The sequence below is a fragment of the Acidisoma cellulosilyticum genome, assembly GCF_020621385.1.
In the GTDB taxonomy this organism is placed as follows: domain Bacteria; phylum Pseudomonadota; class Alphaproteobacteria; order Acetobacterales; family Acetobacteraceae; genus Acidisoma; species Acidisoma cellulosilyticum.
The window spans coordinates 114930-172334 of the sequence record NZ_JAESVA010000009.1 but is presented as its reverse complement, the minus strand read 5'-3'; the positions used below and the strand labels follow the sequence as shown (position 1 = coordinate 172334).

Genomic DNA, 57405 nt, shown 5'->3' with positions numbered 1-57405 from the left:
GCCCTGGGCCGGGGACGCCGATTTCCCCAATGGCGCAGGCCGCGTGGAATGGGCGGCCCTTTGGCTGGAAGGCAGCGGCGGCGGTTTTCTGCACAGCTATTGTAATACGGTCCCGACGCCGCTCGGCGGCACGCATGAGGCCGGGCTGCGCTCGGCGCTGCTCAAGGGCCTGCGTGCCTGGGGCGACCATCGCGGCAATAAGCGCGCGGCCCAGCTGACGGCGGAAGACGTGCTGACGCCCATGGCGGCGAAGCTCTCGGTGTTCATCCGGGAGCCGCAATTCCAGGGCCAGACCAAGGAGAAGCTGACCAACGGCGACGCGACGCGCCTGGTGGAAGCCGCTTTGCGGGACCGCTTCGACCATTTCCTGGCCGGTGACCCGACCTCCGCCGACAATCTGCTCTCCTTCGCCATCGAACGCGCCGAGGAACGCATCCGCCGGCGTGAGGAGAAGGATACGCCGCGCAAATCCGCGACCCGCCGGCTGCGCCTGCCCGGCAAGCTGACGGATTGCACACGGGAGAATGCCGCCGAGACGGAGATTTTCCTGGTCGAAGGCGACAGCGCCGGCGGCTCCGCCAAACAGGCGCGCAACCGGGAGACGCAGGCCGTGCTGCCGTTGCGCGGCAAAATCCTTAACGTCGCCAGCGCCTCGGCCGACAAGCTGCGCCAGAATCAGGAGCTGAAGGACCTCATCGAGGCCATCGGCACCGGGGTCGGCGACAAGTTCGACATCAAGCGCCTGCGCTACGGCCGCATCATCATCATGACGGATGCGGATGTCGACGGCGCGCATATCGCCAGCCTGCTGATGACCTTCTTCTATCGGGAACTGCCGGAGCTGGTGCGCCAGGGGCATATCTATCTGGCCCAGCCGCCGCTGTACCGCATGACCCAGGGTGCGAAATCCGTCTATGCGATGAACGACGCCGAGATGGCGAAGCTCAGCAAATCGGCCTTCAAGGGGACGGCCAAGGTTGAGGTCAGCCGCTTCAAGGGTCTGGGCGAAATGCCGCCCGCGACGCTGAAGGACACGACGATGGACCCCAAGAAGCGCACGCTGCTGAAGGTCATCGCGGCGCCCGAGACAAGGGCCGAGACCAATACCATGGTCGAAAACCTGATGGGCCGGCGGCCGGAACTGCGCTTCCAGTTCATTCAGGACCGTGCCCGCAGCGTGACGGATGCCGATCTGGACGTTTGATTTTTCTGTCTCTGTCAGCCGCTCTGTCTTTGTCACCCGCGCACGTGTTGCGCGGGCCTACCCGTTACGGCGCCATGAGGGCGTCCGGGCGCCTCGACGGGTAGACCCGCGGGACCAGCCCGCGGGCGACTGCTAAAAGAATGGCGCCACATCAATCGTGAGAATTCACCTCGATCGTGAGATGCGACAGGCTCGGCATCTGCGCCAGTCGCACATGGTAAAAGTCCGCATCGCGCCCTTGCGCCGTGCTGACGGCGAGAATAGCGCCGAGATGCCCCGGCCCCAGCCGCTTCTTTTTTCCTGAAAGGTAAGGGGCCTGCGGCCGCAGGCCCCTTACCCCCCCCTATCCTATAAAAGACGCGCCTGAAGCGACGGGCCGATGATGCTCAATCAACCGATGAGCAGGGTTGCATTCGACACCCGCTAACCGCTATTGATTCTGATAATCATTCTCATTCAAACAACCTATCGACGCGATCGACCTTGGCTTGTCGCTCGCCCGCTATGCCGATGGAGATCGCTGTGACCCGACGTCTCGCCTGCCGCGCTGCTGCCGCTTTATCCCTGGCGCTGGGCCTGACGCTGGCGCAGCCGGCGCTGTCCTGGGCGCAATCGGCAGCGACCCCGGCCGCTGCCGCAGCGCCGGCAAATGTGGTTCCGGCGACCGCCACGGCACCCGCGACGAACGCCGCTCCGGCAGCGACGGCAGCGCCCGCTACCACCGGCACGACCGATCCGACCGCCGCCGCGACACCCGAAGCCGCCACGGTGCCCGCCGATCTTTCGGTCAAGGCATTGGTCCGCCATGCCGACCGCATCGTGAAGGGCGTGCTGCTGCTGCTGTTCCTGGCCTCCATCGTCACTTGGACCATGCTGCTCGCCAAGGGGATCGAACTCTGGCAGGCCTGCCGGGGTGTGGGCCGTGGCCTGCGCCTGGCCGAAAGCGACGCGCCGGACGGGACCGCTGACCTGCCGCGCGCGCTCCGGTTGATGCGCCATGCCGTCAGCGCCGAACTCGCGGCGTCCGAAGGCACGGCGGTCGAGGGTACGAAGGAACGTCTGGACAGCCGCCTCCGCCGGCTGGAAATGCGACTGGCCCGCCACATTCAGCGCGGCACCGGCATTCTGGCCACCATCGGCGCCGTCAGCCCCTTTGTCGGGCTCTTCGGCACCGTCTGGGGCATCATGAACAGCTTCGTCGGCATCGCGAAGCTGCACACGACCAATCTGGCCGTCGTGGCACCCGGTATCGCCGAGGCGCTGCTGGCGACCGCCGCCGGTCTGGTCGCGGCCATTCCGGCCGTTGTCATCTATAATATTTTCGCGCGCTGGGTCGGCGCCTATCGTCACGGCCTCGGCGATCTCGGCGAGATCGTGCTGCGTCACACCAGCCGCACGCTTGACCGCGGCTCGGCGGTCGTCGGCCGCACACGCCCCATGGCGGCGGAATAACTCGCCATGGCCTTTCATATGAATGATGACGGCGACGACCTTGCCGAACAGCATGATATCAACGTCACGCCCTTTATCGACGTCATGCTTGTGCTGCTCATCATCTTCATGGTGGCAGCACCGCTTGCGACGGTCGACGTGCCGGTTGAATTGCCAACCGCCAGCCTGAAGGCAGCGCCGCGCCCCGAGAAGCCGCTATTCCTGACGATCGAAGCGAACGGCGATGTCGCGGTCAATGATACGACGGTGCCGGCCGAGAAGATGATCGCCGCACTGGATCATGAAACCCAGGGCGATCATACACAGCGCCTGTTCCTGCGCGCCGATAAGACAGTGCCTTACGGCATGCTGATGCAGACCATGGATAGGTTACAGCACGGCGGATATCTGAAGATCGGTCTGGTCGCCCAGCAATCCGATCAAGCGGATCAGCCGCAGTAATGGCGCCGAACGCTCCCCCGTTTGCCTGGCCGGCCGATGCCGAGTTCCTGTGCGACCGGCCGCGCACAGGCCTGCGGCGCGCGGCACTCTGGGGAACCTGCCTCGGCCTCGTCGTCGCCGGTCATCTCGCCTTCTTCCTTGAATTGAACCATCACCCGAAAACCCAGGGTGAAGTGCCGCTGCCGCCGGCCGTGATGATTGATCTGACCCCCCTGCCGGCGCCGCCCGCCCCTTCGGCACCGCCGACACCGGCACCCGCCGCCAAACCGCAGCCGGCGCCGCAGGTCGCCAAAACCGTACCCACGCCACCACCGAAAGTGCCGACGCCGGTGCGGCCCGTAACACCACTGGCCCCGACGCCTCCCGCGCCGACACCACCACAGCCTTTGCCGAAGGTGCAGACACCACCGCCGCCGATCACGCCGCCCGTGGTGCAGCCGCCACCCCCGCTCGACCTGCCGGTCGCGGAATCGGATGCGTCCTTGCCCATGCCGCCACCACCGCCACCCGTGGCACCGCAACTGCCGCGGAAAAAATTGCGCGTCCTGCATAAAGCGATGTCGGCCCCGCCGCCGCCCGCCACACAGGTCACGCAGACGCCCAAGACCGTCGCGGCCCCGGCGCCTTCCACACCTTCCGCCAGCGATGCCGATACACCGGCGCCGGCGCGGCAATCGGCGTCACCCGGATTGACCAAGCAGGACTGGCAAAGCCGCCTGCTGGCGCATATCGCACAGTATAAAAGCTATCCGAGCGACGCGCAGGACAATGGTTGGCAGGGCATGAGCATCGTGCGTTTCACCTTCACCCGCACGGGCCTCGTCACCTCAGCCGTGCTGGTGCGGAGTTCGGGCCATGCCGATCTCGATACCGCCGCCATCGCGACATTACATCGCGCGTCGCCTTTGCCGCCACCACCCGACAGCGTGCCGGGCGATCCCATCACGCTCACGCTGCCGCTGCAATTCTCTCTCGATCAGAACTGAATAATTTTCGATTTTCTTTCAGGATCCGCTCACCGTAGCGCCATCGTCATTTATATTTGTTACTTTATCGATATGTATATGTGGCATTTGAGCATCAGCATTACGACAAAATTATCCTAAAGCCATGACGCCCCGTTGCTCATGGTTCATGGGCAGCGTAAACGCTTCGGTATTAATGCGAATAGTTCGCATTCTCATTTTAATCTCGTTTGCCGAGACCGGGACAATCCATGCCCTTCGCCCATCCTGCTGCACGATCTCAGCCGCAGCGCCGACGCGCGCTTGTTACGGCGCTCATGGTCAGCGCCTGCCTGACTCCGCTCGCCGTTGCCGTCGCGGCCCATGCGCAATCAACGACCACGGATACGGTGCTGAAACCGCTGACCGTCCAGGGCAAGGCAGGTGACGGCAAGCAAAGCCCGACCGGTCCCGGCATCGGCTATGTCGCGACGCGCAGCGATACCGCGACCAAAACGGATACGCCGATCGTGCAGACGCCGCAGGCGATCAACGTTGTCACCGCCGATCAGTTGAGGCAGCAGCAGCCCAAGAGCATTTCCCAGGCCCTGCGCTACACGCCGGGCGTTTCGTCCGAAATCTATGGTGACGGCGCCCGCGGCGACTTCCTGCAGATTCGTGGCTTCAACGGCTATGACAGCATCTATATCGACGGTCTGAAAAGCGATAACGGGCTTTGGACCTATAATATCGAGCCATACGGGCTGGAGCGTCTGGAAGTGCTGAAAGGCCCCTCCTCCATGCTCTACGGTCAGAACGAGCCGGGCGGACTGGTCAACGCCATTTCCAAGCGCCCGACCGATACGCCGCAGCATGAAGTGGAGTTCCAATACGGCAGCCACAATTCGAAGCAGTTCGGCTTCGATATGTCCGGCCCGGTCGAAGGCACGGACGGCAAGGTCGAATACCGCATCGTCGGCATGGATCGGCAGTCGGACACGCAGGTCAATTACACCGAAAACAACCGCCAGTACATTGCGCCCAGCATCACCATCAAACCGGATGCCGATACGCAGGTGACGATCCTGGCCAATTATCTGCGCGTGCGCGAACCGGGCTGGACGGATCAAGGCTTTCCGCAAGCCGGCACACAGACCTACAACCCGAACGGCACCATCTCATCCAGCACCTTCACGGGTGAGAAAGACTTCGACCAGTTCAACATGGATCAGGTCGCGATCGGCTATGAGCTGGAGCATCGCTTCAACGACTGGCTGAAATTCAGCCAGAATCTCCGATACAATCATATTACCGGCGACAGCCAGGAAACCTACGGCACCGCGCTGGAATCGGATGACAAGACGCTGGACCGCGCAACCTTCGCGGAACATGTCAATATCAATACCATCAAGCTCGACAACCACCTGGAAGCCGATTTCACCACCGGCCCGCTGCGCCACAAGGTGCTGTTCGGCATCGACTACAGCCATACGTCGAACGACTTCTCCTACGGTGCGGGTACCGCGCCTTCGATCGATATCTTCGCGCCTGTCTACACGTCCGGTGCGACGACACTCTCGACCTATGAATCCGATATCCAGACGGTCAATCAGATCGGCGAATACCTGCAGGATGAAATCTCCTGGCTGGGCTTCCGCCTTCTCGCCGGCGTGCGGCACGACAATGCCTCGACCGATACCTATGCCAAGATCGGCGGTACCAGCACGACGCAGAATGACAGCGCCTGGACCTACCGCGCTGGCCTGCTTTATCTCTTCAATAACGGCATCGCGCCCTATGTCAGCTATTCGACCAGCTTCCTGCCGACCAGCGGCACGGATGCGGAAGGCACGCCCTACCAGCCCATCACCAGCCGCCAGTATGAACTGGGCCTGAAATACAAGCCGCCGGGCTGGAACGCGCTCTTTACCGCCGCCCTGTTTGACCTGACCGAGAACAACGTCCTGACACCTGATCCGGCCAGCACGCTGTTCGACGTTCAGACCGGCCAGGCGCGGTCGCAGGGTCTTGAGCTGGAAGCCAAGGTCAGTCCCGCCCCTGGCTTTGACCTAGACGCCGCCTATACTTATACGGATGCTGTCGTCACCAAGAGCAATGCCGGCAATGTCGGCGACCTTCTGCCGCTGGTGCCGATGCATGCCGTCAACCTCTGGGCGCATTACAAGCTGCAAAACTCCTTCGCCCGCGGCTTGGGCTTGGGTGCAGGCTTCCGCTATCGTGGTTCGGTCTATGGTGATACCGCCCAGCAGTATCAGGTCGATCCCGTCGCCCTGGTCGATCTCGCCATGGATTACGATCTCGGCAATATCAGCCCGAGCATGAGCGGGCTGGATATCCAGCTCAACGCCAGCAATATCGCCAATACGCAGTATCTCGCGAACTGCACCAGTTCCATCGCCTGCTATTATGGTGCCGGCCGTGCCGTCTATGCGACGCTCGCCTATCACTGGTAAGCGGTCGCATCTATTTTCCGGCGGGACCGGGCGGGGAAGGTTTCCTTCCCCGCCTTTCGCCGTTTCTGACTGAGAGTATTGTCATGCTGCGTCATCTGCCGCTTCGTCCTGTTTTGCCACTTCTTGCGGCATCAACGCTCTGCGGCATCGCCGGCAGTTTGGGCACGGTCTTCCTGCTCGCCGTCATCGGCCAGGTGCTGAACGGCCGCCTGCATTTCGGACCCGACGCGGCAACAGGTTTCATGGCGCTCGCCTTGCTCTCTGCCTCCGGTTCCGGTCTGTCCGATATCCTGACGAATATGACCGGGCAAAAGATCACGGCGGCGGTGCGCATCGATCTCGCGCGCCGCATGCTGACGGCGCCGCTGGCAGCCCTCGAAAAGCTCGGCCGGCAGGGCCTGCTGCCGATCCTGGGCGGTGACGTCGATATGATCAGCGATCTCGCCTTCGCGCTCGGCGCCATATCGGTCGCGGCCGGCATCACCATCGGCTGCCTGATCTATCTCGCCTTTCTCTCGCTGCCGCTATTCCTTTGGCTGCTACCCATTCTGCTGATCGGCGGCTTCATCCAGTTCCGCGCGCGCAGCCGCGGCATCAAGGGTTTCTGGGCCGGACGGGCGGCGGAAGACCGCTTGCACGGGCATTACCGCACCATTATCGACGGCGCCCGCGAACTCCGCCTTGATCGCCGTCGCCGCTCCCGCATCTTTCAGCGTGAGGTCGTGCCGGCCGCGCAGGAGGTCCGAAAAGTCACTGGTCGCGCCATCGCCTTTTTCGTCGGCGCCAATGCGCTCGGCACGCTGCTGCTGTTTGCCTTCGTGACTTTGGTGCTGACGCATCCTGCCATGCTGCCGCGCGACCGCATGACCAGCTTCATCCTGGTGCTTCTGTTCATGAAAGGCCCGATCGACCAGATGATGCATAACCTGCCGGTGCTGGGCCGCGCACAGGTCGCTATCCGCCGCATCGCCGATCTGTCCGCCCGTTTCACGAGTTTCGAACCCAATGTGTCACTGACGCAGGAGCAGGATGAGACGGTCGCCGTCCCCGCCCGCATCACGCTGGACGGCATGGGCTTCGACTATCCCAAGGTCGCGGGCGCGGCGCCCTTTTCGGTCGGTCCCGTCAACCTCTCCCTGCAACGCGGGGAGATCGTCTTCATCGTCGGCGAAAACGGCTCCGGTAAAACCTCGCTCATCAAACTGCTACTGGGTCTGATGGAACCGGATCAGGGACAGATTCTGGTTGACGGCGTGCCGGTGACGCATGAAACCCGCGACGAATACCGCCAGCTTTTCCACACCATCTTCTCCGACTTCCACCTGTTCGAGGACGGGCCGCCGCCGATGCAGGGGGCAGCGCTGAACCGCTGGCTGGAACGGCTGGACCTCGCGCACAAAGTCTCGGTCAAGGACGGTGTCTTCACAACCACCGACCTGTCCACCGGCCAGCGCAAGCGTCTGGCTTTGGTGCAGGCGATCTTCACCAAACGCCCGATCATGGTCTTCGACGAATGGGCCGCCGATCAAGACCCCAGCTTCCGCCGCACCTTCTATACCGAAATTCTGCCGGAACTCGCGGCACAGGGGGCGACCGTCATCGTCATCTCCCATGACGACCGCTATTTCCATGTCGCGAACCGGCTGATCACGATGGAGAATGGGCGCATAATCGAGAGTGTCGGCGCATGACAAGCCGCCGCGCCTTTCTCGGCGGTCTTGCAGCCATACTCGCGACACCTGCGCTGGCCGCCAGCCCCTATCCGCTGACAGTGACCGACATTGCCGGCAATCGGGTGACCTTGGCGAAGGCGCCGCGCCGTATCCTGCTTGGCGACAGCTTGCTGTTCACCGCGCTGAGCCTGGTCGACCCTGATATCGACCAGCGCATCGTGCTGATGGACAGTTTCGTGAAGCGCTATGATCAAGAGTATTTCTCACAACTCAAAACCCTTTATCCGCATTACGACGCGATCCCGCTGATCACCCAATTCGGCTCGGGCTATATGGAAACCGCGCTGGAAACCCAGCCCGATCTCGTCATTCTCAGCCTCTGGCAGAAAGGCACGACCCAGGGCGCGGTCGCGCAATTCACGGCCATGGGTGTGCCGGTCGCTTTCGTCGATCTTTTCGTCGATCCCATCGCCCATACCAGTGCCAGCATGGAGCTTCTGGGCGCCTTGCTGGGACAACCGGCGGCGGGCCAAGCCTATGCGCGGTTTCACGCTGAGCACCTGAGGACAATCCGCAATGCGGACCTGACCGCGCATCCCGAAAGCGTCATGCTGCAAGTCTATCCCGGCATCACGGCCTGCTGCTGGGTGGCGGGCGGTGCGGGCTTCGGCCAATATATTCCGCTTGCCGGGGGCAAGAATATCGAAGCCGGCCATATGCCCGGCGCTTTCGGCGGCGCGCTGTCGCTGGAATTCGTGCTCAGCGCCGATCCGCATTTCTATATCGCGACGGGGCTCGCCAACCCTGACCAGAAGACCGGCGTCACCATCGGCTTCGGCATCGATGAGAAGACAGCGCAAGCGACCCTCGCACGCACCCTTGCCGCCCCCGATATCGCCAGCATTCCGGCAGTCCAGGCGCATCGCAATTTCGCCCTATGGAACTTCCTCAACGGATCGCCCCTCAATGTCCTGGCGATCGAGGCCATGGCGGGCTGGTTCCACCCCGATCTCGCGAAACGCGCCGGCATCGACGCGAATGCCAGCCTCGATCAGGTCCGCGACGAATTCCTGCACAGGAATCTCACCGGCACGCTGTGGATCGCCGAGGAGGCGGCATGAGCGCGACCACTGCCAGCATTCTGGCCGAACACCGCCAGCTGAAACGCCGGCGGCGCGTAACGGTGACGCTGCTTTGCCTCGTCACCTTTCTGGCGCTGATCGCCGATGTGCTGGCGGGGCCGGCCGGGCTGCATCCCGTCAGCGTGCTGCGCGCCGCGCTCGGCATGGCCGGCAGCCGCCGTGTGGAACTGATTATCGTGCAGCAGATCCGCCTGCCGCAGGCGCTCGCCGCCCTCGTCGTTGGTGCCTTTTTGGCGCTGTCGGGCGCGCAATTGCAGACGGTCTTCAATAATCCGCTGGCGGAGGGCGTCACCCTCGGCATCGCCCCGGCGGCCGCCTTCGGCGCGGCCATCGCCATCGTGCTCGGCATCAGCCTGCCCTTTGTGCCCGGTGGTTGGCTCATCGCCGGCAATGCCTTCCTGCTCGCGTTCCTGGCGACGCTGGTGCTGATGGGCCTGTCCTCGCTCGGCGGTGGCACCCGCACGCTGATGCTGTTCGGCATCGGCCTTGTCTTCACCTTCAACGCTTTGATCGCGCTACTGCAGATCGTGGCATCGCAGGCCGCCTTGCAGCAGCTCACCTTCTGGATGCTGGGCAGCCTGTCCGGCGTGCGCTGGCCCGTGCTTTGGCCGCTATTCGGTCTGGGCGTCATCCTCATCCCCTGGTCGCTCGCCGCCGCCCCGGCACTGACGGCCCTGCGCCTGGGCGAGGAACGCGCGATCAGCCTCGGGCTTGATATCCGCCGTCTGCGCCTGGCCACATTCCTGCGCGTCAGTCTGATGACGGGGGCGGCGGTCGCGAGCGTCGGCAGCATCGGCTTCGTGGGCCTGGTCGGGCCGCATATCGCGCGGCTGCTGGTGGGCGAGGATCACCGTATTTTCCTGCCCATCAGCGCCATCAGCGGGGCGCTGATCCTGTTGCTGGCGCAACTCGGCGCTAAGCTGGTGCTGCCCGATATCGACGTGCCGACCGGCATCACTACCGCGCTGATCGGCCTGCCGGTTTTCTTCGCGCTCATCGTCACGCGCCGCGCGGGCTGAAGGGCATGGCGATGGATCTGCGTATCGAGCATCTCACCTGCGGCTATCGCCGCCGGGCCGTCATTCGCGATCTGACGGTGGCGCCTTTGCGCCAGGGCCGCGTCGTCGGCCTGCTGGGTCCCAATGCCGCCGGCAAATCGACTTTGCTGAAAGGTCTTGCGGGTCTGCTGCCCGCACAGGGCCGCGCGATGCTGGGCGAGACCGACCTGATCGGCCTGCCCCCGCGTCAGCGTGCGAAGCTGCTCGGCTTCATGCCGCAGGCGATCCCGGACGGCGTGGAATTGACCGTTTTCGAAAGTCTGATCGCCAGCCTGCAGGCAACCGGCGCGGTGCCGGGCGCGCAGGCGGCCGAGCGTGCTGCGGCGGCGCTATCGCGCATCGATATCCTGCCGCTCGCCATGCGCAAATTGTCGGACCTCTCAGGCGGGCAAAAGCAGTTGGTGAGCTTCGCCCAGGCCGTCGCCGGCAATCCGGCACTGCTTTGTCTTGATGAGCCAACCAGCGCGCTCGACCCGCGCCATCAGTTGACGGTCATGGCCCGCGCCCGACAATTGGCCGCCGATGGTGCGCTGGTCATCGTCGTGCTGCATGACCTGGCGCTGGCGGCCCGCTGGGCGGATGAAATTCTTATTCTCAAAGATGGTACTTTATACGCGCAAGGGGCGCCGGATGTCGTCATCACCCGGCAGATGCTGGCTGAGGTCTATGGTGTCGACGGCCATGCCGAGCGCAATACGGCCGGCCATCTGACCGTGCATCTCAACGCGGCGGTTTTGTAGCGGGTTGATAAGAAAGCATAGATCCTCGGGTCAAGCCCGAGGATGACGAAGATATATAGCATATCACAAAATCACGTCATGCCCGGGCCTGACCCGGGCACCCACTTTCATCGCCGGCGGAGCCTCTAGAGCGTTTCCTGCTCGCTTACGCTCGCAGATACCGCTCTAGATTATTGTTTTTGCGAGCATCTTCACACAGTCAGATGATTCCATCTGACTGTGATCTGCTCTAAACCCGCCAGAAGCCGGCGGCGATATAGTCCGACGGTGCCAGATCATCCCGCGCGCGTAGCCAGGCCTTGGCCTCACGCGCAATATCAGCCTCGGCCGCGAACCAGACGAAGCGGTCGATGTCACGCTCGGGAAATTCCGTCTCCACCAGCGCGTCCAGCAGCAGGCGGGATTGCGCGGCAGGAACCGACCCACGATAGAGCCAGCGCAGATCGACATCGGCGGCCGAGCGCAGCGGCAGCCGATCATCCTCGCCGGTCACTTCGATACGGACCACAGCGGTGGTTTCAGCCGGCAGGGTTTCCAGCATGCGGGCGATGGCGGGCAGCGCCGTCTCATCCCCCGCCAGCAAGACCCAGCGGCTGGGCGGCAATTGCCCGCCGCCGGGGCCGGACATGCCGATGACGGCACCCGGCTTGCCGTCACGCGCGAAATCGGCGCCCGGTGCCGCATCATGGGACGGGTGCAGCAGCATATCGATCTCCACCAGCCCGGCAGCGGCATCGATATAGCGAATGGTATAGGCCCGCGCCGGCGGCGCTTCGCCCGCCCAGGTGACACGACCGGTATCGTCCACCTTGGGCTGGCCCAGCGGCGCGTCACCGGGGAAATACAGATGCACATGCAACCCGCCTGCGACGAAGGGCTGCAGATTGTCGCCGTTCAGCGTGAAGCGGCGCATATGCGGCGTGATATCCGTGACCGCCACGACCGTCATTTCCCGATAGGCGCGCGTCAGGCGCGGCGGTGTCTCACGCCACAGAAAACCGAGGCCGCTATCCTGCTGAGTCTCACGCAGATGCTCGGTCATCATCGCCTGCAGGGCCGCGATGGTGCCGTTATCGGTCGCACGAATGGACAGCGAGACCTCTTCCAGGCGCTGACGCAATTCGACGGCGGCATAGCCCAGATCGATCCGCGCCCAGCCCTCCCCGATATCGACTTCGGCATAGGACTGCGCCGTGGCGCAAAAAGCCGCCAGATAGGCGGCCGGGTCCTGAAGACGCACAGACCCGCTGGATCGGCAGGTCAATCTCTGGCTCATCGCTCGCTCCTCGGGTCGCCACGACTCTCGATTTAGCGCAATTCATAATCATTCGCAATTACCGATGACAGCAGTCACCGCGCCATCTTGTCGCTTGCTGACACTGTCCTTCTGCCCTCATCTGCGCCGATGACGCGAAGGACCCTTGCATGCGCCTGACAATTCTGGCTTCCGCCCTGCTCGGCCTGTGCTGGTCAGCGCATCTGGCCCAAGCGCAGCCGGTCGCGGTCGGGCCGCAATACGACACCAGCCATGTCTATGTGGCGCCGGCCGATGTCGACCGCTTCATGCAGAGCTTCCTCGCGACCTTCGGCGGCAAATCGACCCCGCAGGCGATCGTCACCGTCACGCCGACACCAAGCCGAACCTCGTCCCAGCTGCTCATCACGCCTTCCGGTCTGGTCTCACTCTTCGGCTTCCGCACGCCCATTCCTTATCCCTTTGGCAGTGAGCGGACCGGCTATCTGGTGCAAAATCTGGACAAGGCCGTCATCGCCGCGCGCAAAGCCGGGGCGGATGTCCTCGTCAGCCCCTTCCCGGACCCGATCGGGCGTGACGCCGTCATCCTCTGGCCCGGCGGCATCGCCATGCAGCTCTATTGGCATAACAAAGCGCCGTCCTACCCGCCGCTCGGCTCGGTGCCGGACAACCGCATCTATCTTTCAGCTGATGCCGTCGATGCTTTTGTGAAGGATTGGACGGCATTCGCGGATGCAACCCTGGTGTCGGATGAGGCAGCCGCGCCTGGTGACGCCATCGGCCGCCCCGGCACCACCTTCCGCCGCATTCGCATGGTGTCAGGTTTCGGCAATCTTGTGCTGATGATGACGGACGGCCATCTGCCCTATCCGTATGGGCGGGAGACGACGGGCTATGGCGTGACGGACCTGACGGCCACACTGGCTCGCGCCGAGAAAGCCGGTGTCACGCTATTGGTCGCGCCGCATGGCGACGGCATCGGCCAATCCGCCATGGTTGCTTTCCCTGGCGGCTATATCGCCGAAATCCACAGCCAGCACTGACGGCTCAACCGCCGACCGTCCTCGCCAAAGCGCCGAGCCAAAGCGCGACCGCCTCGGCACCGGGGTCGACATGGCCGGCGGTACGCGCGCCGAGATAGCTTGATCGACCGCGTTTTGGCATCATGCTCGCCGTGGCGGCAGCGCCGGCCTCGGCCGCCTCGACCGCCGCTTTCAGCGCATCGCCTAAGGCGAGACCGGCAGACAGCTTTTCACGAAACGCGGTGGATGCCGGTAACAAGGCATCCAGCATTGTTCTGTCACCGGCGCGGCCGCCGCCGAGGTCAGCCAGCGCCGCAACGCCGTCCGCGAAAGCGGCTGCCCAGTCCTGCGGCTTTGCCGTGCCCGCGTCAGCCAGACTGCGCGACGCTCGCAGCAGCATGACGGCGTAAAGCGGGCCGGACGTTCCACCCAGCACACGCCGCAACAGACCTGACAAAGCCGCCAAAGCCGCAGGCGCATGCGCGAGGTCGAGTGTCGGGATCGCGTCCAGCATCGCCTGCGATCCGCGCGCCAGACTGATGCCAAGATCGCCGTCACCCACCGCCTGATCCATCGCCGTCAGACGCGGTTCCGCCGCCATCAGCACGTCCGCGACGGCACGGATCGCCGCCTCGAACGGCGGAGAGGCTGTGCCCGGCGCCACCTCCGCCCTGGCTGGCGGCGCTGCCTGCGGCAAGGCCTGCGGCTTCTGTCCGGCGATCCAAGCGGGAGCGGAAGCCGGCGCGTCCAACCGCGCGAGCCGAGACTGATCCAAGGTCATGAGCGACAGCGAGCAGCCGGCCATATCGATGGCCGTCAGAAAAGTTCCGGCCCAGACGCGCAGGACCGTGATGCCCCTCGCTTCCAGCACGGCGAGCGCCTGGCGCGCCACGATCATCAGTTCCATCACCGGCGTCGCGCCGAGATTGTTGATGAGCAGCGCCACGCGATCGCCGGACTTCACGCCCTTTTGCGCCAGGATGCGGTCCAGCAGCAGCGTCACCAGATTGTCTGCGGGTTCGATCGGCGCACGGCGCACCCCGGCCTCACCATGGATGCCGAGGCCGAGTTCGATCTCGTCATCGGCCAGCGTAAAACCCGGCTTGCCGGCGGCCGGCACCGTGCAGGCCGACAGCGCCACGCCCATGCTGCCGAGCGCTGCAATGGCAGCCTCGGCCTCCGCCTTCACGCTGGCCAGATCCAGCCCGGCGGCGGCAGCGGCGCCAGCCACCTTATGCACCAGCACGGTGCCGGCAATGCCGCGCGGCCCAACGCCGTCCGGCCCCATATCCAGCGCGGTATCGTCAGCGACGATGACCATCTCGGCGGCGATGCCCTCGGCCCGCGCCATCTCTGCGGCCAAGCCGAAATTCAGCCGGTCGCCGGTATAATTCTTGACGATGAGGAGAACGCCTTCCAGCCCGGCCACCGCGCGAATGGCGTCCAGCACGGCGTCCGTCGATGGCGAGGTGAAGACATCCCCGGCGACGGCGGCATGCAGCAATCCCGGCCCCACGAAGCCGACATGGGCGGGTTCATGCCCTGCCCCGCCGCCGGAGATCAATGCGACGCCGGCTGTCTTTTCAGACCTGAGAACGACATTGCTGCCGGGCAGAAGCGCCAGACCGGGCGAGAGCCTGACCAAACCCTCCAGCATTTCCGGCAAGACGTGATCGGGATCGTTGATCAGCTTCCTCATCGCGTCCCTCAGATGTCAGCCCAAGCCGAAGGCCTGCCTTTACTGGCAGGGTGGCGGTGTGCCGCCGGAGCAAGTGGATTCCATGCCGCCCGGCAGCATGAACCGGCCGTCCGTGGTGCGGCCCGGCATGCGCGGCGGCGGTGCGGGCTTATGATAGGTCTTGTGCCAGGTCTTATGGCTCGGCTCGTAATGCTTCCAGCTTTTATGGGCCGGCGCATGATAGCTTTTGGGATGCGTCACCGGTTTGCCGTGATAGGGCTTGGCGGGACGCCAGGCCTTCTTCGGCGCCACATAATGATGCGTCGTGCTGTGATGCGGGGCCGCATAGTGCTTCGTCGTCGTATGGCTGAAGGCGCTGCCTATCAGACCGATGCTGATAACACCGGCCGCAGCCCAGATGCGGTAGAAAACCATCAGACGCTTAGCCTCTCGATACGCGCCCAGACGGCCCGCCCTGCGATGATATCCGCCGTCGCCCCGGCATTGCCGATGACGGCCTCACCGGGTGCCAGTCGTAATTCATGTGTCTCGATCGCCAAACCTACCTCCTCGACAGCATAGAGGAGGATCAGCCCCGCCTCAGCCTGCAGCCTGCTTCCGTCCCGCCCGGGCAAAATCCGCGCCAAGCGCCGGTCCACCATCAGGTTGAGGTCGCGCGTCGGCCCGTCCAGCAAATCGCAGCTGATCGCGGCCTCGCCACGAAATGCGATATCCTCTCCGGCATGAAGCCGTCGAGGGGCCGCGTCATCAATCTTGAGGTCTATGCCCTCGCCGGAAATGACGGTGAGCAGCCGGTCGATGCCCGGAAAGACCGAGAAGGGACCGTCGCTCGCGATCTCCGCCAGGCTGAAGCGCCAATGCCAATCGGCCCCCTTTGATCCATTCGGCGCTTCGGGGAAGGTTCCGCGCGCAATCTCCCAGGTGGTGCCGCCGCCGTTCCGCCAAGGCATGGCCTGAAACGCGGCGGCGCGGATGACCTGCCAGGCGGTCAAGCCGCGATCCGCCGCAACGCTGCCGCGAAGGCTGCGCGCGCGGTCTGTTCCTGTGGGTGATAGCCTTCGCGCACCCGCCAGATGCCGCCGACCATGACGTCGCGCACCGGCAGGCTGGACCCGGTGAAGATGGCGCTATCCAGAATATCGTCACCCTCCGCGTCCGGCTGGGACAGCCGGTTGCGGTCGAGCACGGTGAGGTCAGCGCGGAAACCTTCGGCGATGACGCCGACCGGCTGGCCGAGCGCCGCAGCACCGCCCGTCAGCGCCGCGCGATACATCGCCCCGCCGACGGAGCCCGAGGCGTCTTCCGGCAGCGACATGCAGCGCCGCCCATGCGTCAGCCGCTGGCCGTATTCCAGCAGACGCAGCTCCTCCCAGGGGTTGAGCGTGACATTGCTGTCGGACCCAATGCCGAAGCGGCCGCCCGTCGTCAGGAACTCAGGCAGCGGAAACACGCCGTCGCCCAGATTGCCCTCCGTAATCGGGCAAAGCCCGGCGACCGCGCCGCTGGCCGCGATATCGGCCAACTCGTCATGCAGGACATGGGTTGCATGGATCAGGCACCAGGACGGGCCGACCGGCGCTTCCGCCATCAGCAGCTCGACCGGGCGGGAGCCGGTGGCGGCGATGCAATCCTCCACCTCCCGCATCTGCTCGGCGACATGGATATGGATCGTCGTATCCTCCGGCAAGGCAGAGGCGATATGGCGCAGCACATCGACCGAAACGGCGCGCAGCGAATGCGGCGCGATGCCGACGCGCAAGTTGGTCGAATCCCGCCCATGCCAGCGCAGCGATTCCAGAATATTCAGCAGCTGCTCTTCATTGGTGGCAAAACGCCGCTGTGCTGCCTCAAGCGGCGCACCATCGAAGCCGGCGCGCATATAAAGCACGGGCAGCACGGTGAGGCCGATGCCGGTATCGGCTGCGGCGCGCACCAGCCGCCCCGACATCTCGGCCGGATCGGCATAGGCCGCCCCGCCCGAATCATTATGCAGATAATGAAACTCTCCGACCGTGGTATAGCCGGCCTTCAGCATCTCAATGAACAGATAGTCCGCGATGGCCGAAAGATCGTCCGGCCGCACGGCATGGGCCGCGCGATACATCATCTCCCGCCAGGTCCAGAAACTATCAGCCGGGTCGCGCCGCTTTTCGGCCAGGCCCGCCATGGCACGCTGAAAGGCATGGGAATGGACGTTCGGCATGCCTGGCACCACCGGCCCGGCCAAAAGCTCGACGCGATCCCCGATCGGCTCCGCATCCGGCGTCACGCGGCCGATCGTGCCATCGTCCAGAATGTCGATACGGACATTCCGAGCCCAACCGGAGGGCAGCAAAGCAGAGGGGGCTAATAGGCAAGGCATGGTCGGAACTCTCCTCGGGGCGGACGCCGCGATCCTACCTAGAAGATTCGCGGGCGCCGCGCACGGGGGATCGCCATCAAAACTCCCCCTCCGAGCCTTGGTTAAAGCGGTTTAATCTGCGGCGTTGGGATCAGGGCTCGCGGATGACCCAGTGCTTATGCATGGTTTCCAGCACCTCCCAGGTGCCGTCGAAACCGGGCTCGATCACGAAAGCATCGCCGGGGCCGGCCTCGATGACGGTACCGTCCTTGTCGGTGACGATGCAGCGTCCGGAGATGACGTGGATATATTCCCACTCGGTATAAGCAAGCCGCCACTTGCCCGGTGTCGCTTCCCATTCGCCGGTATAAAGATGCTCGGCCGCATTCTCATACAGGACCTGGGTGCGGGTCTGCGGTTGGCCGGAGACGATCTTCTCGGGGGCGACAGGCTCCCACGCGGCTTCGACCTTCGCGGGCAGCTTGGTAATCAGGCTCATGGAATACGCGACCTAGACTGTTGCAGGGCGCGGAGTGTGTTGGCGGCGGCGGCACTTGGCAAGCGGCTGCTAGGACTCTGTTGCCTGGGGCTTGGTCGCATGGCGACCGTAGATCCAATGCGGGTGACGCGCCTCGATCCAGTCCAGCGCCTTTTCGCGCAGGCGGCGTAGAAAGGAAATATCTTCCGCGAGGAGGATCAGGCCGAGCGGCAGCATCCAGATGCCGAGTAGCGGCAGGAAGCTGAAAATGCCGCCCAGGATCAGCAGCAGGCCGACCGGAATGCGGGCCCAGCGCGCTTTCGGCGCCAGCAGCCAATGGGTCGCATCGCGTATGCGCGCCGGCAAGCGGTTGAGCAGATGCGATAGCCGATCGCGGCCCGGCCGATCGTGGCTCGGCCTGTCGCGGCTCGGCCGATCATGGCCCATTCTGCTCCCGTCCTGTCCCTCAACCTGTGCCATCGATCCTCTCTGCCCCTCTCACCGGAATCTGGGGATGAATAAGGCGATGCAAAGCCGTCCTTGGCTTTCCAGAACATTACAAAGACGTGCGGGGCTTGTCTGCTGCCGGACTTAGCGAACCCGCCCCGATCGGCCGTCCAAGCTGATCGTCTGTCTTCCGCAACGCGCTTGGGGGCTAAAGCTGCGCTTCGATCGCGGGCTTGTCGATCACCGACCAGACGTCTGCGATCTTCCCGTCGCGACATTCGTAGAAGACGTTTTCGGTGAAGGAAATTCGCCGCCCATTGACGGGCAGGCCAAGGAAGCTCGCCCGCGGCGTGCAATCGAACTGTAAGCGGCTTGCGATCATGGGCGGATCGACGATCAGACGCTGAATAGTGAAATGAAGATCGGGGATGTCGCGAAAATCCTGTTCCAGCATGGCGCGATAGCCGGTCAGGCCGAACGGCCTGCCATTATGGACCGCTTGCTGATGCACGAATTGACCAAGCCTCGGCCAGTCCTGCGCATTGAGGCAGGCAATATAGTCCCGGTAGAGATCGGACAGCTCTGTCTTCGTCATGGTCCAAGCGCCTTTCATGAACCGATTAGGATTGACGCGGTCCAGGTGTTTAGTCGCAGTATATGATTGCTTATCCTTGTCCCAGCCGGAAAGGGATAGGCTATGGGCCAGGGTCTTCATGGGAGCACCCGGACCAAGCAAGTCGGCGCGCTGTGGTTCAAAACGCCATTCAGCGCTTTGAAGGCAATCCTTGCCAAAAAGCTGGGCCTCTTCCGCCGCAAACCAAGCCATGACATGCTGAGACTTAGCCCCTAAGTGGAAGATCGTCATGACCTATCCGAGATCAGACAGTCACATGGAGCAATACTTACTGTATAATGCGAACCACGCATCCTTCCTTGTCTTTGACGTGACTCTCGGGAAACTCAAGCACAGGAAACTATATGAATTTATGTATAAGGACTTTGAAAACCTGATCTATTTGGAGAAGCCCCAAAAAACAGAAGCTTTGCGGCTAAGCCATAAGAGAAATGGCTATCTTGTCTCTTTACTGGAGAATTCCGTAGAATTCCGAACCGATATTGATGGTTCAAAGACATCCTTCAATGTCATCTCCCTAAACGAAAAAGAAATCGCGATTCGGAGCAATGAGTTTCATGTCTGTGCCGACAGAAATGGCACGATAACCATTGCAAGTCCTTGGATTCGCGGATGGGAGAAATTTACCTTAGTCAAGCGACAAGGCGCATTCGATTTAGCCGAGAAGAGACTGCTTTATCCATTTCCCCCGAGAAAAACGCGTCGTGCGTTAAAGATAACGAGTCGCGAAAAATATGGAGAGCGCAGCCTGATATTGAACAATGTCAGAGTAACCGCCACGGATTGGAGTGTACTCTGCAACAACGGAACAGTTTTAACACCGAATGCTGTCCATCTTCAACGGGGCCATCACCGGGACGTCATCATTCACCAACAGCCTGACAGCTTGAAATTAAACAAGGCCTGCCTGATCGGCGGATATTATAATTATTACCATCACCTCGCTGATTACATGATTAATGTTTTTAGCGTTCGCAGCTGGATCGATCAAGACCTGCCCTTATTGACGATAAAAACGGAAAACGCCTTCCAAAAAGAAATTGCCCTCGCCTTTGATCTGGATAGGCAAATCATAGAGATGGATCACCTCTCCTGCCGTAGAATTGACAATCTTCTTGTTCCAGAAAAGGCCATCATAACAAATGGAATAGTCCGAAATCCTGCGACCGTGCGAAAATGCGTCGAATATCTAAAAAATAAATTCGGCAATTCCGTTAAAAGAAATCGGAGAATATTTATATCAAGAGAGGTTTCCCGCACAAGGCGAGCCATCAACGAAGATCAGGCTATCGCCATTGCTGAGAGATTCGGGTTCGAAAAGGCCATATTGGAAGGCATGTCGTTCGCTGAGCAAGTTCGTCTGTTTTCAGAGGCGGAAGCGGTCATAGGCCTGCATGGGGCAGGTTTCACGAATTTGATTTTTGCCCAACAGAATTGCCTCGTCGTCGAATTCATGCCTACAAGCGATTGGATGCCCGACTTTTTTTTCAACCTGGCCGCGGGTCTTGGTCATCGTTTTCAACGCATTTTGGCCAAGGGTTCGTTCCAATCCACGACTATAGAAATCGACCTCAAGGCGCTCCTAACCGTCTTGCAGCAGAATCTGGGACCTGTTGGCAAAGGACCCTAGCCGTAGTTTGAAGGCTGCGATGCTGAATTTGCCGGGTCATAGTCCCAGACGAATGTTACGGAATCGGGTTTCTTCTTGACGACAGTAAGACCGATGCATGTCGCTCGTTGCAGCAGATCCACGCTCAGATCGGAAAAAAGCTTCCTGTATCTCGCTTCGCTTGGACGTCTGGCTAGTTGCAGTCCTGTCTTTCGTCTGAATCTCCCAATGTGCTTGTTCGATCCATAGGTGCCATTAGCCAAGGATGCTTACCCGTCGCCTCGCCAAGTTCTTTTTACCTTATCGGACATGTCTGCCGATGCGACGATAGGTTCTCTGATTTTGAGATGAGGTTCCCCGAATTCCATTGTGATCATCGTGCCCCAGCCATTTCGCACCTGCCAGGCGGAGAGACCGACGAGCGGGTGGAATGCGTTGCTGAGAATGAGTTCCGGCTGCGTGATCAAGTGACCCTACTTATCAAACATACCGCGGGCTTCTTCCAGGATCTCTTTGAAACCCACTGCAGACGCCGACGCCCGATACGCTGTCATCCCGACGCGAGTGAGGTAATGATGCCCAGCGTCGCGGGGGCGCCACGACCGGCACGCAGATGAACGGCACCCGCAGATGATCGAAGGGCGAAATGAAATCTTCGGGCCAAGCGGGCATGCGCTAGGTTCCATACCGTTATTGAGACCAACAAATATGGAGCGCAAATGCAATTAAAGTGGAGAAGGGCTAGCCCCCACCTGTCAATTCCGGCATCGCCTTCACCGCCTGCAAGGCAGCGTCGATGATCGACAGCGTTTCCTCCGTCAGCGCCGCGTCCATCAACAATCCCGGCTTGAATTGCAGAATGCGCGGATCGAGGGTCGAGAAAATCGCCCAGATACCGCGTTCGTACAAAGCCCGCGACACGAAGCGCGCGCCGGTTGGGTGGTCAAAGCCAAGGCCGATGACAAGGCCATTCTGACGGATTTCGTTGAAGAAGCTGTGGCGGGATTGCAGCGCCTCCAAACCTTCCCGCAGCCTTGCCGCCACCCTTGCGCCATTCGCGATACTCTCGGGCCGCAGCGTAATCTCCAGCGCCTTCAGCGCGACAATGCAGCCAAGCTCGGCCCCGCCGCCGGTCGACATATGGGCGAAACCGTCCTCCTCCAGCCAGCGACCGGCACGCGGGGAGACCAGCACCACGCCCAGCGGGTAAAGCCCGCCGCCGATGCCCTTGCCGGCGACGATGATATCGGGCGTCACGCCATAGCCGGTAATGGCCCAGAGTGTGCCCGTGCGCATCAGCCCGGTCTGCACCTCATCGGCGATGTAAAGCGCGCCGGTGCGCTCGCACAGCGCCTTCACGCCCGGCAGATAGGTCTCCGCCGGCATGGGAAAGCCATAGGTCGCCGGGATGGTTTCCATGATGACGCAGGCGATGTCCTCGCCCGCCAGCGCCTGCTCCATGGCATCCAGATCGTTGAACGGTACTTGGATGAATTCGTCCGGCCGATCCGACAGGAAGCGCTCGGAAAAACGCGCATCGCCGGTGCAGACGGCAAGCCCGGTATGGCCGTGATAGGCCTTGATGACAGAGACGATCTTGCGCCGTCCGGTCGCATGGCGGGCGGATTTCAGCGCGATGTCGATGGCCTCGCCGCCGCCCGAGCCGAAGATGGTGCGGCAACCGTCCCAGGGCGCGGTCGCGGCCAGCGCCTCGGCCAAGGCCGTGCGCGCCAGGCTCGGGAAATGATGATTGCCCATGTCGAAAATATCGAGCGCCGACCGCATCGCCTCGACCAGTTCAGGATTGCGATGGCCCAGATTATAGGTGCCGCCGTTCAGATGCAGATCGATCAGCCGCTTGCCTGACACATCGAAAAGCTCGTACCCCGCGCGCCGGCCGATGACGAGATCGGTGCCGCTCTCCTGCCAGAACTTGGTTTTATGCGGGTTCCAGTATTGGGCCGCCTTCTCCAACACCTCGGCCTTGGAGGCGAAGCCGAGCCCGCCCGAAAAGAAGCCTGCCTTCGCGTTGAAATCGTCCATAGCTTGCCGGTCCCGCATTGACGTCTTGATCCCGCTGCCCGGATGATGGGCAGCCATGACCTATAATGACGAATTCCTGGCGAGCTTGCACCTCGCGCTCGGCCAAAAGCTGCATGAATGGGCAATCTCGCCAGGCGCGAAACTGTCGCTGCTCAATATTTCCGAGAATGCGACCTATCTGGCGGAGGATGGGGCGCGGCGGCTTATTCTGCGCGTGCATCGGCCGGGCTATCACGACCAGCATGAAATTGCCGGCGAACTGGCCTGGATCGCGGCGCTGCGCGAGCAGGGCATTGTGGATACCCCTGCCCCGGTGCCGGGCGCCAATGGCGCATTGCTCCATCGGCTGATGCATGATGGGACCGAGCGGTCGGTCACCGCCTTCGCATTCGTCCCCGGCCGCTCGCCCGAACCGCATGAGGATCTGGTCGCGTGGTTCGGGGAATTGGGCGAGGTGACGGCTCGGCTGCACGCCCATGCGCGCGGCTGGACGCGCCCACCCGGTTTCGCCCGCAAAAGCTGGACGGTGGAGACCATCCTCGGCCGCCAGGGCTATTGGGGGGATTGGCGCGCCGGGCTGGGCCTGGACGCGTCCGGGCTTGCGCTGCTGGAACGCGCGCAAAGCGCCATCGCGGCGCAGCTCGACGTCTATGGCATGGGCGAGGACCGTTTCGGCCTCATCCATGGCGACCTCCGTCTCGCCAATCTTCTGGTCGAGGGCGAGCGGCTAAGGGTGATCGATTTCGATGACTGCGGCTTCAGCTGGTTCATGTATGATTTCGCCTCCGCCGTCAGCTTCTTCGAGCATGAGCCGGTGGTGCCAAGCCTCGCAGCAAGCTGGGTCGCGGGCTATCGGCGTATCGCACCGCTCTCGGCTGAGGATGAGGCGATCCTGCCCGCCCTTGTGCTGATGCGGCGGATGCTGCTGGTGGCCTGGGTCGCCAGCCACGCCGAAACGCCGACCGCGCAGGAGATGGGCGCGGGCTATACCGCGGGCGCCCTGGTGCTCGCGGATCGGTTTCTGTCAGCAGGATAAGAGGGAAAAGCATGTTCACGTCTTTGTCCGGTCGCGTCGTTATCGTCACCGGCGCCAGCAAAGGGATCGGCCGGGGCATCGCCAAACGCTTCGCCGCGGCCGGCTGTCGCGTCGTCGTCGTGGCCCGAGACCGCCACGCCGCGAACCTTGTCGCCGAGGACATTGCCGTGACGGGCGGACGGGCCGTCGCCATTGCGGCCGATATCGCGACCGAGGCCGGGGCCCATGCCATCGCGGCGGCAGCGCAGGATCATTTCGGCGGCATCGATATCCTCTGTGCCAATGCCGGCGTTTTCCCCTCGGCCAGGCTGGAAGACATGACGGCGGCGGATTTCGATGAGGTGATGGGCATCAACCTGCGCGGCACTTTCCTGTCGGTCAAAGCCTGCATGGCAGCGCTGGAAAAGACCGGGCGCGGACGGATTGTGGTGACATCCTCCATCACCGGGCCGATCACCGGTTTTCCCGGCTGGTCCCATTACGGGGCGAGCAAGGCCGGCCAGCTTGGTTTCGTGCGCACCGCCGCGATTGAGCTCGCCGCCAAAGGCATCACCATCAATGCCGTGCTACCCGGCAATATCGCGACCGAAGGGCTTCTCGCCATGGGCGAGGATTATACGAACGCGATGGCCTCCTCCATTCCGCTCAAGCGGCTGGGCTCGGTCGAGGATATCGCCAATGCGGCCTTGTTCTTCGCGACCGAGGAAGCCGGCTATATCACCGGCCAGACTTTGGTCATCGACGGCGGACAGGTGCTGCCCGAAAGCCTGGCGGCGCTCGATTGAACCTCAGCGACCGCATCCGCGCCGATATCGAGACGCGCATCCTCTCGGGCGAATGGAAGCCCGGCCATCCCATTCCGGCCGAACACGCGTTGATGGCCGAATATGGCTGCGCGCGCATGACGGTGAACAAGGCGATCGCCGCTATGGCCGCCGACGGTCTCGTCACGCGCCGCCGCCGCGCGGGCACGGTGGTCGCTGCCCCGGCCGCCGAGCGCGCGGTGATGGAAATCGCCGATCTTGCCGAGGAATCGGCAAGCCTGGGTCTCTCCTACCGCTTCACGATCCTGGCACGCGCGGTGGAGGAGACGCCCCGCGGCCCCATGCTTTCCATCACCACCTTGCATGAACGTGACGGAGCGCCGCTGGCGCTGGAGGAGCGGCGCATTTCCCTCTCCGCCGTGCCGGAAGCGGCGGGGGAGAGCTTTGACGATGCGCCGCCCGGCACCTGGCTGCTGCAGCATGTCGCCTGGAGCGAGGCCGAGCATGTCATCGGCGCCCATGCGGCCGAGCCTGTTCTGGCCCGGCGCCTGGGCATTGCGCCGGGGGCAGCCTGTCTGACGCTGGACCGCCGCACCTGGCAGGGCGGCGAACCGATTACCGAGGTGCGATTGACCTATCCGGCATCGCGCCATCGCTTCACCAGCCGCTTTGCCCAGCAAAGGGAGGGGTGAAGCCGCTTTCCTTTGCTGAGGGCATTTATATGTATAGACATATCCGCAGATCGATCTTAGAGATCTGTGCGATTTGCCTCTCAGATCGTCACCCTCGGGCTGAACCCGAGGGTCCAAGCTTGGTTGCCGGTGGATGTGCGGATCAAGTCCGCGCATGACGAAATGAGGTTATCCTTTGGCTAGGCCTCTCCTTCTTCAGCTGCGCTAGGAACAACCGAATGACATTGGTTTTGAAGCCTGGATCGGTGCCGCTTTCCGATTGGCGCCGCATCTATCGCACCGGCACGGCGGGGCTTTCGCTGGACCCGGCCTCGGCCGGACCGATTGCGGCCAGTGCGGCGGCGGTGCAGAAAATCCTCGCCAAAGGCGAGCCGATCTACGGCATCAATACCGGCTTCGGCCGGCTGGCCAGCATCCGTATCGACGACGCCGATCTGGAAAAGCTTCAGCGCAATATCGTGCTGTCGCACGCCGCCGGCGTGGGTGAGCCGATGCCGGCCTCCGTCGCGCGGCTGATGATGGCGCTGAAACTGGCCAGCCTCGCCCAGGGCGCCTCCGGCGTGAAACCGGAAACGGTCGCTCTGCTGGAAGCCATGCTGGCGCAGGAACTGGTGCCGATCGTGCCGGCCCAGGGCTCGGTCGGCGCGTCCGGCGATCTCGCTCCCCTCGCCCATATGACCGCGACCATGATCGGCGTGGGTGAGATTCTGTTCCAGGGCGAGCGTTTGCCCGCTGAGGCGGCTTTGGCGAAAGCAGGGCTGGCGCCGATTACGCTGGGCCCGAAGGAAGGTCTCGCCCTGCTGAACGGCACCCAATTCTCCACCGCCTATGCCCTGGCCGGGCTGTTCGAGGCCGAACTGCTGCTGCAATCCGCCCTCGTCACCGGCGCGCTCTCGACCGATGCGGCCAAGGGATCGGATACGCCCTTCGATCCGCGCATCCATGCGCTGCGCCGCCACAAGGGCCAGATCGACGTCGCCGCCGCGCTGCGCGGGCTGATGGAGGGCAGCGTCATTCGCGCCTCCCATGTCGAAGGCGATGAGCGTGTGCAGGACCCGTACTGCCTGCGGTGCCAGCCGCAGGTGATGGGGGCGGCGCTGGACGTGCTGCGGCAGGCGGCGACCACCCTCGGCACCGAAGCCAATGGCGTCTCGGACAATCCGCTGGTCTTCGCGGAACAAGGCGAAGTGCTCTCGGGCGGGAATTTCCATGCCGAACCCGTCGCCTTCGCTGCCGATATGATCGCGCTGACGCTTTGCGAAATCGGCTCCATCGCCGAGCGGCGCTTGGCCATGCTGATCGACCCGGCCTTGTCCGGCCTGCCCGCCTTCCTGACGCCGAAGCCAGGCCTGAATTCCGGTTTCATGATCCCGCAGGTCACGGCCGCCGCGCTCGTCTCCGAGAATAAGCAGATGGCCCATCCGGCGAGTGTGGACAGCATCCCGACCTCGGCCAATCAGGAAGACCATGTTTCCATGGCCGCCCACGGTGCCCGCCGTCTGATGGGCATGGCCGCCAATCTCAGCCATGTCCTCGGCATCGAATTGCTCGCCGCCACGCAAGGCTGCGACTTCCATGCGCCGATGGCGTCCAGTCAGCCGCTCGAATCCGTTCGGGCGCTTCTTCGCCGCGCCGTGCCGATGCTGGACGAAGACCGCCATTTCTCGCCCGATATGGAAGCCGCGACCGCGCTGATCCGCTCGGGTTCCGTTATCAACGCCGCTGGGGACAACCTTCCTTCGCTGGAGATCGCCGCATGACCCGCCTCGACAACGCCCGCCGTATCGCCGCCCCGCATGGGACGGAACTTTCCGCCAAGTCCTGGCTGACGGAAGCGCCCTTGCGCATGCTGATGAACAATCTGGACGCGGCGGTGGCCGAGCGTCCGGAAGAACTCGTGGTCTATGGCGGCATCGGCCGCGCCGCCCGCGATTGGGAGAGTTTTGACCGGATTGTCGCCAGCCTGCGCGATCTGGAAGAGAACCAGACTCTGCTGGTACAAAGCGGAAAACCGGTCGGCGTCTTCCAGACGCATAAGGACGCGCCGCGCGTGCTGATTGCCAATTCGAATATCGTGCCGGCCTGGGCGAATTGGGACCATTTCCATGAGCTGGATCGCAAGGGCCTGATGATGTACGGCCAGATGACGGCCGGTTCCTGGATCTATATCGGGACCCAGGGCATCGTTCAGGGCACTTATGAGACTTTCGTCGAAGTCGCGCGCCAGCATTACAATGGCGATGCATCCGGCCGCTGGATTCTGACCGGCGGTCTGGGTGGCATGGGCGGCGCGCAGCCGCTGGCCGCCGTGATGGCGGGCTTCTCCTGCCTCGCGGTCGAATGCCAGGCGAGCCGCATCGATATGCGTCTGCGCACCCGCTATCTCGACGTGCAGGCGAAGGATCTGGATGACGCGCTGGAGATTCTTGAGCGCGCCAAGACGGACGGCAAGCCGGTCTCGGTCGGGCTGCTCGGCAATGCGGCCGAAGTTTTTTCCGACCTTGTCAAGCGCGGCGTGAAGCCGGACGCGGTGACGGACCAGACCTCTGCCCATGATCCGCTCAACGGCTATCTGCCCATCGGCTGGACGGTTGGTGAGTGGGAAGACAAGCGCGAGCGCGATCCGCAGGCGGTCACGAAGGCATCCCGCGCCAGCATGGCCGTGCATGTGCGCGCGATGCTGGATTTCTGGAAGATGGGTATTCCCGTCCTCGACTACGGCAACAACATCCGTCAGGTCGCCAAGGATGAAGGTGTCACCGACGCTTTCGACTTTCCGGGCTTCGTGCCGGCCTATATCCGGCCGCTATTCTGCCGTGGCATCGGCCCCTTCCGCTGGGCGGCGCTGTCGGGTGACCCGGAAGATATCTACAAGACCGACCAGAAGGTGAAAGAGCTGCTGCCCGACAATGCGCATCTCCATAACTGGCTGGACATGGCGCGCGAGCGCATCGCCTTCCAGGGCCTGCCGGCGCGTATCTGCTGGGTGGGCCTGGGTGATCGTCACCGTCTGGGCCTCGCTTTCAACGACATGGTCGCCAGTGGGGAATTGAAGGCGCCGATCGTCATCGGGCGTGACCATCTCGATTCCGGCTCGGTCGCGAGCCCGAACCGTGAGACGGAATCGATGAAGGACGGATCGGACGCAGTCTCCGACTGGCCTTTGCTCAACGCACTTCTCAACACGGCGTCGGGTGCGACCTGGGTGTCTCTGCATCACGGCGGCGGCGTCGGCATGGGCTATTCACAGCATTCCGGCATGGTCATCGTGGCCGACGGCACGGAAGACGCGGCGCGGCGTCTGGAGCGCGTGCTGTGGAACGACCCGGCAACCGGTGTCATGCGGCACGCAGACGCGGGGTATGAGATCGCGATCGACTGCGCGAAGGACAAGGGCCTCAACCTGCCCGGTATTCTGGGGTGATTTGACGGCTCATTCCTTAGAATGGACCTCAGAATCGTCATCCCCGGGCTTGTCCCGGGGACCTACCCGGTGTGGCGCCCAGCCAGATAGATCCGCGCAACACGTGCGCGGACGACAGGGAGAACAAGCCTACCGCGGCGCCGTGCTGAGCAAAGCGAGCAGCGCCCGCACCTCAGGCCGCAGCCGCCCGGCACCGGGCGTGAAGGCGCAATAGGGATGACCCAGCCGCAGGGCGGTGGGGGAAAGCGCGATCAGCCGCCCGGCCTCCAGATCCGCCCAGGCGAGCGCCTTCTGCCCCAGCGCCACACCAAGCCCCAGGCGCGCCGATGATAAGGCAAGGCTGGATAGCCCGACGCGGCGGCCAAGCGACGCATCCGGGCGCCGCGCGCTGCCCGCCTTCGCGAACCAATCCGCCCAGGTGGGATGAGAGGCAAAGCTCGGCCCCCAATTGGTATGGATGAGCATGCCGTCATGGATATCCTCGATCCCGAAAGCATCCCGCCGATGCTGATGCCAGAAGGACGGCGCGCAAACCGGCAGCACCTCATCCTGGATCAGCGGAATCGCCGTCATCGCCGGGTAGTGGTAATCGCCGTAGCTGATGCGAAGATCAATATTCTGCCGCAGCAGGTCGATGGGATCGTCCTCGACCCGCACATCCATGGCCAGATGCGGAAAGTCCTGCACCAGCATGGCGAGTTTGGGCGCCAGCCAGAATTCCGCGAGCGAGAACGGCACGCTGACGACAAGCCTCGTCCGCTGTTCCCCCTCCAGCAGGCGTGTCGTCATCGCCGCAAGATCGCGCAAAGCGCGTGTCGTCTCTGGATAGATCGCCCGTCCGGCATCGGTCAGCGTCACCCGATTGCCGGTCCGCGCAAAAAGCTGCTTGCCGAAAAAGTCCTCCAGATTGCGGATCTGCTGGCTGACCGCCGCCGGGGACACGCCCAATTCCACCGCCGCCAAAGCAAAACTGCCTTCACGGGCCGCGACTTCGAAAGCCTTGATCGCATTGAGAGGGGGAAGCCGCTGCGTCATCGATCCACCACAAGATTTTCTAACCATAGGCGCATAATTTGACCGGTTGAACCCTGGTTTCTTTTACGGCTCCATGATCGGGCGAATGGAGGGCAGGATGCACGAATATTTAGATCTGGACCGATATCCCCTGGATCAGGAGGGTAGCGCCGCCTGGGCTGACCTCTGTGCGACGGCCACCGCCGCCCTGGCAGCGGAAGGCATGTTCGATCTAGAAAATCTATTGCTGCCGGGCGTGGCGGAAACCATAGCGGCCGAGATCGCGCCCATCGCCCGCACGCAGTCCTTTGAGCATCGCCGCCGGCACAATATCTATTTCCGGCCCAGCGTGCCCGACCTCCCGCCTGACCATCCGGCGCTGCGCGAGGTCGAGACCATCGGCCACACGGTCTGCGCCGATCAGATCCCCGACAGCACGATCATGGCGATCTACCGCTATCCGCCGCTGCTGCGCTTTCTGGCAGCGACCATGGGCAAGCCCGCGCTGCATACGATGCGGGATCCGCTGGCCAAGGTGAATGTCATGTCCTATCGCAACGGCGAGGCTCTGAACTGGCATTTCGATCGCTCTGAATTCACCGTGACGCTGCTGCTGCAGGCGCCGGACTGCGGTGGCGATTTCCATTACCGCTCCAACCTGCGCTCTGAATCCGATCCGAATTACGATGGCGTCGCCAGACTGCTGGCCGGTGAAGACCCTGAGATTCGCACCCGCCGTCTGGCGCCCGGAACCTTGAACGTCTTTCGGGGCAAGAATACGCCGCATCGCGTCAGCCCCGTGGAAGGCGCGCGGGACCGTATGGTCACGGTCTTCTCCTATTACGAAAAGCCGGACGTGATGTTCAGCGATGAAGAGCGGATCGGGTTCTACGGGCGCGCGACTTGACCTTTTCATCCCCTTGCCGATCTTTACCGCTTGATTGATCAATAAATTCTGGCATGCGTTTCTCCCCTTCACAAGGATAACCGTTTATGGCGAAGACGCCGTTCCCCGATGCCATCCGTCGTCAGGCGAGTGATATTCAGAATCACATTCTGGACGAATATGTGGCGAGGCGGCTCGATCGCCGGCAGTTTCTGCGCCATGCCAGCATCATGGGCATGATCCCGCTTCTGGGCGGCCTGCCGATTTTGGGCGCATCCGCAGCGCGGGCTGCCGATGCGGCGCCGGGCGGTGATATCCGCGTTGCGCTGACGACGCCGGCCGGCGCGGTCGATCCGGTGACCTCCGCCGATGCCGCCGGTGCCACCTTGCTGCAGCAGTCCGGCGAGTTTCTGGTCATGGATGATCCGGACCTGACGCTGCGCCCGGCCCTCGCCACGGCCTGGTCCGCCAATGCGGATGCGACGATCTGGACCTTTACCCTCCGCCGCAATGTGACCTTCCATAGCGGCAAGGCTTTCACGGCAGATGATGTCGTCGCCACCATGGATCGTCTGGCCGATCCGAAGGTTGCGTCCAATGCCTTGTCGGTTTTCCAGGGCGTCTTGTCGAAGGGCAATACGCATAGGGTCGATGATTACACGGTCGCCTTCCATCTCGACGCACCGAACGGCAATTTCCCTTACTACGTCTCGTCGGATAACTATAACGCCATCATTCTGCCGGCGAGCTACGCGGGTGGTTACGAGAAGACCTTCGACGGCACCGGCCCGTTCAAACTCGACCGTTATACGCCCAAGGTCGGCGCCTCCTTCGTGCGCAGCGATGCCTATTGGGGTCCCAAGGCGCTGCCCGATCGCGTTGACTTTACATTCTACGATGATCAGCAGTCCCAGATCCTGGCCATGCAGGCCGGCGGTGTCGATGTCGTCGCGCAGTTTTCTGTCCAGGGCGGCCAGGCGCTGTTGAACAACCCCGCTGTCTCGGTGATCGCGCTGCGGTCCAGCGCCCATAATCAGGTCCATATGCGCTGCGACATGGACCCCTTCAAGGACAAGCGGGTGCGGCGCGCCATGGCGCTGACGCTGAACCGCACGGGCCTGGTCAAGGGCCTGTTCCGGGGCGAGAGCGATATCGGCAATGACAGCCCCTTCGCGCCGGTCTTCCCCTCCACCAACCCGTCCATCCCGCAGCGCCAACAGGACCTGAACGAGGCGAAGCAATTGCTGGAAGCTGCCGGCGTCAAACCCGGCACGGAAGTGAATCTGACGACCGAACAGTTCATCGAAATTCCGGGCTATGCGGTCCTGCTGCAGGATTGGGCCAAGGCCATCGGTATCAAGATCAACCTGAAGATCGAAACCCAGTCGGCCTATTACGGCAATGCGACCTTCGGCCAGTCGGACTGGCTGGACGTGCAGATGGGCATTACGGACTATGCCCATCGCGGCGTGCCTAACGTGCTTCTGGCCGCGCCGCTTCTCAGCAACGGCGCCTGGAATGCCGCGCATTTCAAGAACCCCGACTATGACAGGCTGGTCGGCCAGTTCGTCGGCGCGGTCGATCTGCAGACGCAGCGCGACATCTCAGGCAAGATCGAGACGCTGCTGCTGGACGAGACACCGATCATCTTCGGCTATTTCTACAAATTTCTGACCGCGACCAGCACCAAACTGGCGGGCGTCAGGTCCGCCGCGACCTCGCAGCTGTTCCTCGACCGCGCGCATTTCGTGTGATGCTCATGGCGGAGCCCTGGCCGGACGCCCCAACCGGCGCCCGGCCAGGGTTTTTAGCCCAAACCCTTGAGATGACCTTGGCAGCGTCCCATCTCCTATCGGTTGCGGAGCAAGGACGCGCTGCCATGGCCAAAATCGCCCCCCGGCGGAAACCGACCCATCGTGAGCCGCCTGCGGCGGCTGGCAGGCCGATCTGGTCAGGGTCGCTGCGCCTGGCTCTGGTCACCGTCCAGGTCCAGTTGTTTTCGGCCATCAAGACCGGCGCCCGCCTCTCCTTCCATCAGATTGATCAGAAATCCGGTAAGCGCATCCGGTATGAGAAGGTGGCACCCGGTGTCGGCGCGGTAGACGCCAAGCGCATCGCCAAGGGTTATGAAGTCTCCAAGGGCCAGTATGTCCTGCTGACGGACGAAGAGCTCGATTCCGTGAAGATCGAGGCGCGGCGCACCATCGATCTGGTGCAATTCGTCGATCATTGTGAGATCGACCCGATTTATTTCGACCGGCCCTATTACGTCCTGCCGGACGGCGATTTGGCCGAGGAAGGCTATACCGTGCTGCGCGATGCGCTGCGGCACTCCGGCAAAATGGGCCTCGGCCAATTCGTCATGCGCGGTCGCGAATATGTGGCAGCCCTGAAGCCCTGCGGTGACGGGCTGATGCTGGAAACGCTGCGTTTCGCGGATGAGGTGCGGTCCGCTGCCCCCCTGTTTGCCGATATCGGGGATGAGAAGACGGACCCGGAACTGCTCGACCTCGCGCAAGAACTCATCAAGCGCAAGTCCGGACAATTCAATATCGACACCTTCCATGACCATTACACGGAAAGCCTGCGCGACCTGATCGAAAGCAAGGCGAAGACCGGAAAGCCGATTTCGGTCGAGGAGAATGAGCCGGACCAAGGGGGGAGCAATGTCATCGACCTTGTCGGTGCGCTGAAACGCAGCCTGGCCGAGAAAACAGCCGCCAAAGCCGCGCCCGCCAATGATCCGGCGCCCAAACCGAAGACGAAGCCGGTCCGGAAAACCGCGCCCGCGCGGCGCCGCGCAAGCTGATGGCCCGCAGGGCTGAGCCAGCGAAAGGCAAAGCCTCGCTGGAGCATTATCACGCCAAGCGCCGTTTCGACGACACGCCGGAACCGCAGGGCAAGGTCAGCCGCCGTACGTCCCAGGCCAGTCCTGGCATCTTCGTCGTGCAGAAACATGACGCGACGCGGCTGCATTATGATTTCCGCCTGGAGCTCGACGGCGTGTTGCTCAGTTGGGCCGTCACCAAAGGGCCGAGCCTCAATCCCACCGACAAGCGCCTCGCCGTGCGCACCGAAGATCACCCGCTGGACTATGGCGGTTTCGAGGGCATCATCCCGAAGGGCAATTACGGCGCCGGCACCGTCATGCTGTGGGACAGGGGCCATTGGGAGCCGATCGGCGATCCCCATGAAGAACTCGCCAAGGGAAAGATTGCCTTCAATCTCTTCGGCGAGAAGATGCGCGGCCGCTGGGCGTTGGTGCTGATGCGCCGCGCCAGCGAGAAGCGGGAGAACTGGCTGCTCATCAAGGAACGCGACGGCGAGGCGAGCGAGGACCGCAGTCTGATCGAGGAAGCGGCCGACAGCGTCGCCAGTGGCCGGGATCTGGACGCTATCGCCGCCGCCGGCGGTATCTGGCGCAGCGGCAAGGCCGGTGGCCAGAAGCCTGCCAAGGCCCGCGCCGCCAAGGCCAGCAAGCGTCCCGCCTTCCTGGCGCCACAACTCGCGACCCTCGTGGATGCACCACCGCCGGATGACGGCTGGATCTTCGAAGTAAAGTTTGATGGCTATCGCACGGAAATCGCGGCAAACGGCGCGGACGTGCGCGCCTATACGCGCTCGGGGCTTGACTGGACGGAGCGTTTCCCGCGCGTAATCGCCGCCGTCAAATCGCTCGACCTCGACGGCGTGCTGATAGACGGCGAGGTCGTGGTGATGGACGAAGACGGTCGCAGCAGCTTTGGCGCGCTGCAGAATGCGCTGCAATCGGGCAAGGGGTCGCTCGTCTATATGGCCTTCGACCTGCTGCGCGAGGGCAGGACGGATTGGCGTGGCAAACCGCTCACAGACCGCAAGCACAGGCTGAAAGAGATTCTTGCCCCAGCCGCGAAAGACGGCGTTTTGGTTTATAGCGATCATGTCGAAGGCCATGGCGATGACATGCTCGCCATGGCGCGGGACCGGAAGCTGGAAGGCGTCATCGCGAAGCGCGCCGATCGGCCTTATCGTTCGGGCCGCACGGAGTCTTGGCTCAAGATCAAAGTGGGGCATGCACAGGAGTTTGTTGTTTTAGGCTACCGTCATTCGCAAAAGGCGCGGCAATTTTCGTCCCTTATTCTGGGTCTGAGAGACGGCAAGACGCTACGCTATGTCGGGCGCGTCGGTTCAGGCTTCAGCCAGGAAACACTCGTCGATCTCAGCGCCCGCTTCGCGAAAATCGGCTTGGCCAATCCCCCGGCAATCGCGGTGCCTCGCGACATCCTGAAAGATACCAGCTGGGTGAAGCCGGAACTCGTCGTCGATATCGCCTTCAACGGCTGGACGCGCGACAATCTGATCCGCCAGGGCCATTATGTCGGCTTGCGGGAAGACAAGCCAGCGGAGCAGGTCATGCGCGAGGAGGCCAAAACCTCAAAAGCGGAATCGAAGCAAACGCAATTCGGTGTGCAACTGACGCATCCCGAGAAAGTGCTGTTTCCGGATTGCGGCGTCACCAAAGCCGACCTCGCCGATTATCTGGCGCAAATGGCGGACCATATGCTGCCCTTCGCCGCCGATCGCCTCGTCAGCCTTGTGCGTCATCCCGACGGGATTGAGAAAGAAGGCTTCTTCCAGCGCCATCCCAGCCGCGGCATGGATGCGTCCTGGCAGCACAAGGCCGTCAAGACGAGCCATGGGTCCGAAGATTACCTGTATTTCTCTGACCCCCGCGCGCTGGTCGCCGCCGCACAGATCGGCGGAATCGAATTCCATGTCTGGGGCAGCACGCTCGCAGATATCGAAAAGCCAGACCGCATCGTTTTCGATCTTGATCCGGACGAGGCGCTTCCCTTCGCCAAGACGCGCGACGCTGCCTTTTTCATGCGCGACGTGCTGGGCGCGCTCGGCCTTGACAGCCTCGCCATGCTCAGCGGCGGCAAGGGCATTCACGTCATCGTTCCGATCAAGCCCGAGCATGATTGGCCTGTCATCAAGACCTTCGCCCGCGACCTGACGAGCAGAGTGGCAGCCGACAAGCCGGCGCTTTATGTCGCGACCATGACCAAGGCCAAGCGACAAGGCAAAATTTTCATCGATCATTTCCGTAATGAACGGGGATCGACCGCTATCGCACCCTTCTCTCCGCGCGCGCGACCTGGCGCACCGGTCGCCTGGCCGGTCGCCTGGGATCAGCTGAGCAAGGTGACATCCGCCAATGCCGTCTCGCTGTGGGACGCTATGGCAAAGGTCCATGAGACGAAAGACTGGTGCGCGTCCGCTCACGCTACGCAGCGCATCACGCAGGCGATCATCGAGGCTGCCGGCAGCTAGCTGATCGGCAGATCGATATGCAGTTCCGAGGGTACCACGCCCAGCAACCGCTCGGCGCCGAGTTGCTTCAGATGGCCGTCAAGCAGCCGCTCCCGCAGCACGTCGAACAAGGGATCGATCGCGACGGGCGCGATGACGGCAAGGCAAACATGGTTCGGTTTCGGATGTGTCTCCAAGGCCACAACGCCGCCGGCGGCGGCCGCCGCGTCGAATATCGGCGGCAGCACGACCGCCAGATAAAGACCCAGCGTGATCGCCTGATCGAGATTGATCATCATATGGGCCTCGCACCGCGCGGTCTCCACATGATGGGCGCGGCTGCCGGCCACTTCCACAAGCCCGGCCACCACTTCGCGGATCAATTCGTCGATCGAGACCTTGGTCAATTCGCCCGAGGCATAGACGACGCGATAGGCTGCCGCCATGGACTGCACATGCTCTTCCAGAAACCGGATTTCCCCGCGCCGATCGGGTGGCAGCATCCGCTTCTGCACGTTCATTAAGCTCACGATAATTTGCAGATTGTTCTTCACGCGATGGTGAAGCTCGCGAACCAGCCCGTCGCGCTCATCGGCGGTATTCTGCCCCTGGTGCAGCGTGCTGCCCATATGCCTAGCTACTCCACCCAAAGCTGGACGTCCGACCCATAAATATCATGATGTCATCGCTGAAAGTCTTGCCCTTGTCCAACATCGCTCCCGGCAGATATCGGTATCAAAGCGCGATATGCCAGGGGCTGCGGTCATCACCCGAGCTTTACTTTCCGAAGCATGGTCGGTTCATGGCAAGGTGACACTTGCCGCTTGATGACGGCATGCGGGAGGGATAGTGCCTTTGACCGGTCTTCGCGTGCGAAGACCCCCGCCTAAAGTTGAGCCAGATTGCCGCCTCTTCTACGGATGAAGCCAATGCATAATACGAATCAGATCGCCGCCCACCTCCCCTATCTTCGCCGCTTCGCGCGCGCGCTGACCGGCAGCCAGGCGGCCGGCGATACCTACGCGGCGGCAGCTCTGGAAGCGGTGTCGGTCGAGCCGGAGGCCCTGCCCCGCGATCTCGATCTCAACACCGCGCTGTACAAGGTTTTGCTCACCATCTGGGGATCGGTGCCCGCCAATCGCCGCCACCATGCGCCGGTACTGGCCGATGCGACGCCGGACGAAGGCCATAGCGTCGAACAACTGACGCCGCTGCCGCGCGTCTGCTTCCTGCTGCACACGATGGAAGGTTTCTCCTCCGACATCGTCGCCAAGCTGGTGGATCGTCCGGTCGCCGAGGTGCGCCGACTGATCGATGCGGCCGAGAAGGAAATCGCCGCCCAGCTGCATGCCGACGTCCTCATCATTGAAGACGAGACGATCATTTCGATGGATCTGGAAGCGCTGGTCGAGGATCTTGGGCATCGGGTCGTCGGTGTCGCGCGCACCCGGACAGAGGCCATGACGGTCGCGCGCCAGACCAAGCCCGGCCTGATCATGGCGGATATTCAGCTGGCCGACGGCAGCTCTGGCCTTGACGCGGTCAGCGATATCCTGGCCGGCACGGAAGTGCCCGTCGTCTTCATCACCGCCTATCCGCAGCGCCTGCTGACGGGTGACCGGCCGGAACCGTCCTTCCTCATCACCAAGCCCTTCCAGCATGAGGTGGTCAAGGCCGTCATCAGCCAGGCGCTGTTCTTCGATCAGCGCGCAAGGCTCGGCCGCAAGTCGGGACCGGTTCTGGGCTCCGTCTCCGCCTGATTTTTCGGAAAGGCTACCTCTGCCGTCTTGCGCGGATGACCGAGAAAAAGATCACCCAAAAAAAGGCCCGGGGCAAAACCCCGGGCCTTTTTTGTCTCAACCCTTCGGGCCAATCAGCCCTTCAGGATGGTGCGGCCGGCATAGCGGGCGGAGGAGCCCAGCGCGCTCTCGATACGGATGAGCTGGTTGTATTTCGCCACGCGATCGGTGCGCGCCAGGCTGCCGGTCTTGATCTGACCGGCATTGGTCGCGACCGCGATGTCGGCGATGGTCACGTCCTCGGTCTCGCCCGAACGATGGCTGATGATGCTGGTGAAGCCCGCGCGATGCGCGATCTCAACCGCTTCCAGCGTCTCGGTCAGAGTGCCGATCTGGTTCACCTTCACAAGGATCGAATTGCCGGTCTTCTCGGCAATGCCGCGACGCAGGCGCGCCGGGTTGGTCACGAACAGATCGTCGCCGACCAGCTGCACGCGGCCGCCCAGCTTCTCGGTCAGCAGCTTCCAGCCCGCCCAGTCATCCTCGGCGCAGCCGTCTTCGATCGAGAAGATCGGGTATTTGGCGACGAGGGCTGCCAGATAATCCACCATGCCGGCGGAATCGAAGCTCTTGCCCTCACCTTCCATGTTGTAGACGCCGTCCTTGAAGAATTCGGTCGACGCGCAGTCGAGCGCGAAGACGACATCCTCACCGGGGCGGTAGCCGGCCTTCTCGCAAGCCATGGTGACGAAATCGAGCGCCGCATCGGCCGAGCCGATATTCGGGGCGAAACCGCCTTCGTCGCCGACATTGGTGTTGTGGCCGGCGTCGTGCAGCGCCTTCTTCAGCGTGTGGAAGATTTCCGCGCCGATCCGCACCGCTTCGGCGACGCTGGACGCACCCACCGGCATGACCATGAATTCCTGGATGTCGATGGGGTTATCGGCATGCTGGCCGCCATTGATGATGTTCATCATCGGCACCGGCAGGGTACGCGCATCGACACCACCTAGGTAGCGATACAGCGGCAGGTCGTAATCGATGGCGGCGGCCTTGGCGACGGCCAGCGAGACCGCCAGCATGGCGTTGGCACCCAGGCGGCCCTTGTTCGGCGTGCCGTCCAGATCGATCAGCAGATTGTCGATCATGACCTGTTCGGCGGCTTCCATGCCGCCCAGCGCCTCGAAGATCTCGCCTTCGATATTGGCGACGGCCTGGGTCACGCCCTTGCCGAGGAATTTCGCCTTGTCGCCGTCGCGGAGTTCGACCGCCTCATGCGCGCCGGTCGACGCGCCGGACGGCACGGCCGCACGCCCCATGGCACCGGTTTCCAGGAAAACGTCGACTTCAACCGTCGGATTTCCGCGGCTGTCGAGAATTTGGCGAGCGACGATGTCGGCAATGGCGGACATGGTTTTCCCTTCCGGTTTTGGCGTTCGCCCCGGCGTAGAACTGCCGCCGCGGGAAGGCAAGGGCCGTGCGTCGGCACAAACCCCTTAACACGTAACTTTAGTGCAAAAGCCTATTTCGTGCCGAACAGCCGGTCGCCGGCATCGCCCAGACCCGGCCGGATATAGGCGTGCTCGTCCAGTTCCCGGTCCAGCGCCGCGGTGAAAACCGGCACATCCGGGTGGCGGTCCAGCATCACCTGCACGCCTTCCGGCGCTGCCAGCAGAGAGACGAAGCGGATCTGGCTGGCCCCTGCCTTTTTGATGATTTCGACCGCCGCTGCGGCCGAATAGCCGGTGGCGAGCATGGGATCGACGGCAATGACCAGCCGATCCTCGATATCCTCGGGCAGCTTGTTCAGATATTCCACCGGCCGCTTCGTCACCGAATCCCGGTACAGGCCAATATGACCGACGCGGGCAGACGGCACGAGATCCAATAGCCCGTCCAGCAAGCCATCGCCCGCGCGCAACACGGAGACGAAGCAGAGTTTCTTGCCGGCCAGCAGCGGCGCCATCATCGGCTCCAGCGGCGTCTCGATCGGCACCATCTGCAGCGGCAGGTCGCGCATCACTTCATAGCCGAGGAGCAGGCTGGTCTCCTTCAGCAGCTGACGGAAGGCATTGGTCGATTTCTCCCGCCTGCGCATCAGCGTCAGTTTGTGCTGCACCAGGGGGTGACTGACGATCGTCAAATTCGGGAAGGCGGGCATCGGGCCGGAACCCACTTGTTTATCGGTCTGCAAACTCGCCTCCATGATGACCTGCGGCACTGGCCTCGGCACCGCCGCGGGCGCCTGCGGACAGCGCCGCCGTGCCGTCTGATTTTACTTCTGGCTCGGCGCCGAAGTCTGGCCTTGCGGCCGGTGATTGAAAAGATCGCGCAGAAAGCCCGGCGCGATCATCGATAGCGCATTCACATGCACCGCCGGGTTGTTGATCGGCCCGACCAGCTGGAATTTCGCGGCGAAAAGCCCGCCACCCTTCTCCGGACTGAACAGCTTGCCGATGAGCGGTATGTGGCCGAGCAGGGAATTGAAGAAATAGGCTGGCACGATCGTACCCTGAATGTCGAAATTGTTGCGCGGCAGATCGACCGAACCATCGGCCGTGAGGCCGAGCGAGGCGCTATAGGCCCGCGCCTCATGCAGGTCCAGCCGCCGGTCAGCGAGGTGGAACGGCGCCACCATCTTGCTGAAGAACAGCCCCGGCCCGTGCATGAGGTCGACGACGCCATACAGCGTCATCGCCTGCAGCATCTTCGCGACCGTCGGCGCATCGCCGAGCGAGAATTTGTCCATCTCCGCATTGCCGGTCAGCGGGTGGTTCGGCCGGCTGTCGTCATAGGCTCCGGATATGTCGAGCACGCCGCCGGCAATCGCGTCATAGGCATTGGTCGCGCGCAGCAAGCCGCCAAAATCGCCGCTCGTCAGCCGCACCTGCCGCGCCTGGTTCGGCTGCGGCACGACGGTGAGGTGCGACGCCGCCCCGGAAGGCGCGACGGTCAGGGAAACGTCGGCGCTGCGTACCACCACGCCGTCATTCACCACCGTGCCGCGCACGCGGTCCAGCTCGCGCGTTGTCCCGTCAGCGGTCTTGCCGAAGATGATGCGGTCCAGATTGACGGTCGCCCGCCAGGGCGGATGCGGTTTGAATTCGTCCGGGGAGGAGATCTGCGACAAAGCGCTATTGGCCGGCTTCACGCTCGGCGCTGCCTTTTTCGCAGGACCGAAGATACCCGACAGGTCGAGGGCCGGGCCGGCGATCACAATGACATAGGGGTCCGTCTTCGCCGCCGGAAGACCAAAACTGCCGTGCAGGTCGGTGCGGCCCAGTTGCAGCGCATCGATCGTGACGGTCGACAGCCGGCTGCCGGTGAAACCGCTGCGCACCTTCAGGGCCAGGCCCGGCCCGGTGAGGGCGAGATCATCCAGCGCAATGATGCGGCTGCCCTGCAGCGCCACATGCGCGGTCGCGGTCGCGGTGCCGGCGCCGCCTGCCCAGGCGATCTGGCCGACGCTCAGCCGCGATTCCGGAAGCGTGATGGTGGCGTTGATATCCGTCCGCCCGCCGTTCTGGGCGGCCAGCGTCAGGTTGAGATCGGCGGCGCCTTTCAGGATGCCGCCGGTCGGAATATCGGCCGCCGCCAGCTGCGTCTCATCCGCCTGCGCCTTGACCTTCAGCGTGGCGATCACCTTGCTCGGCGGGCCGGCGTTGAAATCGGTGACGAGCACAGCCGTCGCCGGAATCCCGGCCAGCGCCGCGGTGCCGTTCATCGTCAGCCCGTTCATCGTGGCGTCGATGGTGAGATTGCCCTTCGTCAGGTTTCGTCCCAGCAGCAGGTCGCTCAAGATCAGGTTCTGGATCACGTCATGCGTTTGCATCTTGATCTGACCGGTGGTGACGTTGTCATCCAAAGGCAGGCTGAGGCTGAGACTGCCCTGAAAGCTTCCCCCGGTGACGGTCAGCGGCACCGGCAAAGCCTTGAGCAGATGCAGCCGCGGCTGGCTGATGATCGCAACCGCCGAAGCGACCGGACCACTGAGATTGACGGTGATGCTGCCGATCTGATCCTTGGCCGACAGGCCAGTGATGACGATGCCGCTATTGGTGATCGCCTGATCGCCCTGCACGGCATTGGTGACGCCGATTTTGATGGCGTCCATGCCCTGCAACGTGATCGCGCCATTGACCTTGGTCATCGGCGGCAAGGGCGGCAACCATGCGACCGTCAGGCCGGTCGCCGGCAGGCTGCCGGAAACGCCGGTCAGACCGATATTGGAAAAGTCGGGATTGCCCGTCACCACGAACTGAAAATGCCCGTCATGGACGGAGCCGTCCTTGACCTGGGCCTTGATCCATTTGCGCGCGCCATCGGCGAAGCCCGGCGGCCAATAGGATGGCAGATCGTCGGAGGCGAGATGATCCAGCCCCAGACCGATCGTCAGCCCAAGGGTCCGATCCGTGCGCTTGCCCTGGCCGCTGAACGCAATGGTCGGCGGTGGCTGGGCGCTGACGGCTGCCAGCGCGATATGGGAGCTGGGGTCGATCGCGAGATTGTTCTCGTCCCCCGTCAGCAGCAAGCCGAGCGAGGCGATCGGAATGCTCGCGCCATTGATGAGCAGACCGCCGGCGCCGGCCGAGACCGCGACGCGAAAACTGGTGACGACGGCCGCAGCCGAAGCATCAAGCTCGGTCTTGACCTGCAGCGGAAAGGACGGCACCGGCAGATCGCCCGGTAGCTGGATCGCCGCCATCATCCCGGCCGGATTGTCTAGCGCGGCCGCCGTCTGAACAGCCACGTCGCCCTGCGGGGTTTCGGTGAAACTGACCTGCAGGCTCGGCCGCGCGCCGGCCGTCTGCGGCGGCAAGGGTCCCGCGCGGGAGGCGAGCACGGCGGCCACCTGGCCCGTCAGCCCACCGGCATCGCCCCGCACGATGGTGGCGCTCATCTCGCCGATTTGCAGGGCGCGGCCCACAAGCCCTGCCTGGCCTTCGGCGCCCGACGCAGGCTGCAGCGTGACACTGCCGTGGGTGAGCGTGACGCGGCGCAGTTCCGACAGCTGCGCGTCCTTCACCGGCAGCAGATGCTTGTCGCTTTGCGGCGGCTGGCGCAGCACGGCGATGATGTCGCGCAGCGTCTGCCGCAGATCGGTTGCGCGCGCCTGTTCCGCCGTATTCTCAGCGATCTGCTGCGCGGGCGGCGCCCGCCGCATGGTCAGCTGAAGCCCGTCGAGCGTCACGACACGCGGCGCGAAGACACCATGGGCCGCCCAGCCCATCGATAGATCGACGCCGAGATGATCCAGGCCAAGGCTGCGATCATGCGCGTTATCGACGACGTTGATATCGTCGCTCGTCACCCGCAAAGGCTGGTCCGGCCCTTGTTTGAAACCATTCCAGGCAAGCGCCAGATGCCCGACCTCAGCATCGATCGTCGGCGCCGCCACCGCCACGATGCGCGTCAGGCGCGGCAGCGCCCAGGACAGATCGACCGGTCCCTGGGCCAATCGCCAGGCGAAGATCGCGCTTGCGATGGCGACGGCCAGGAAGCCCCATTCGACAAGAATGATCAGGGCATCGAGCGGGTATTTCCACCACCAGCGGCGAGGGTGGAACCAAGGCTTCCGCGCGCCGCCGGATGCCGGGTCTTGACCGTCAGGCGCGGTCATGTCCAGCCTCCGCCGCCATGACCACTGAAACGCCCTTCCATTGGCCGGAGCCGGCCGACTTGGCCTCGGCCGATCGTTTCGTCGAACGCTTCCAGGCCCTGGCCGGCATGGAGGCCGTACCGCTCGCTATGCTGCGGGCAATCGGTGGCAATAGCGAATACCTGGCCGGTCTCAGCCTGCGGGAGAGCGCAACGCTGCTCGCTGTCTGGACCGAGGGACCGGAAGCCGCCATCGCGCTGGCCTTTGCGCGCCTGGGAAAAGTCCGGCCCGATATCACGACCGCGGCACTCGGCGCCGCGATGCGGGACGCGAAGCGCCAAGTGGCGCTCGCGGTGGCGCTCGGCGATATCGGGGGCGTGCTGCCGCTCTCTCGCGTCACCGGCGCGCTGTCGCGCCTGGCCGAGGAGACCTTGCAGCTCGCGGTCCGCCATCTGCTGCTGCACAATCATGCGAAGCGGCGCATCCGCCTGCCCGACCCGAGCGGCGATCCGGTCACAGGGTCCGGCCTGACCGTTCTGGCTCTCGGCAAGCTGGGCGGCCGGGAGTTGAATTATTCGAGCGATATCGACCTCATCGTCTTCTACGATCCGGCAGCCATTGCCTCTCCGCAAGAGACTATAGGCGAGAGTTACACGCGCCTAGCCAGGGATCTGGTGAAGCTGATGGAAGCGCGCGATGGCGGCGGCTATGTCTTTCGCGTCGATCTGCGTCTGAGACCCGATCCTTCGGCCATGCCGCTGGCGATCTCGGTGCCGACCGCCCTCGCCTATTACGAGACCATGGGCCGCAACTGGGAGCGTGCCGCCTTCATCAAAGCGCGGCCGGTCGCGGGCGATATCGCGCTTGGCCTGGCTTTCCTCGACCATCTGCGGCCTTTCATCTGGCGCCGCCATCTCGATTTCGCGGCCATCGCCGATATTCACGCCATGAAACGGCTGATGGATGCGCATCGTGGCGGCCCCATCCCGGAAGGGCAGGTCAATGTCCAGCGCCTGCTCTCCCACAATCTTAAAATCGGTCGTGGCGGCATTCGGGAGATCGAATTCCTCGCGCAATCTCAGCAGCTGGTCTGGGGCGGTCGGGAGCCGATGCTGCGCGTGGGCGCAACCCTGCCCGCCCTGCGGCTTCTGACCCGGCTGCGTCATGTGTCGAGCGACACCGCTGGCGTGCTGACCCGCGCCTATCGTTTCCTGCGTCAGATCGAGCATCGGCTGCAGATGATCGCCGACCGCCAGACCCATAGCCTGCCCGACACGGCCGAGGGCATGGCGACGCTCGCGACCTTCATGGGCTTTCCGTCCGCACAGGCCTTCGCGGATGGGGTGCTGACCCATCTATCGGCCGTGCAGGCCTTGTATGATTCCTTCTTCGAGATGGCGGAGGACGCGGAAAGCCTCACGGTCGGCCATGCCGGTTCCAAAGCACCCGAGCAGACCATCGCGCGCCTTACCGAACTCGGCTTCGCCGATACGCCGCGCATTGTGGAGACCATCCGCCGCTGGCTGTCCGGCCGGCCCCGCGCCCTGCGGTCGGAACGCGCGCGCAGCTTGCTGGAGCCTCTGCTGCCCCCGATCCTGCGCGCCATTGCGGCGCAGCCGCAGCCGGACCAGACCTTCGCCCGCTTCGATCATTTCGTCTCCGGCCTGCCGGCGGGCGTGCAGCTGTTCTCGCTGTTCAGCCGCAACCCCGCGCTGATCGATCGCATCGCCGTGCTGCTCGGCGCCGCACCCGGCCTCGCCGATCACCTCGTCAATCATCCCGGTTCGCTGGAAGGCCTGCTGGGATCGGAAGAAGCGCGGTCGGACCCGTCTCGTGCGCTGCGCGCTCAGCTGGTCGATGCCTCAACCTTCGAGGATCGCATCGGCCTGACCCGGCATTTCGTGAGCGAGGAGCATTTCCGCATCGGCGTCGCGACGCTGGAAGGCCGCATGGATGTCGATGCCGCCGGCATCGCGCGCACCGCACTCGCCGATGCAGCACTTGCGACCATCCTGGATGCCGTCGTCACCCAGCAGATCCTGCGTTACGGCGCGCTGCGCGGCGCCACCTGGGCCGTGCTGCTGCTGGGCAAGGGCGGCAGTCAGGAAATGATGCCGGGCTCAGACCTCGATCTCATGTTCATCTATGACCGGAAGGACGATGTGGAGGTGAGTGACGGACCCAGACCGCTCGCCTCCAGCCAATGGGTCGCACGGCTCGTCACAGCCTTGACCGGTGCATTGACCGCGCAAGGCGTCGAAGGGCCGCTCTATAAGGTCGATATGCGGCTTCGGCCCTCCGGCAATCAGGGACCGGTCGCGGTCAGCCTTGCTGCCTTCCGCAAGTATCACGCCGAGCAGGCCTGGACCTGGGAGCAGATGGCGCTGACCCGCGCCCGCGCGGTTACGGGCGCGCCCGCTTTCCTGCCTGTCGTCGAAGACGCATTGCGAGAGGCGCTGCGTCCGCGCCGGGCGCCCGAGGTGCTCCGCCGCGATGCGCTCGACATGCGGCGACGCATGCTGAGGGATCTGCCGCCTGCCGGCCCCTGGGACGTCAAGCTCATCCCCGGCGGCGCGATGGAGGTGGAATTCATCGCCCAGGTGCTGCAACTCACCCATGGCGCCCAGCACCCGGAATTGCGCAGCACGGTGACGCGCGTCGCCCTTGGCAATCTGGTGGCGGCCGGGCTGATCCCCCAAGCGGAGGGCCGGGCCATCATCGCGGCTGACCATCTCTGGCGCACCATTCAAAGCATGCTGCGCCTGACGGTCGGGCTGACGGCAGCGCCGGAACTGCCCGAAGCCTCTGGCCGCATTCTGCTGGCGGCCACGCGCGACGCGACCATGCCGGAACTCCGCTCGCGTATGGAAAAGACCGCCGCTCTGGTCCGCGCCGCTTTCATCCGGCATATCGGCGATCCGGCCCTGCCCGACACCACGCCAAAATCCTGAGGAAGAAACCATGAGCTTGAACGAAGGCGATGCCGCCCCTGACTTCACCATGCCCGCGACAGCCGGCCGCACGGTCGCCCTGGCGGATTACGCAGGCAAACCCTTCCTGCTCTATTTCTATCCCAAGGCCGACACCACGGGCTGCACCAAGGAAGCTTGTGCCTTTCAGGAAGCGCTGCCGCAGCTCGGCCATCTCGGCCTCGACGTCATCGGCGTCTCTCGCGACCCGATGAAGGCGCTGGAGAAATTCGCCGAGAAATACAGCCTCACCTTCCCGCTCGCGTCTGACGCCGAAGGGGCCGTGACCGAGGCCTATGGCACCTGGGTCGAGAAATCCATGTATGGCCGCAAATATATGGGCATCGAACGCGCAACGTTTCTGATCGGGCCGGACGGCAAAATCGCCAGGATCTGGCATAAGGTCTCGGTCACCGGCCATGCCGCCGAGGTTCTGAAGGCGGCCAAAGCCCTCGGCTAAGCAAGGCCCATCGGCTGAAAGAAAAAACAATGATCGTCGTCATGGGCATTTTTGCCGCAGACCTCATCTTCCATACGCCGAAGCTGCCGGCCTGGACGGAAACCGTCATCGGCAGCGGCTTCGGCATCGGGCCTGGCGGCAAAGGCTCCAACCAGGCGATCGCGACCGCGCGGCTGGGCGGGACCGTGGAATTTCTGGCCAAGATCGGGCAGGATAATTTCGGCGCCATGGCACGCGGCATCTATGCCAACGAGGGCGTCGGCACGCGCTTTCTGCACGAAAGCACCGATCTGCCGACCGGGGCGGCTGCCATCATCATCGACGACAAGGCGGCCGAGAATGCCATCATCGTCGTGCCGGGCGCGGCCGCCGCGCTGACCACGGATGAGATCGACGCGGCGGCGGACGTCATCGGCAGCGCGGCCGTCTTTCTGACCCAGCTTGAGACGCCGCTGCCGCTCGTCGTCCATGCGCTGCGTCTGGCCCGCGCGAAGGGGGTGAAAACCATCCTCAATCCCGCGCCGGCGGCCGCGCTCTCAGCGGATTTGCTGTCGCTCGTCGATATCCTGACGCCGAATGAGACCGAGGCCGCGATGCTGTCGGGCCTGCCCGTCACCAATACGGCCGAGGCTGAAGCGGCGGCCGATGCGCTGATCGCGCGTGGTGCCGGCGCGGTCATCATCACGCTGGGCGAAAAAGGCGCGCTGCTGCGCCAGAAGGGCGAGACGATCCTGGTGCCGGCGGTCCGCGCGGGCGCGCTGGTCGATACGACCGGTGCGGGGGACAGCTTCAATGCCGCTATCGCCGTCGCGCTCTCCGAAGGGCTTCCGATGGCTGAAGCCCTGCACTTCGCCTGCGCGGTCGCCGGGCTGAAGGTGACCCGTGCCGGCGCGGGCGCGGGCATGCCGATGCGCGCCGAGGTCGATGCGCTGCTGGCCGCAGGCTGACCGCCACGCCATAAAAAAGGCCGCCGAGGCAAAACCCCGGCGGCCTTTTTTGTCTGAAGCCAAGCCTCAGAAAATCTCGCGGAACACGAAGAACAGCAGACCCGACAGCGCAATCGCGACCGGAAGCGTAAGAATCCAGGCCGAAGCCAGTTTGACGATCGTGCTGCGTTGCAGGCCAGACCCTTGGGCCACCATGGTGCCGGCAACACCGCTCGACAGAATATGCGTGGTCGAAACCGGCAGGCCCCAAACCTCCGCCATCGAGATGGTGGCGGCAGCGACGATCTCGGACGCCGCACCCTGGGCGTAGCTCAAATGCGTCTTGCCGATACGCTCACCCACCGTCGTCACGATGCGCTTCCAGCCGACCATGGTGCCAAGGCCGAGGGCAATGGCGACAGAGACCTTCACCCAGGTCGGGATGAAGCGCGTGCCTTGTTCCAGCTCCGCCTTATAGGCTTTCAGCGTCTTGGTCTCATCCGCCGACAGCGAGCCGGGATTCTTGGCAAGCGCCGTCACGGCAGCGTCGGTCAGATACATGTCGTTGCGGATATTGGCCGATTCCGCTGCCGGCACGCGGGAGAAGGCGCCGTAGCTATGGACCTCGTCCGCAATCGTATGCGCCAGGGTGCTCAGCGCCGCGAAGGCTTCGGGGCTCGAAATCGTCTTCTTGTTCAGGGCGTCATCCACCCGCTGACGCGCCTCGGCGGCCTCCACTTTCGTCGCGTCCTGGGCGGCATGGGCATCGAAGACCGCGGCGGCATTCTTGCTGGCCGCGACGAAGGTCGGCGTATGGCTTTCCGGCACGGTACGATTGAGGGCGAAGGCCGTCGGCGCCACGCCGATCAGGATCAGCATGATCAGGCCCATGCCCTTCTGGCCGTCATTCCCGCCATGGGCGAAGGAGACGCTGGTGCAGGTCAGCACCAGAATGGCGCGGATCCACAGCGGCGGCGGATTGCGGCCTTCCGGCGCCTCATACAGTTTCTTGGAACGGATCACCGCTTTCATGATCAGCAGCAGCAGCGCCGCCAGCACGAAGCCCGCGACGGGGCTGAACAGCAGGCCCTTGAGCACGCCGATCGCCGCCCCCCATTGCACGCCGGCGGTCGGGTGACCGGCCGGCGCCATCAGCTGATTAGCCAGGCCGACACCGATGACCGAGCCGATCAGCGCATGGGAGGAAGAATTCGGGATGCCGAACCACCAGGTCAGCAGGTTCCAGCCGATGGCCGAAAGCAGCAGCGCGAAGATCATCGCGAAACCCGCACCGCTGCCGACATTGAGCACAAGGTCGTTCGGCAGCAGAGCGATGATGGCATAGGCGACCGCACCGGACGAGGTCAGCACGCCGAGGAAATTGAAGAAGCCGGACCAGACGACGGCAATCGTCGGCGGCAGACTATTGGTATAGATGACGGTCGCGACCGCATTCGCGGTATCGTGGAAACCGTTTACGAATTCGAAACCGAGCGCGATGAGCAGCGCGATGCCCAGCAGCAGGAAAGCGCCGATGGCCAGGGGCGAACTGCCGGCATCCTGCATATCCGCGACCAGGCCATAGACCGCGTAACCCAGGCCGCAAACGAGCAGAAGCGCGAATACCGGCACCGTCGCCCAATGGCGCGGACCGCCGGAGTGCCGATCGCCGGAGCCGGGGCTACCCAGACCCTGACGAGACGCTGCTATATCCGACATATCCTGACCCTGTACCGTTTCGGAACCGACTTAACGGCTCGAACGCAAACAGGCGATGAAAGGTTTTGTTACAGTTTGATTTTAAAGCCGCTGGCTGCCCAAAGCGGCAGGCATGCCGGCGCTTCAGCGCATGAGAAGCGCGCGCAATCCCTCAAGCTGGCCGAGCATCTCGGTCAGGGCGCCGCGCAGGCGCAGGATCTCGTCGTCCTTGGCCGAGAGAGCGGAGGGTAGCGTCGCGATGGCGGACGTCCCCTGGCTGGACCGCGGGATGAAGCGTAGCGGAAGATTGACCGTCACCGTCGCTTCAGCCACCGGCTCCTCAGGCGAATGGTCGGACAGCAGCGCTTCGCTGTCGGTCTCGCCCTCGCTGTCCTGATCGTCGAGCAGCGGTGGTGGAATATCATCGGCCAGGCGGCCGCCGCCCTCGCGCAGCAGGCGCTGCACGCCCTTGATCGTATAGCCCTGGGTATAGAGCAGATGCGCGATCCGCCGCAGCAGCGTGACATCGTCGGGCCGGTAATAGCGGCGACCGCCACCCCGTTTCAGCGGCTTGACCTGGCTGAACTTGGTTTCCCAGAAGCGCAGAACATGCTGCGGTATATGAAGATCGTCCGCTACTTCGCTGATCGTGCGAAAAGCCGTCGGCGCCTTCTTGGGTTTGGCGCGGCCGGCGTGATCGTCATCGTCGCGGGGGAGAGGAATGGCGCTCATGAATCTGCACCGTCATCCTCAACGACCTCACCATTGACGGTGCCTTTCAGCACCTGGCTCGGCCGGAACACCAAAACCCGCCGCGGCAGGATCGGAACCTCGACCCCGGTCTTCGGGTTGCGACCGATACGGCGGCCCTTCTGTCTGACAGAAAAGGTCCCGAAGCCACTGATTTTAACAGATTCACCAGCTTCAAGCGCCGTCGAAATTCGTTCCAGGACGGCTTCCAACAGGTCAGCCGACTCGTTACGCGACAGGCCAACCTGTGCGTAGATCGTCTCGGCCAGCTGGGCGCGCGTCACTGTACTCATGCTGTAACGGTAGCATTGCCAGCCGCTGAGTCAACGAATCCTTCACCATCAAGGCTTTGGCACGCGGATGTTTTATCCGTGGCGAAGAGAAGGCGGGAAGCGACTAAGCATGCAGCTTAGATGCGGACGAGCGCGGAACCCCAGACCAGACCGCCACCGAGCGCTTCCATCAGCACCAGCTGGCCGGGCTGAATACGGCCGTCGCCCAGGGCTTCGGCCAGCGCCAGCGGAATGGAGGCGGCCGAGGTATTGGCATGCCGGTCGACGGTGATGACGACCCGCTCCGGTGCCAGACCAAGCTTGCGGCCCATGCCCTCGATAATTCGAATATTGGCCTGATGGGGTACCAGCCAATCGACCGCGCCGCGCTCCAGATTATTCGCGGCCAGCGCTTCCTCCACGCTTTCCGACAAGCGCTGCACGGCATGGCGGAAAACCTCGCGCCCGTTCATGCGCAGCTTGCCGGGCAACGGCTGGCCCGCGCTATCGGCGACACCGATGGCGCCATCCACGTACAGGATGTCACCAAGCGCGCCTTGCGCATGCAGATGGGTCGACAGAATGCCCTGCTCGCCCTCGCCCGCCTCGGCGCGCAGAAAGACCGCGCCGGCACCGTCACCGAACAGCACACAGGTGCCACGGTCGGTATAATCGAGGATGCGGGAGAAGACCTCCGCACCGATCACCAAGGCGCCACGCGCCCGGCCGGCCCGGATCAGCTCATCCGCGACCGACAGTGCATAGACGAAGCCCGCGCAGGCGGCCGAGACATCGAAACCGAAACCGGTCTGGATGCCGAGCGCCGCCTGAACGCGCACGGCGACGGAGGGGAATGCCTGATCGGGCGTGCTGGTGCCGACGATGATAAGGTCCACGTCATCCGGCGTCGCCCCTGCCGTGTCCAGCGCGCGGCGGGCGGCCGCGACGGCCATGGAGGTCGTGGTCTCGGCGCCTTCGGCGCGATAGCGCTGGTGGATGCCCGTGCGTTCGCGGATCCAGGCGTCGGAGGTGTCGACGAGTGCCGCCATCTCATCATTCGTCACGACGCGGCCCGGCAGAAAGCCGCCCGCGCCCGCCAATACGGAACGGATGCGCGCTGTCACGATTCTCTACTTTGCCTCAGCCAAGGGCGGTTCTTCGGAGGGCGCCAGGACGTCAGCGGACAAAGCCGCCTCCGTCTCCGCCAGCTTTTCCTGTTCGGCAAGCTTGCGCAGACCGTCGGCGATCCCCGCCGTGAAACCGTGCTCGACCATGTTCATCGCGACATCGACGGCATGGGCGAAGCCCAGCGCATCCGTGCCGCCATGGGATTTCACCACGACGCCGTTCAAGCCGACCATGACAGCGCCGTTATAGCGCCGCGGGTCCAGCCATTCGCGTAGCCGATCAAGACCGGTGCGGGCGAACAGATAGGCGATCTTGGCAGAAAGACTGCTGGTGAAGACCTGACGCAGCAACCCGCCCATGAGCTTGAGCGCGCCTTCGCCCGTCTTCAGCGCCACATTGCCGGTGAAACCATCGGTCACGATCACGTCCGTCGTGCCGGCGGCAATGTCATGGCCTTCGACGAAACCATGGAAGCGGCTGCCGATATGGCTGCTGCGCAGCACATCCGCTGCCCGGCGCAGCCGCTCGTCACCCTTCAGCTCTTCCGAGCCGACATTGAGCAGGCCGATGCGCGGTTCGGGAATGCCGAGGACGGTGCGGGCGAACATCTCACCCATCACCGCGAATTCGACCAGATTGCGGGTGTCGCAGACGACATTGGCGCCGAGATCGAGCATGACGACATCGCCCCGCGCCGAAGGCACGGTCGCGGCCATAGCCGGACGATCGATGCCCGGCAGGGTCTTCACGACGATCTTGGCAAGCGCCAGCAGCGCGCCGGTATTGCCGGCCGAAACCACACCGCTCGCTTCCCCGCCCGCCACCGCGTCGATCGCGAGGCGCATCGAGCTGTCGCGCATGCGCAAAGCCACCGTGGGCTTCATATCCCCGGTGACCACTTCCGCCGCATGACGAACGGTACTGGCCGCGCGCGCCCGCTTATATTTCGCGAGCAGCGTGGTCAGCCTGGCTTCGTCGCCGACGAGAAGGAAACGTCCGCCGGGATGGCGCTCGGCCGCAAGGTCAAGCCCTGCGACCACCATCTCCGGCGCGTCATCGCCGCCCATCGCATCAATCGCCAAGGCAAACTGCGCGGACTTGGGTTCGCCCATGGCCGCTTCCGTTATACCTTGAAGGGAAGACACGATGCGGCGCGGGTCCGGTTAGGCCCGGACCGTGCCTTTAAGCGCCTTGCCAGCGCCGACAACTTCACGGCCGTCATAATGACCGCAGTGGCTGCAAACGTGGTGAGGGCGCTTCAGCTCGCCGCAATTGCCGCATTCGGCAAAGCTCGGAACCGTCAGAGCCTGATGGCTGCGGCGCATCCCGCGGCGGGACGGCGACGTCTTTCTTTTGGGAACGGCCATCGCCGGAACCCCTTTCTCGTTAATAGACCATCGCCCAACCGGACGAAGTCAAACTGACTTAGATTGGCGTGAGGCGGGCCAGTTAGCAGACTGCCCCCCTTGCGGCAAGCGCAGGCCGCACACGGACTGCACAACCCTTTCATGTGCCTGCCTCGCCCCGTGGAGCGCAGGACAAGCGACTCGGGGTCGCAACGCCTGAATTCCGCCCCTACTGCTTCTGGGCGAGCTTCTTCAGAATGGCAAAAGCATTGCCTTCTTCTTCAACTGTCTCCTCGAAGACGATGCCGGGCTTGCGCGGATAGGGCACCAGCGACAGGGCATATTCCTGCACCATCGCCTCCCCCAGATCGAGGGTCGCATCTTCGTACAGGACCTCGTCCGGGCCGTCGTCATAGGCGACAGGCGTATCTTCATCGTCCTGCAGCGGCGTTTCCTTGGTCACGAATCGAATCGTGAACAGGCTGTCCGTGGGCTCGGTGAAGTCTTCCAGCGAGACCACACAGGTCCGCACGGCGCGAGCACGGATCTCACCATGGGCCAGGAATTCGTCGCGCGGCTTGCGGTTGAGGCGGATCGTCGCGCTGAAGGACAGGAGTTCGACCAGGCCCAGCCGCTTGGCGAGGGCGACACATTCGTCAGGCGTCGCCTCGATGGTTCGGAGGGTTTCGTTCTGGCCGATCTGTGCTGCGAGCACAGGGCGGGAAAATTCGGGCGTCATGATCTGAGGGTCTTCATCCATCGGCTTTACCCGCCAGCCCTGGTGTCCATCCTGGTCCAGGCTCGGGATTAACATCACGATAGTCCCTTCCGGGACGAGTTGACAGCGGATCAGGGGCATGACACCCACCCCGCTTGCGATGTGGGGTCTCTGTTTCGTCTCCGCAGCGCTTCTGCCGCTGGCCTCATGCCTGCCCCCGATGCCGAGCGGAGATGAGACGAAGGAATGAGCCGAGTGTCCGAAACTGCTTCGCCGCGTCGCCAGACGAGCTTTCGCCGCGCTGCTGCCGTTGCCTGTCTGGTCATCGGCCTGCCGCTGGCGGGCTGCAGTTTCTTCCAGGCTCAGTCGACCACACGCGGCGACCCGATCGACGCTGACGCGCTGAAGCAGTTGACGCCCGGCACCACGACGCAGGCCGATGCGACCGCGCTGCTCGGCTCGCCGACGACGCATGAGACCTTCAACGACAATTCCTGGATCTATATCAGCCAGATCACCCGCCCGCGCGTCGGCCGGCTGCCGGGCGTGCTGGAACAGCGCGTGGTGGTCCTGAATTTCGACCAGAGCGGCGTGCTGCAGAAGGTCAATGTCTATGACAAGGCCGATTCCAAGAACGTCGGCATGGCACCGGGCACCACACCCACACCGGGTGCCTCGGCCTCCGTCCTGCAGCAGCTTTTCGGCAATATCGGTCGCTTCAACGGCGGCGGCGGCTCGACCGGCGGGTCGAGCGCCGGCGGCGGCGGCGTCAATGGCGGCGGCCCGAGCTTCTAAAGCTTGATAGGGGCAGACGGCGTCTTCAGCCTTCTGCCCTTTTAGAAATGGCTCCAGCCGTGATGGGCGATCGCCATCGGGCGGCCTTTCCCATCCAGCACGCGCACCTGCATCTCTCCGGCCAGGAATCTGCCGATCCGGGTGAGCGGCACGCCGCGGAGGCGGCATTCATCGGCCAAAGCCTCGCCTTTTCCGGGCGGCACGGCCAGCAGCAATTCATAATCATCGCCGCCGCCGAGGCAATTGGCGAACCAGTCCGGCCCGGCCGCGCGCGCGGCCGGCGATAGCGGCACCGCTTCGGCTTCGACCTCCGCACCGCATCCCGCCAAACGGCAGAGATGTCCCAGGTCCTGCAACAACCCGTCCGAAACATCGATCGCGGCGGAAACCGCCCCGGCCAGCGGCAGGCCCAGACGCGGGGAAGGCACACAGTAGCGCCGACGAAGAAAACCCGTGGCATCGGTGAGCTTGCCGAGCGAGACGGCGAGGCCCAGCGCACCGTCACCGATGGTGCCCGTGACCCAAACCTCATCACCCGGCTTGGCGCCACGGCGACGGACAGCCTGGCCCGGCGCCACATGGCCGATGATGGTCAGCGACAGCGTCACCGGCCCTGGCGTGCTTGTCGTATCGCCCCCCAGCAGGGACAAACCATAGATGGCCTGATCCCGGCCGAGACCGGCGGCGAAACCCGCGAACCAGGCGTCCGGCGTATCGGACGGCGCCGACACGGTCAGCAGATAGCCGAGCGGATCAGCCCCCATGGCCGCAAGATCCGACAGGTTCACCCGCAGCAGTTTCTGCGCGACACCGTCGGCCGGATCATCCGGCAGGTAATGCACGCCGGCGACCATCGTATCGGCCGCCATCACCAACTCGCGCCCTGGCGGCGGCGCCAGCACCGCCGCGTCATCTTCCAGATTGAGCGCAGCCGGCCCCGCAAGCGCGCGGAAATGCCGGCCGATGAGGTCGAATTCGGGCGGCAGAGCCTCTGCCGGCGGGGACAAGACCAGGCTCCTTAGGGCGCGGGCAGATCCGCGGGCGCCGCGGCCGCGAATTCTCCCGGACGGGCCTCGCGGCCGAGCGTATCGAGCAGGCCGTTCACCAGCTTGGGCTCGTCGCCATGGAAGAAACCATGCGCCACATCGAGATATTCATTGATGACGACGCGAACCGGCGGGCCGTCGGTCATGGACAATTCCGCCGCCGCCGCCCGCAGCAAAGCGCGCAGCACCGGGTCCAGCCGCTCGAAAGGCCAGTCGGTCGGCAGGTGTTCCGATATCCGCTGATCAATCTGCGGTTGCCCCAGCACCGCCGCGCGCACGATGGCGCTGAACAGCGGCAGATGCGCGTCCGGGACGCGCCCTTCCTCGAAACTCTCGGTGCCAGCAGCCTTGCCCAGCCGATGGCGGGTGAACTGGTCGATGACGGTCTCGGCGTTTTCCTCGGCCTGTTCGCTCTGGAACAGCGCCTGCACGGCGGCGACGCGTGCGCCCGTGCGCGGGCGCCCCTGAGCCGGGCGCCCCTGCGGCTTGCCGCCCTTGGAACCGGTCATCAGATGCGCCCCAGGTGATGGACGAGTGCCACCTGCTTCAGCATCGCGATCGCCGCTTCCGCGCCCTTGTTATGCTCGGCGCCCGAGCGGGCCTCGGCCTGCGCCAGGGTATCGACGGTCAGCAGGGCGGTGCCGAGGCAAAGCTTATGCTCCAGCGCCACCTTCAGGATGCCGTCCATGGCCGCGCGGCAGATGAAGTCGTAATGGTCGGTCTCACCCTTCACGACGCAGCCGATGACGATAAAGGCGTCGAAACGCTCGGCGGCGGCGGCAATGCGCAGCGCCTGCGGCAATTCGTAGGCGCCGGCAATCTCGACGGTCTCATGCTCCGCCTCGATCCGGTCCAGCACGGCGCGGGCGCCGTCAGCCATGCCGTTTACGACCGCCTTGTAATAGGGCGCCGTAATGATGAGGACGGAGGGCAGCGTGCCTTCCAGCGCCGGGATATCGCCCAGGACAGCGTCAGCGGTACTCATTGCGCCGTTCCTTCGCCAGAGACAGACGCCGCCTGCCCATGTTCATCGAAGGGCTGCTGATCGACGATATTGAGGCCGAAGCCTTCCAACGCAATCAGGCTGCGCGGGTGGTTAGTCAACAAAATCATATCCTTAACACCAAGATCGATCAGGATCTGCGCGCCGATGCCGTATTGGCGGAGCACATGATCCTCGGCCCGCTCAGCGACGCTGAGACCGAGCTTGCGGGCGATGGCGCCCGGCTGGTTGTCCCGCAGCAGAACGATGACGCCCCGCCCCGCTTCGGCAATGGTCCGGCTGGAGGCGGCGAGTGCGTGATGGCCCGTGCCCAGCAGATCCGTCACCGGATCGACGCTATGGACACGAACCAAGGACGGACCGGGCGCCGTCAGATCGCCCTTGACCATCGCCAGATGCTCGGCGCCGGTCAGGCGGTCTTCGAAGACCTTCACCGCCCAGTCGCCACCCTCCAGATCGCCGGTCCAGGTCTCGTAGGACCGCGTGACCAGCTTTTCCGTGCGGCGGCGATATTGGATGAGATCGGCGATCGTGCCGAGCTTGATATTATGGCGCTGCGCGAAAGCGACGAGTTCCGGCAGCCGCGCCATGGTGCCGTCTTCGTTCATCACCTCGCAGATGACGCCCGACGGGTTGAGGCCGGCGAGACGGGAAATATCGACCGCCGCTTCCGTATGCCCGGCCCGCACCAATGACCCGCCGTCGCGGGCGGAGAGCGGGAAAATATGACCCGGCGTCGCGATTTCCTCGCGCGGATTCTCGGAATTGATGGCGACCGCGACCGTACGCGCGCGGTCGGCCGCGGAAATGCCGGTGCTGATCCCGTGCCGCGCCTCGATCGAGATCGTGAAGGCCGACGCATGGCGGGACCGGTTATGGGCGCTCATCAGCTGCAACCCGAGCTGATGCACCCGCGTCTGGGTCATGGCCAGGCAGATCAGCCCGCGCGCATGGCGCGCCATGAAATTGATCGCCTCGGTCGTCGCGAATTGCGCGGGAATGACCAGATCGCCCTCATTCTCGCGATCCTCGTCATCCACGAGAATGAAAATGCGCCCGGCACGGGCCTCCTCGATGATCTCGGATGTCGGCGAGATATACTCGTGGAGAGACTGGGTTTTCATCATCGTCACAGGTCGCGCTCCGTCAGCCGCGCGACATACCGCGCCAGCATGTCGATCTCCAGATTGAC

Annotated in this window: 50 protein-coding genes and 1 pseudogene (2 of these 51 running past the window's edge); 25 read left to right on the top strand and 26 right to left on the bottom strand. The window is 63.7% G+C overall.

Going from position 1 to position 57405, the window contains the following annotated elements; all coding sequences use genetic code 11:
* From parE to ACELLULO517_RS21705, 9 genes are all read left to right on the top strand, one after another.
* Positions 1–1204, top strand: partial view of a DNA topoisomerase IV subunit B gene (gene parE, locus ACELLULO517_RS21750; RefSeq protein ID WP_227309527.1) — the 3' portion only. The gene continues 770 nt to the left of window position 1, outside the view; the window shows 1204 of its 1974 coding nt (coding positions 771–1974); its start codon lies off the left edge, out of view; it ends in the stop codon at positions 1202–1204.
* A gap of 522 nt (positions 1205–1726) precedes the next feature.
* On the top strand, positions 1727–2656 hold the full coding sequence (gene exbB, locus ACELLULO517_RS21745) for a tonB-system energizer ExbB (RefSeq protein ID WP_227309526.1): 930 nt from the start codon (positions 1727–1729) through the stop codon (positions 2654–2656).
* A 6-nt stretch (positions 2657–2662) separates the two neighbouring features.
* A complete protein-coding gene (gene exbD / locus ACELLULO517_RS21740; protein WP_227309525.1) occupies positions 2663–3097 on the top strand; it encodes a TonB system transport protein ExbD in 435 nt (144 codons plus the stop codon).
* Positions 3097–4083 (top strand): TonB family protein, encoded by a 987-nt coding sequence (locus ACELLULO517_RS28755; protein ID WP_264481605.1) that lies wholly within the window; start codon positions 3097–3099, stop codon positions 4081–4083. Before exbD ends, ACELLULO517_RS28755 begins: the two co-directional genes overlap by 1 nt.
* 230 nt (positions 4084–4313) lie before the next feature.
* The gene (locus ACELLULO517_RS21725) at positions 4314–6515 is read left to right on the top strand and encodes a TonB-dependent siderophore receptor (RefSeq protein WP_227309524.1); all 2202 of its coding nucleotides are present in this window, start codon (positions 4314–4316) and stop codon (positions 6513–6515) included.
* Between the two features lie 83 nt (positions 6516–6598).
* The gene (locus ACELLULO517_RS21720) at positions 6599–8206 is read left to right on the top strand and encodes a cyclic peptide export ABC transporter (protein WP_227309523.1); all 1608 of its coding nucleotides are present in this window, start codon (positions 6599–6601) and stop codon (positions 8204–8206) included.
* Positions 8203–9309: an ABC transporter substrate-binding protein gene (locus ACELLULO517_RS21715; RefSeq protein ID WP_227309522.1), complete on the top strand. Its 1107-nt coding sequence runs from the start codon at positions 8203–8205 to the stop codon at positions 9307–9309. The genes ACELLULO517_RS21720 and ACELLULO517_RS21715 overlap by 4 nt, the downstream gene beginning before the upstream one ends.
* Positions 9306–10349 carry a FecCD family ABC transporter permease gene (locus ACELLULO517_RS21710; protein ID WP_227309521.1) on the top strand — a complete coding sequence of 348 codons (1044 nt, stop codon included), beginning with the start codon at positions 9306–9308 and terminating at the stop codon, positions 10347–10349. The genes ACELLULO517_RS21715 and ACELLULO517_RS21710 overlap by 4 nt, the downstream gene beginning before the upstream one ends.
* 5 nt (positions 10350–10354) lie before the next feature.
* A complete protein-coding gene (locus tag ACELLULO517_RS21705; protein ID WP_227309520.1) occupies positions 10355–11128 on the top strand; it encodes an ABC transporter ATP-binding protein in 774 nt (257 codons plus the stop codon).
* A 229-nt stretch (positions 11129–11357) separates the two neighbouring features.
* Here ACELLULO517_RS21705 and ACELLULO517_RS21700 read toward each other — a convergent pair whose 3' ends face one another.
* Positions 11358–12404 (bottom strand): siderophore-interacting protein, encoded by a 1047-nt coding sequence (locus ACELLULO517_RS21700; RefSeq protein WP_227309519.1) that lies wholly within the window; start codon positions 12402–12404, stop codon positions 11358–11360.
* Between the two features lie 149 nt (positions 12405–12553).
* Here ACELLULO517_RS21700 and ACELLULO517_RS21695 point away from each other — a divergent pair, with 149 nt between their 5' ends.
* Entirely contained in the window at positions 12554–13426 is an 873-nt protein-coding gene (locus ACELLULO517_RS21695) for a glyoxalase (protein ID WP_227309518.1), read from the top strand.
* A 4-nt stretch (positions 13427–13430) separates the two neighbouring features.
* On the opposite strand, the gene ACELLULO517_RS21690 is transcribed toward ACELLULO517_RS21695, so the two are convergent.
* From ACELLULO517_RS21690 to ACELLULO517_RS21660, 7 genes are all read right to left on the bottom strand, one after another.
* Complete coding sequence (locus ACELLULO517_RS21690) at positions 13431–15104, bottom strand: dihydroxyacetone kinase family protein (RefSeq protein WP_227309517.1); 1674 nt, start codon at positions 15102–15104, stop codon at positions 13431–13433.
* Between the two features lie 39 nt (positions 15105–15143).
* A complete protein-coding gene (locus tag ACELLULO517_RS21685; RefSeq protein WP_227309516.1) occupies positions 15144–15518 on the bottom strand; it encodes a hypothetical protein in 375 nt (124 codons plus the stop codon).
* Positions 15518–16096 (bottom strand): HutD/Ves family protein, encoded by a 579-nt coding sequence (locus tag ACELLULO517_RS21680; protein WP_227309515.1) that lies wholly within the window; start codon positions 16094–16096, stop codon positions 15518–15520. Before ACELLULO517_RS21680 ends, ACELLULO517_RS21685 begins: the two co-directional genes overlap by 1 nt.
* A complete protein-coding gene (locus tag ACELLULO517_RS21675; protein ID WP_227309514.1) occupies positions 16093–17466 on the bottom strand; it encodes a formimidoylglutamate deiminase in 1374 nt (457 codons plus the stop codon). The genes ACELLULO517_RS21680 and ACELLULO517_RS21675 overlap by 4 nt, the downstream gene beginning before the upstream one ends.
* A 130-nt stretch (positions 17467–17596) precedes the next feature.
* Positions 17597–17944, bottom strand: a complete 348-nt coding sequence (locus tag ACELLULO517_RS21670) for a cupin domain-containing protein (protein WP_227309513.1) — start codon at positions 17942–17944, stop codon at positions 17597–17599.
* 69 nt (positions 17945–18013) lie between these two features.
* Positions 18014–18370 (bottom strand): hypothetical protein, encoded by a 357-nt coding sequence (locus ACELLULO517_RS21665; protein ID WP_227309512.1) that lies wholly within the window; start codon positions 18368–18370, stop codon positions 18014–18016.
* Positions 18371–18578: 208 nt separating this feature from the next.
* Complete coding sequence (locus ACELLULO517_RS21660) at positions 18579–19235, bottom strand: ester cyclase (RefSeq protein WP_227309511.1); 657 nt, start codon at positions 19233–19235, stop codon at positions 18579–18581.
* A gap of 121 nt (positions 19236–19356) precedes the next feature.
* On the opposite strand from ACELLULO517_RS21660, the gene ACELLULO517_RS21655 reads away from it, so the two are divergent.
* Positions 19357–20634 carry a glycosyltransferase family 61 protein gene (locus tag ACELLULO517_RS21655; protein WP_227309510.1) on the top strand — a complete coding sequence of 426 codons (1278 nt, stop codon included), beginning with the start codon at positions 19357–19359 and terminating at the stop codon, positions 20632–20634.
* A gap of 720 nt (positions 20635–21354) precedes the next feature.
* Here ACELLULO517_RS21655 and ACELLULO517_RS21650 read toward each other — a convergent pair.
* Positions 21355–22656: a class-III pyridoxal-phosphate-dependent aminotransferase gene (locus ACELLULO517_RS21650; RefSeq protein ID WP_227309509.1), complete on the bottom strand. Its 1302-nt coding sequence runs from the start codon at positions 22654–22656 to the stop codon at positions 21355–21357.
* 55 nt (positions 22657–22711) lie between these two features.
* Between ACELLULO517_RS21650 and ACELLULO517_RS21645 the strand changes: the two genes are divergently transcribed.
* From ACELLULO517_RS21645 to hutU, 5 genes are all read left to right on the top strand, one after another.
* Positions 22712–23692 carry a phosphotransferase enzyme family protein gene (locus ACELLULO517_RS21645; RefSeq protein ID WP_227309508.1) on the top strand — a complete coding sequence of 327 codons (981 nt, stop codon included), beginning with the start codon at positions 22712–22714 and terminating at the stop codon, positions 23690–23692.
* A gap of 11 nt (positions 23693–23703) precedes the next feature.
* Positions 23704–24477, top strand: a complete 774-nt coding sequence (gene fabG, locus ACELLULO517_RS21640) for a 3-oxoacyl-ACP reductase FabG (protein ID WP_227309507.1) — start codon at positions 23704–23706, stop codon at positions 24475–24477.
* Entirely contained in the window at positions 24474–25148 is a 675-nt protein-coding gene (locus ACELLULO517_RS21635) for a UTRA domain-containing protein (RefSeq protein ID WP_227309506.1), read from the top strand. Before fabG ends, ACELLULO517_RS21635 begins: the two co-directional genes overlap by 4 nt.
* 218 nt (positions 25149–25366) lie before the next feature.
* Complete coding sequence (gene hutH / locus ACELLULO517_RS21630; RefSeq protein ID WP_227309505.1) at positions 25367–26908, top strand: histidine ammonia-lyase; 1542 nt, start codon at positions 25367–25369, stop codon at positions 26906–26908.
* A complete protein-coding gene (hutU, locus tag ACELLULO517_RS21625; RefSeq protein ID WP_227309504.1) occupies positions 26905–28572 on the top strand; it encodes a urocanate hydratase in 1668 nt (555 codons plus the stop codon). The genes hutH and hutU overlap by 4 nt, the downstream gene beginning before the upstream one ends.
* Positions 28573–28701: 129 nt before the next feature.
* Here hutU and ACELLULO517_RS21620 read toward each other — a convergent pair whose 3' ends face one another.
* Complete coding sequence (locus tag ACELLULO517_RS21620; protein ID WP_227309503.1) at positions 28702–29607, bottom strand: LysR substrate-binding domain-containing protein; 906 nt, start codon at positions 29605–29607, stop codon at positions 28702–28704.
* Between the two features lie 97 nt (positions 29608–29704).
* Between ACELLULO517_RS21620 and ACELLULO517_RS21615 the strand changes: the two genes are divergently transcribed.
* The 4 genes from ACELLULO517_RS21615 to ligD all read left to right on the top strand — a co-directional run bounded on the left by ACELLULO517_RS21615 (position 29705) and on the right by ligD (position 35785).
* Positions 29705–30493: a HalD/BesD family halogenase gene (locus ACELLULO517_RS21615; protein WP_227309502.1), complete on the top strand. Its 789-nt coding sequence runs from the start codon at positions 29705–29707 to the stop codon at positions 30491–30493.
* 86 nt (positions 30494–30579) lie between these two features.
* On the top strand, positions 30580–32226 hold the full coding sequence (locus ACELLULO517_RS21610) for an ABC transporter substrate-binding protein (protein ID WP_227309501.1): 1647 nt from the start codon (positions 30580–30582) through the stop codon (positions 32224–32226).
* 125 nt (positions 32227–32351) lie between these two features.
* Entirely contained in the window at positions 32352–33281 is a 930-nt protein-coding gene (gene ku / locus ACELLULO517_RS21605; protein ID WP_227309500.1) for a non-homologous end joining protein Ku, read from the top strand.
* Entirely contained in the window at positions 33281–35785 is a 2505-nt protein-coding gene (gene ligD, locus ACELLULO517_RS21600) for a DNA ligase D (RefSeq protein WP_227309499.1), read from the top strand. Before ku ends, ligD begins: the two co-directional genes overlap by 1 nt.
* Here ligD and ACELLULO517_RS21595 read toward each other — a convergent pair.
* The gene (locus ACELLULO517_RS21595; protein ID WP_227309498.1) at positions 35782–36393 is read right to left on the bottom strand and encodes a histidine kinase dimerization/phosphoacceptor domain -containing protein; all 612 of its coding nucleotides are present in this window, start codon (positions 36391–36393) and stop codon (positions 35782–35784) included. The two genes, ligD and ACELLULO517_RS21595, sit on opposite strands and share 4 nt — an antisense overlap.
* 300 nt (positions 36394–36693) lie before the next feature.
* Here ACELLULO517_RS21595 and ACELLULO517_RS21590 point away from each other — a divergent pair, with 300 nt between their 5' ends.
* Positions 36694–37524, top strand: a complete 831-nt coding sequence (locus ACELLULO517_RS21590; RefSeq protein WP_227309497.1) for a response regulator — start codon at positions 36694–36696, stop codon at positions 37522–37524.
* Between the two features lie 113 nt (positions 37525–37637).
* On the opposite strand, the gene eno is transcribed toward ACELLULO517_RS21590, so the two are convergent.
* From eno to ACELLULO517_RS21575, 3 genes are all read right to left on the bottom strand, one after another.
* Positions 37638–38915, bottom strand: a complete 1278-nt coding sequence (gene eno / locus ACELLULO517_RS21585; RefSeq protein ID WP_227309496.1) for a phosphopyruvate hydratase — start codon at positions 38913–38915, stop codon at positions 37638–37640.
* Between the two features lie 110 nt (positions 38916–39025).
* Positions 39026–39664: a uracil phosphoribosyltransferase gene (upp, locus tag ACELLULO517_RS21580; RefSeq protein WP_227309537.1), complete on the bottom strand. Its 639-nt coding sequence runs from the start codon at positions 39662–39664 to the stop codon at positions 39026–39028.
* Between the two features lie 114 nt (positions 39665–39778).
* Positions 39779–43123, bottom strand: coding sequence for a DUF3971 domain-containing protein (locus ACELLULO517_RS21575; protein ID WP_227309495.1), 3345 nt, complete (start codon positions 43121–43123; stop codon positions 39779–39781).
* A 17-nt stretch (positions 43124–43140) separates the two neighbouring features.
* Between ACELLULO517_RS21575 and ACELLULO517_RS21570 the strand changes: the two genes are divergently transcribed.
* Genes ACELLULO517_RS21570 through rbsK form a run of 3 tightly spaced genes read left to right on the top strand, consistent with a single transcriptional unit; the run spans position 43141 to position 47478 of the window.
* Positions 43141–46053 carry a bifunctional [glutamine synthetase] adenylyltransferase/[glutamine synthetase]-adenylyl-L-tyrosine phosphorylase gene (locus tag ACELLULO517_RS21570; RefSeq protein WP_227309494.1) on the top strand — a complete coding sequence of 971 codons (2913 nt, stop codon included), beginning with the start codon at positions 43141–43143 and terminating at the stop codon, positions 46051–46053.
* Between the two features lie 10 nt (positions 46054–46063).
* On the top strand, positions 46064–46531 hold the full coding sequence (gene bcp, locus ACELLULO517_RS21565) for a thioredoxin-dependent thiol peroxidase (RefSeq protein WP_227309493.1): 468 nt from the start codon (positions 46064–46066) through the stop codon (positions 46529–46531).
* 29 nt (positions 46532–46560) lie between these two features.
* Positions 46561–47478 (top strand): ribokinase, encoded by a 918-nt coding sequence (gene rbsK / locus ACELLULO517_RS21560; protein WP_227309492.1) that lies wholly within the window; start codon positions 46561–46563, stop codon positions 47476–47478.
* A 66-nt stretch (positions 47479–47544) separates the two neighbouring features.
* On the opposite strand, the gene ACELLULO517_RS21555 is transcribed toward rbsK, so the two are convergent.
* The 7 genes and pseudogenes from ACELLULO517_RS21555 to ACELLULO517_RS21525 all read right to left on the bottom strand — a co-directional run bounded on the left by ACELLULO517_RS21555 (position 47545) and on the right by ACELLULO517_RS21525 (position 53411).
* Entirely contained in the window at positions 47545–49176 is a 1632-nt protein-coding gene (locus ACELLULO517_RS21555; protein WP_227309491.1) for an inorganic phosphate transporter, read from the bottom strand.
* A 416-nt stretch (positions 49177–49592) separates the two neighbouring features.
* Positions 49593–49887: pseudogene (locus ACELLULO517_RS29205) on the bottom strand (MerR family transcriptional regulator); the annotation flags it as partial.
* Entirely contained in the window at positions 49884–50198 is a 315-nt protein-coding gene (locus tag ACELLULO517_RS21545; RefSeq protein ID WP_227309489.1) for an integration host factor subunit alpha, read from the bottom strand. The pseudogene ACELLULO517_RS29205 and the gene ACELLULO517_RS21545, both read right to left, overlap by 4 nt.
* Before the next feature lie 116 nt (positions 50199–50314).
* Positions 50315–51301, bottom strand: coding sequence for a beta-ketoacyl-ACP synthase III (locus ACELLULO517_RS21540; protein ID WP_319796446.1), 987 nt, complete (start codon positions 51299–51301; stop codon positions 50315–50317).
* A gap of 6 nt (positions 51302–51307) precedes the next feature.
* Positions 51308–52417: a phosphate acyltransferase PlsX gene (gene plsX / locus ACELLULO517_RS21535; RefSeq protein WP_227309488.1), complete on the bottom strand. Its 1110-nt coding sequence runs from the start codon at positions 52415–52417 to the stop codon at positions 51308–51310.
* 51 nt (positions 52418–52468) lie between these two features.
* The gene (gene rpmF, locus ACELLULO517_RS21530; protein ID WP_227309487.1) at positions 52469–52672 is read right to left on the bottom strand and encodes a 50S ribosomal protein L32; all 204 of its coding nucleotides are present in this window, start codon (positions 52670–52672) and stop codon (positions 52469–52471) included.
* A gap of 208 nt (positions 52673–52880) precedes the next feature.
* Positions 52881–53411 carry a YceD family protein gene (locus ACELLULO517_RS21525; protein ID WP_227309486.1) on the bottom strand — a complete coding sequence of 177 codons (531 nt, stop codon included), beginning with the start codon at positions 53409–53411 and terminating at the stop codon, positions 52881–52883.
* Positions 53412–53624: 213 nt separating this feature from the next.
* Here ACELLULO517_RS21525 and ACELLULO517_RS21520 point away from each other — a divergent pair, with 213 nt between their 5' ends.
* Entirely contained in the window at positions 53625–54164 is a 540-nt protein-coding gene (locus ACELLULO517_RS21520; RefSeq protein WP_227309485.1) for an outer membrane protein assembly factor BamE, read from the top strand.
* A 41-nt stretch (positions 54165–54205) separates the two neighbouring features.
* On the opposite strand, the gene thiL is transcribed toward ACELLULO517_RS21520, so the two are convergent.
* The 5 genes in view from thiL to ACELLULO517_RS21495 are tightly spaced (at most 11 nt apart) and all read right to left on the bottom strand, a layout consistent with a single transcriptional unit that may run on beyond the window.
* Positions 54206–55171, bottom strand: a complete 966-nt coding sequence (thiL, locus tag ACELLULO517_RS21515; RefSeq protein WP_227309484.1) for a thiamine-phosphate kinase — start codon at positions 55169–55171, stop codon at positions 54206–54208.
* Positions 55172–55182: 11 nt separating this feature from the next.
* On the bottom strand, positions 55183–55719 hold the full coding sequence (gene nusB, locus ACELLULO517_RS21510; RefSeq protein WP_227309483.1) for a transcription antitermination factor NusB: 537 nt from the start codon (positions 55717–55719) through the stop codon (positions 55183–55185).
* A complete protein-coding gene (gene ribH / locus ACELLULO517_RS21505; protein WP_227309482.1) occupies positions 55719–56195 on the bottom strand; it encodes a 6,7-dimethyl-8-ribityllumazine synthase in 477 nt (158 codons plus the stop codon). Before ribH ends, nusB begins: the two co-directional genes overlap by 1 nt.
* Complete coding sequence (ribB, locus tag ACELLULO517_RS21500; RefSeq protein ID WP_227309535.1) at positions 56192–57337, bottom strand: 3,4-dihydroxy-2-butanone-4-phosphate synthase; 1146 nt, start codon at positions 57335–57337, stop codon at positions 56192–56194. The genes ribH and ribB overlap by 4 nt, the downstream gene beginning before the upstream one ends.
* A gap of 5 nt (positions 57338–57342) precedes the next feature.
* A protein-coding gene (locus ACELLULO517_RS21495) for a riboflavin synthase (RefSeq protein ID WP_227309481.1) crosses the window boundary here: on the bottom strand, positions 57343–57405 show its 3' portion. Its footprint extends 555 nt past the window's final position; only the last 63 of its 618 coding nucleotides appear in the window; its start codon lies beyond the right edge, outside the window — the gene reads right to left on this strand; it ends in the stop codon at positions 57343–57345.

What these genes read in the sequence shown, in the direction of transcription:
- exbD (WP_227309525.1), top strand. Translation starts at nt 2,663, where the DNA reads ATGGCCTTTCATATGAATGATGACGGCGACGACCTTGCCGAACAGCAT.
- ACELLULO517_RS21675 (WP_227309514.1), bottom strand. Translation starts at nt 17,466, where the DNA reads ATGCCTTGCCTATTAGCCCCCTCTGCTTTGCTGCCCTCCGGTTGGGCT.
- nusB (WP_227309483.1), bottom strand. Translation starts at nt 55,719, where the DNA reads ATGACCGGTTCCAAGGGCGGCAAGCCGCAGGGGCGCCCGGCTCAGGGG.
- ribB (WP_227309535.1), bottom strand. Translation starts at nt 57,337, where the DNA reads ATGAAAACCCAGTCTCTCCACGAGTATATCTCGCCGACATCCGAGATC.
- ribH (WP_227309482.1), bottom strand. Translation starts at nt 56,195, where the DNA reads ATGAGTACCGCTGACGCTGTCCTGGGCGATATCCCGGCGCTGGAAGGC.
- rpmF (WP_227309487.1), bottom strand. Translation starts at nt 52,672, where the DNA reads ATGGCCGTTCCCAAAAGAAAGACGTCGCCGTCCCGCCGCGGGATGCGC.
- ACELLULO517_RS28755 (WP_264481605.1), top strand. Translation starts at nt 3,097, where the DNA reads ATGGCGCCGAACGCTCCCCCGTTTGCCTGGCCGGCCGATGCCGAGTTC.
- ACELLULO517_RS21715 (WP_227309522.1), top strand. Translation starts at nt 8,203, where the DNA reads ATGACAAGCCGCCGCGCCTTTCTCGGCGGTCTTGCAGCCATACTCGCG.
- ACELLULO517_RS21595 (WP_227309498.1), bottom strand. Translation starts at nt 36,393, where the DNA reads ATGGGCAGCACGCTGCACCAGGGGCAGAATACCGCCGATGAGCGCGAC.
- ACELLULO517_RS21650 (WP_227309509.1), bottom strand. Translation starts at nt 22,656, where the DNA reads ATGGACGATTTCAACGCGAAGGCAGGCTTCTTTTCGGGCGGGCTCGGC.
- ACELLULO517_RS21645 (WP_227309508.1), top strand. Translation starts at nt 22,712, where the DNA reads ATGACCTATAATGACGAATTCCTGGCGAGCTTGCACCTCGCGCTCGGC.
- ACELLULO517_RS21555 (WP_227309491.1), bottom strand. Translation starts at nt 49,176, where the DNA reads ATGTCGGATATAGCAGCGTCTCGTCAGGGTCTGGGTAGCCCCGGCTCC.
- ACELLULO517_RS21615 (WP_227309502.1), top strand. Translation starts at nt 29,705, where the DNA reads ATGCACGAATATTTAGATCTGGACCGATATCCCCTGGATCAGGAGGGT.
- ACELLULO517_RS21700 (WP_227309519.1), bottom strand. Translation starts at nt 12,404, where the DNA reads ATGAGCCAGAGATTGACCTGCCGATCCAGCGGGTCTGTGCGTCTTCAG.
- ACELLULO517_RS21655 (WP_227309510.1), top strand. Translation starts at nt 19,357, where the DNA reads ATGTATAAGGACTTTGAAAACCTGATCTATTTGGAGAAGCCCCAAAAA.
- eno (WP_227309496.1), bottom strand. Translation starts at nt 38,915, where the DNA reads ATGTCCGCCATTGCCGACATCGTCGCTCGCCAAATTCTCGACAGCCGC.
- bcp (WP_227309493.1), top strand. Translation starts at nt 46,064, where the DNA reads ATGAGCTTGAACGAAGGCGATGCCGCCCCTGACTTCACCATGCCCGCG.
- ACELLULO517_RS21575 (WP_227309495.1), bottom strand. Translation starts at nt 43,123, where the DNA reads ATGACCGCGCCTGACGGTCAAGACCCGGCATCCGGCGGCGCGCGGAAG.
- ACELLULO517_RS21720 (WP_227309523.1), top strand. Translation starts at nt 6,599, where the DNA reads ATGCTGCGTCATCTGCCGCTTCGTCCTGTTTTGCCACTTCTTGCGGCA.
- ACELLULO517_RS21670 (WP_227309513.1), bottom strand. Translation starts at nt 17,944, where the DNA reads ATGAGCCTGATTACCAAGCTGCCCGCGAAGGTCGAAGCCGCGTGGGAG.
- ACELLULO517_RS21545 (WP_227309489.1), bottom strand. Translation starts at nt 50,198, where the DNA reads ATGAGTACAGTGACGCGCGCCCAGCTGGCCGAGACGATCTACGCACAG.
- ACELLULO517_RS21570 (WP_227309494.1), top strand. Translation starts at nt 43,141, where the DNA reads ATGACCACTGAAACGCCCTTCCATTGGCCGGAGCCGGCCGACTTGGCC.
- hutU (WP_227309504.1), top strand. Translation starts at nt 26,905, where the DNA reads ATGACCCGCCTCGACAACGCCCGCCGTATCGCCGCCCCGCATGGGACG.
- ACELLULO517_RS21660 (WP_227309511.1), bottom strand. Translation starts at nt 19,235, where the DNA reads ATGACGATCTTCCACTTAGGGGCTAAGTCTCAGCATGTCATGGCTTGG.
- upp (WP_227309537.1), bottom strand. Translation starts at nt 39,664, where the DNA reads ATGCCCGCCTTCCCGAATTTGACGATCGTCAGTCACCCCCTGGTGCAG.
- ACELLULO517_RS21620 (WP_227309503.1), bottom strand. Translation starts at nt 29,607, where the DNA reads ATGACGCAGCGGCTTCCCCCTCTCAATGCGATCAAGGCTTTCGAAGTC.
- ACELLULO517_RS21525 (WP_227309486.1), bottom strand. Translation starts at nt 53,411, where the DNA reads ATGGATGAAGACCCTCAGATCATGACGCCCGAATTTTCCCGCCCTGTG.
- plsX (WP_227309488.1), bottom strand. Translation starts at nt 52,417, where the DNA reads ATGGGCGAACCCAAGTCCGCGCAGTTTGCCTTGGCGATTGATGCGATG.
- fabG (WP_227309507.1), top strand. Translation starts at nt 23,704, where the DNA reads ATGTTCACGTCTTTGTCCGGTCGCGTCGTTATCGTCACCGGCGCCAGC.
- ACELLULO517_RS21705 (WP_227309520.1), top strand. Translation starts at nt 10,355, where the DNA reads ATGGCGATGGATCTGCGTATCGAGCATCTCACCTGCGGCTATCGCCGC.
- ku (WP_227309500.1), top strand. Translation starts at nt 32,352, where the DNA reads ATGGCCAAAATCGCCCCCCGGCGGAAACCGACCCATCGTGAGCCGCCT.
- ACELLULO517_RS21710 (WP_227309521.1), top strand. Translation starts at nt 9,306, where the DNA reads ATGAGCGCGACCACTGCCAGCATTCTGGCCGAACACCGCCAGCTGAAA.
- ACELLULO517_RS21590 (WP_227309497.1), top strand. Translation starts at nt 36,694, where the DNA reads ATGCATAATACGAATCAGATCGCCGCCCACCTCCCCTATCTTCGCCGC.
- ligD (WP_227309499.1), top strand. Translation starts at nt 33,281, where the DNA reads ATGGCCCGCAGGGCTGAGCCAGCGAAAGGCAAAGCCTCGCTGGAGCAT.
- rbsK (WP_227309492.1), top strand. Translation starts at nt 46,561, where the DNA reads ATGATCGTCGTCATGGGCATTTTTGCCGCAGACCTCATCTTCCATACG.
- ACELLULO517_RS21610 (WP_227309501.1), top strand. Translation starts at nt 30,580, where the DNA reads ATGGCGAAGACGCCGTTCCCCGATGCCATCCGTCGTCAGGCGAGTGAT.
- ACELLULO517_RS21725 (WP_227309524.1), top strand. Translation starts at nt 4,314, where the DNA reads ATGCCCTTCGCCCATCCTGCTGCACGATCTCAGCCGCAGCGCCGACGC.
- ACELLULO517_RS21695 (WP_227309518.1), top strand. Translation starts at nt 12,554, where the DNA reads ATGCGCCTGACAATTCTGGCTTCCGCCCTGCTCGGCCTGTGCTGGTCA.
- hutH (WP_227309505.1), top strand. Translation starts at nt 25,367, where the DNA reads ATGACATTGGTTTTGAAGCCTGGATCGGTGCCGCTTTCCGATTGGCGC.
- ACELLULO517_RS21690 (WP_227309517.1), bottom strand. Translation starts at nt 15,104, where the DNA reads ATGAGGAAGCTGATCAACGATCCCGATCACGTCTTGCCGGAAATGCTG.
- ACELLULO517_RS21665 (WP_227309512.1), bottom strand. Translation starts at nt 18,370, where the DNA reads ATGGGCCATGATCGGCCGAGCCGCGACAGGCCGAGCCACGATCGGCCG.
- ACELLULO517_RS21685 (WP_227309516.1), bottom strand. Translation starts at nt 15,518, where the DNA reads ATGGTTTTCTACCGCATCTGGGCTGCGGCCGGTGTTATCAGCATCGGT.